This is a genomic window from Halosimplex yunnanense (assembly GCF_054504345.1).
On the sequence record NZ_JBTJEL010000032.1, the window covers coordinates 55,626 to 113,296 of the forward strand.

46 protein-coding genes and 1 pseudogene (2 of these 47 cut by a window edge) are annotated in these 57,671 nt (G+C 59.9%); 24 read left to right on the forward strand and 23 right to left on the reverse strand.

Annotated elements, in window-relative coordinates:
* From AB2U09_RS07230 to AB2U09_RS07245, 4 genes are all read left to right on the forward strand, one after another.
* Nucleotides 1-414, forward strand: partial view of a P-loop NTPase gene (locus tag AB2U09_RS07230; protein ID WP_459192033.1) — the 3' end only. Its footprint begins 903 nt before the window's first position; the window shows 414 of its 1,317 coding nt (coding positions 904-1,317); the start codon falls outside the window, past its left edge; it ends in the stop codon at nt 412-414.
* A gap of 94 nt (nt 415-508) precedes the next feature.
* Nucleotides 509-739 carry a DUF7511 domain-containing protein gene (locus AB2U09_RS07235; RefSeq protein ID WP_459192034.1) on the forward strand — a complete coding sequence of 77 codons (231 nt, stop codon included), beginning with the start codon at nt 509-511 and terminating at the stop codon, nt 737-739.
* 84 nt (nt 740-823) lie between these two features.
* Nucleotides 824-2,017: a molybdopterin molybdotransferase MoeA gene (locus tag AB2U09_RS07240; protein ID WP_459192035.1), complete on the forward strand. Its 1,194-nt coding sequence runs from the start codon at nt 824-826 to the stop codon at nt 2,015-2,017.
* 97 nt (nt 2,018-2,114) lie between these two features.
* Complete coding sequence (locus AB2U09_RS07245) at nt 2,115-2,372, forward strand: DUF8593 domain-containing protein (protein WP_459192036.1); 258 nt, start codon at nt 2,115-2,117, stop codon at nt 2,370-2,372.
* A 23-nt stretch (nt 2,373-2,395) separates the two neighbouring features.
* Here the strand turns inward: AB2U09_RS07245 and AB2U09_RS07250 are convergent, their stop codons facing one another.
* Entirely contained in the window at nt 2,396-3,232 is an 837-nt protein-coding gene (locus AB2U09_RS07250) for a molybdopterin synthase (RefSeq protein ID WP_459192037.1), read from the reverse strand.
* Between the two features lie 138 nt (nt 3,233-3,370).
* Between AB2U09_RS07250 and AB2U09_RS07255 the strand changes: the two genes are divergently transcribed.
* The gene (locus AB2U09_RS07255) at nt 3,371-4,018 is read left to right on the forward strand and encodes a molybdenum cofactor guanylyltransferase (protein WP_459192038.1); all 648 of its coding nucleotides are present in this window, start codon (nt 3,371-3,373) and stop codon (nt 4,016-4,018) included.
* 97 nt (nt 4,019-4,115) lie between these two features.
* Nucleotides 4,116-4,670, forward strand: a complete 555-nt coding sequence (locus AB2U09_RS07260; protein WP_459192039.1) for a metal-dependent hydrolase — start codon at nt 4,116-4,118, stop codon at nt 4,668-4,670.
* Nucleotides 4,671-4,689: 19 nt separating this feature from the next.
* Here AB2U09_RS07260 and AB2U09_RS07265 read toward each other — a convergent pair whose 3' ends face one another.
* From AB2U09_RS07265 to AB2U09_RS07275, 3 genes are read right to left on the reverse strand one after another with little or no spacing between them, the layout of a single operon-like run.
* The gene (locus AB2U09_RS07265) at nt 4,690-5,682 is read right to left on the reverse strand and encodes an ABC transporter permease (RefSeq protein WP_459192040.1); all 993 of its coding nucleotides are present in this window, start codon (nt 5,680-5,682) and stop codon (nt 4,690-4,692) included.
* The gene (locus AB2U09_RS07270) at nt 5,682-6,770 is read right to left on the reverse strand and encodes an ABC transporter permease (protein ID WP_459192041.1); all 1,089 of its coding nucleotides are present in this window, start codon (nt 6,768-6,770) and stop codon (nt 5,682-5,684) included. The genes AB2U09_RS07265 and AB2U09_RS07270 overlap by 1 nt, the downstream gene beginning before the upstream one ends.
* On the reverse strand, nt 6,767-8,557 hold the full coding sequence (locus tag AB2U09_RS07275) for an ABC transporter ATP-binding protein (RefSeq protein WP_459192042.1): 1,791 nt from the start codon (nt 8,555-8,557) through the stop codon (nt 6,767-6,769). The genes AB2U09_RS07270 and AB2U09_RS07275 overlap by 4 nt, the downstream gene beginning before the upstream one ends.
* 230 nt (nt 8,558-8,787) lie before the next feature.
* Between AB2U09_RS07275 and AB2U09_RS07280 the strand changes: the two genes are divergently transcribed.
* Both AB2U09_RS07280 and hpt read left to right on the forward strand, forming a co-directional pair.
* Nucleotides 8,788-9,903, forward strand: a complete 1,116-nt coding sequence (locus AB2U09_RS07280; RefSeq protein WP_459192043.1) for a BMP family ABC transporter substrate-binding protein — start codon at nt 8,788-8,790, stop codon at nt 9,901-9,903.
* Between the two features lie 102 nt (nt 9,904-10,005).
* Nucleotides 10,006-10,551: a hypoxanthine/guanine phosphoribosyltransferase gene (hpt, locus tag AB2U09_RS07285; RefSeq protein ID WP_459192044.1), complete on the forward strand. Its 546-nt coding sequence runs from the start codon at nt 10,006-10,008 to the stop codon at nt 10,549-10,551.
* A gap of 25 nt (nt 10,552-10,576) precedes the next feature.
* On the opposite strand, the gene AB2U09_RS07290 is transcribed toward hpt, so the two are convergent.
* From AB2U09_RS07290 to AB2U09_RS07300, 3 genes are all read right to left on the reverse strand, one after another.
* Nucleotides 10,577-11,929 carry a hypothetical protein gene (locus AB2U09_RS07290; protein WP_459192045.1) on the reverse strand — a complete coding sequence of 451 codons (1,353 nt, stop codon included), beginning with the start codon at nt 11,927-11,929 and terminating at the stop codon, nt 10,577-10,579.
* A gap of 100 nt (nt 11,930-12,029) precedes the next feature.
* Nucleotides 12,030-13,016 carry a D-2-hydroxyacid dehydrogenase gene (locus AB2U09_RS07295; protein ID WP_459192046.1) on the reverse strand — a complete coding sequence of 329 codons (987 nt, stop codon included), beginning with the start codon at nt 13,014-13,016 and terminating at the stop codon, nt 12,030-12,032.
* Between the two features lie 125 nt (nt 13,017-13,141).
* Nucleotides 13,142-14,452: a family 43 glycosylhydrolase gene (locus AB2U09_RS07300; protein WP_459192047.1), complete on the reverse strand. Its 1,311-nt coding sequence runs from the start codon at nt 14,450-14,452 to the stop codon at nt 13,142-13,144.
* Between the two features lie 202 nt (nt 14,453-14,654).
* Between AB2U09_RS07300 and AB2U09_RS07305 the strand changes: the two genes are divergently transcribed.
* Together AB2U09_RS07305 and AB2U09_RS07310 are read left to right on the forward strand one after the other, a co-directional pair.
* Complete coding sequence (locus tag AB2U09_RS07305; protein ID WP_459192048.1) at nt 14,655-15,545, forward strand: alpha/beta fold hydrolase; 891 nt, start codon at nt 14,655-14,657, stop codon at nt 15,543-15,545.
* Nucleotides 15,546-15,608: 63 nt separating this feature from the next.
* Entirely contained in the window at nt 15,609-16,256 is a 648-nt protein-coding gene (locus AB2U09_RS07310) for a helix-turn-helix domain-containing protein (protein WP_459192049.1), read from the forward strand.
* Nucleotides 16,257-16,326: 70 nt separating this feature from the next.
* On the opposite strand, the gene AB2U09_RS07315 is transcribed toward AB2U09_RS07310, so the two are convergent.
* Nucleotides 16,327-17,349, reverse strand: a complete 1,023-nt coding sequence (locus AB2U09_RS07315; RefSeq protein WP_459192050.1) for an LLM class flavin-dependent oxidoreductase — start codon at nt 17,347-17,349, stop codon at nt 16,327-16,329.
* A 246-nt stretch (nt 17,350-17,595) separates the two neighbouring features.
* On the opposite strand from AB2U09_RS07315, the gene AB2U09_RS07320 reads away from it, so the two are divergent.
* Complete coding sequence (locus AB2U09_RS07320; protein WP_459192051.1) at nt 17,596-18,606, forward strand: tyrosine-type recombinase/integrase; 1,011 nt, start codon at nt 17,596-17,598, stop codon at nt 18,604-18,606.
* Nucleotides 18,607-18,748: 142 nt separating this feature from the next.
* Here AB2U09_RS07320 and AB2U09_RS07325 read toward each other — a convergent pair whose 3' ends face one another.
* The 3 genes from AB2U09_RS07325 to AB2U09_RS07335 form a co-directional block, all read right to left on the reverse strand.
* Entirely contained in the window at nt 18,749-19,255 is a 507-nt protein-coding gene (locus AB2U09_RS07325) for a hypothetical protein (protein ID WP_459192052.1), read from the reverse strand.
* Between the two features lie 144 nt (nt 19,256-19,399).
* The gene (locus tag AB2U09_RS07330) at nt 19,400-21,274 is read right to left on the reverse strand and encodes a DUF262 domain-containing protein (protein WP_459192053.1); all 1,875 of its coding nucleotides are present in this window, start codon (nt 21,272-21,274) and stop codon (nt 19,400-19,402) included.
* Between the two features lie 232 nt (nt 21,275-21,506).
* Nucleotides 21,507-22,154: a hypothetical protein gene (locus AB2U09_RS07335; protein WP_459192054.1), complete on the reverse strand. Its 648-nt coding sequence runs from the start codon at nt 22,152-22,154 to the stop codon at nt 21,507-21,509.
* 554 nt (nt 22,155-22,708) lie between these two features.
* Here AB2U09_RS07335 and AB2U09_RS07340 point away from each other — a divergent pair.
* Nucleotides 22,709-23,476, forward strand: a complete 768-nt coding sequence (locus tag AB2U09_RS07340) for a hypothetical protein (RefSeq protein WP_459192055.1) — start codon at nt 22,709-22,711, stop codon at nt 23,474-23,476.
* A 580-nt stretch (nt 23,477-24,056) separates the two neighbouring features.
* On the opposite strand, the gene AB2U09_RS07345 is transcribed toward AB2U09_RS07340, so the two are convergent.
* Nucleotides 24,057-25,349 carry a site-specific integrase gene (locus AB2U09_RS07345; protein ID WP_459192056.1) on the reverse strand — a complete coding sequence of 431 codons (1,293 nt, stop codon included), beginning with the start codon at nt 25,347-25,349 and terminating at the stop codon, nt 24,057-24,059.
* Between the two features lie 1,871 nt (nt 25,350-27,220).
* On the opposite strand from AB2U09_RS07345, the gene AB2U09_RS07350 reads away from it, so the two are divergent.
* Nucleotides 27,221-28,027 (forward strand): hypothetical protein, encoded by an 807-nt coding sequence (locus tag AB2U09_RS07350; protein WP_459192057.1) that lies wholly within the window; start codon nt 27,221-27,223, stop codon nt 28,025-28,027.
* 299 nt (nt 28,028-28,326) lie between these two features.
* On the opposite strand, the gene AB2U09_RS07355 is transcribed toward AB2U09_RS07350, so the two are convergent.
* The 3 genes from AB2U09_RS07355 to AB2U09_RS07365 all read right to left on the reverse strand — a co-directional run bounded on the left by AB2U09_RS07355 (nt 28,327) and on the right by AB2U09_RS07365 (nt 32,128).
* Entirely contained in the window at nt 28,327-28,908 is a 582-nt protein-coding gene (locus tag AB2U09_RS07355) for a hypothetical protein (RefSeq protein WP_459192058.1), read from the reverse strand.
* Between the two features lie 279 nt (nt 28,909-29,187).
* Nucleotides 29,188-30,378, reverse strand: a complete 1,191-nt coding sequence (locus tag AB2U09_RS07360; protein WP_459192059.1) for a hypothetical protein — start codon at nt 30,376-30,378, stop codon at nt 29,188-29,190.
* Nucleotides 30,371-32,128 (reverse strand): DEAD/DEAH box helicase, encoded by a 1,758-nt coding sequence (locus AB2U09_RS07365; RefSeq protein WP_459192060.1) that lies wholly within the window; start codon nt 32,126-32,128, stop codon nt 30,371-30,373. Before AB2U09_RS07365 ends, AB2U09_RS07360 begins: the two co-directional genes overlap by 8 nt.
* 162 nt (nt 32,129-32,290) lie before the next feature.
* Here AB2U09_RS07365 and AB2U09_RS07370 point away from each other — a divergent pair, with 162 nt between their 5' ends.
* Together AB2U09_RS07370 and AB2U09_RS07375 are read left to right on the forward strand one after the other, a co-directional pair.
* Nucleotides 32,291-33,523, forward strand: coding sequence for an AAA family ATPase (locus AB2U09_RS07370; RefSeq protein ID WP_459192061.1), 1,233 nt, complete (start codon nt 32,291-32,293; stop codon nt 33,521-33,523).
* Nucleotides 33,516-35,312 (forward strand): 5-methylcytosine restriction system specificity protein McrC, encoded by a 1,797-nt coding sequence (locus AB2U09_RS07375; RefSeq protein WP_459192062.1) that lies wholly within the window; start codon nt 33,516-33,518, stop codon nt 35,310-35,312. Before AB2U09_RS07370 ends, AB2U09_RS07375 begins: the two co-directional genes overlap by 8 nt.
* Nucleotides 35,313-35,331: 19 nt before the next feature.
* Here AB2U09_RS07375 and AB2U09_RS07380 read toward each other — a convergent pair whose 3' ends face one another.
* From AB2U09_RS07380 to AB2U09_RS07390, 3 genes are read right to left on the reverse strand one after another with little or no spacing between them, the layout of a single operon-like run.
* Nucleotides 35,332-35,727: a DUF8076 family protein gene (locus tag AB2U09_RS07380; RefSeq protein ID WP_459192063.1), complete on the reverse strand. Its 396-nt coding sequence runs from the start codon at nt 35,725-35,727 to the stop codon at nt 35,332-35,334.
* 36 nt (nt 35,728-35,763) lie between these two features.
* The gene (locus AB2U09_RS07385) at nt 35,764-38,391 is read right to left on the reverse strand and encodes a DUF1156 domain-containing protein (RefSeq protein WP_459192064.1); all 2,628 of its coding nucleotides are present in this window, start codon (nt 38,389-38,391) and stop codon (nt 35,764-35,766) included.
* A 39-nt stretch (nt 38,392-38,430) separates the two neighbouring features.
* Nucleotides 38,431-41,658, reverse strand: coding sequence for a DUF499 family protein (locus AB2U09_RS07390; protein WP_459192065.1), 3,228 nt, complete (start codon nt 41,656-41,658; stop codon nt 38,431-38,433).
* A 180-nt stretch (nt 41,659-41,838) separates the two neighbouring features.
* Here AB2U09_RS07390 and AB2U09_RS07395 point away from each other — a divergent pair, with 180 nt between their 5' ends.
* The 5 genes and pseudogenes from AB2U09_RS07395 (at nt 41,839) to AB2U09_RS07415 (ending at nt 46,108) form a co-directional block, all read left to right on the forward strand.
* Complete coding sequence (locus AB2U09_RS07395; RefSeq protein ID WP_459192066.1) at nt 41,839-42,987, forward strand: SIR2 family NAD-dependent protein deacylase; 1,149 nt, start codon at nt 41,839-41,841, stop codon at nt 42,985-42,987.
* Nucleotide 42,988: 1 nt separating this feature from the next.
* Complete coding sequence (locus tag AB2U09_RS07400; protein ID WP_459192067.1) at nt 42,989-44,842, forward strand: ATP-binding protein; 1,854 nt, start codon at nt 42,989-42,991, stop codon at nt 44,840-44,842.
* Nucleotides 44,839-45,051, forward strand: a complete 213-nt coding sequence (locus tag AB2U09_RS07405) for a KTSC domain-containing protein (RefSeq protein ID WP_459192068.1) — start codon at nt 44,839-44,841, stop codon at nt 45,049-45,051. The genes AB2U09_RS07400 and AB2U09_RS07405 overlap by 4 nt, the downstream gene beginning before the upstream one ends.
* A 676-nt stretch (nt 45,052-45,727) precedes the next feature.
* Nucleotides 45,728-45,886 (forward strand): annotated as a pseudogene (locus AB2U09_RS07410) (hypothetical protein); the annotation flags it as partial.
* 3 nt (nt 45,887-45,889) lie between these two features.
* Complete coding sequence (locus tag AB2U09_RS07415) at nt 45,890-46,108, forward strand: hypothetical protein (protein WP_459192328.1); 219 nt, start codon at nt 45,890-45,892, stop codon at nt 46,106-46,108.
* A 15-nt stretch (nt 46,109-46,123) separates the two neighbouring features.
* Here the strand turns inward: AB2U09_RS07415 and AB2U09_RS07420 are convergent, their stop codons facing one another.
* Both AB2U09_RS07420 and AB2U09_RS07425 read right to left on the reverse strand, forming a co-directional pair.
* A complete protein-coding gene (locus AB2U09_RS07420; RefSeq protein ID WP_459192069.1) occupies nt 46,124-48,790 on the reverse strand; it encodes a DUF1156 domain-containing protein in 2,667 nt (888 codons plus the stop codon).
* A 112-nt stretch (nt 48,791-48,902) separates the two neighbouring features.
* On the reverse strand, nt 48,903-49,865 hold the full coding sequence (locus AB2U09_RS07425; protein ID WP_459192070.1) for a hypothetical protein: 963 nt from the start codon (nt 49,863-49,865) through the stop codon (nt 48,903-48,905).
* 106 nt (nt 49,866-49,971) lie between these two features.
* Here AB2U09_RS07425 and AB2U09_RS07430 point away from each other — a divergent pair, with 106 nt between their 5' ends.
* The 4 genes from AB2U09_RS07430 to AB2U09_RS07445 all read left to right on the forward strand — a co-directional run bounded on the left by AB2U09_RS07430 (nt 49,972) and on the right by AB2U09_RS07445 (nt 54,454).
* Entirely contained in the window at nt 49,972-50,925 is a 954-nt protein-coding gene (locus tag AB2U09_RS07430; RefSeq protein ID WP_459192071.1) for a hypothetical protein, read from the forward strand.
* Between the two features lie 234 nt (nt 50,926-51,159).
* Nucleotides 51,160-51,738 (forward strand): hypothetical protein, encoded by a 579-nt coding sequence (locus AB2U09_RS07435; protein ID WP_459192072.1) that lies wholly within the window; start codon nt 51,160-51,162, stop codon nt 51,736-51,738.
* Between the two features lie 55 nt (nt 51,739-51,793).
* Nucleotides 51,794-53,437 (forward strand): AAA family ATPase, encoded by a 1,644-nt coding sequence (locus AB2U09_RS07440; RefSeq protein ID WP_459192073.1) that lies wholly within the window; start codon nt 51,794-51,796, stop codon nt 53,435-53,437.
* A 357-nt stretch (nt 53,438-53,794) separates the two neighbouring features.
* Nucleotides 53,795-54,454 carry an HhH-GPD family protein gene (locus tag AB2U09_RS07445; RefSeq protein WP_459192074.1) on the forward strand — a complete coding sequence of 220 codons (660 nt, stop codon included), beginning with the start codon at nt 53,795-53,797 and terminating at the stop codon, nt 54,452-54,454.
* Between the two features lie 58 nt (nt 54,455-54,512).
* Here the strand turns inward: AB2U09_RS07445 and AB2U09_RS07450 are convergent, their stop codons facing one another.
* The 3 genes in view from AB2U09_RS07450 to AB2U09_RS07460 are tightly spaced (at most 37 nt apart) and all read right to left on the reverse strand, a layout consistent with a single transcriptional unit that may run on beyond the window.
* Nucleotides 54,513-56,171 (reverse strand): helicase HerA domain-containing protein, encoded by a 1,659-nt coding sequence (locus AB2U09_RS07450; protein ID WP_459192075.1) that lies wholly within the window; start codon nt 56,169-56,171, stop codon nt 54,513-54,515.
* Entirely contained in the window at nt 56,168-56,845 is a 678-nt protein-coding gene (locus tag AB2U09_RS07455; RefSeq protein WP_459192076.1) for a DUF8166 family protein, read from the reverse strand. Before AB2U09_RS07455 ends, AB2U09_RS07450 begins: the two co-directional genes overlap by 4 nt.
* Nucleotides 56,846-56,882: 37 nt before the next feature.
* A protein-coding gene (locus AB2U09_RS07460) for a DNA double-strand break repair nuclease NurA (RefSeq protein WP_459192077.1) crosses the window boundary here: on the reverse strand, nt 56,883-57,671 show its 3' portion. Its footprint extends 444 nt past the window's final position; the window shows 789 of its 1,233 coding nt (coding positions 445-1,233); its start codon lies beyond the right edge, outside the window — the gene reads right to left on this strand; its stop codon occupies nt 56,883-56,885.

Genomic DNA, 57,671 nt, shown 5'->3' on the forward strand with positions numbered 1-57,671 from the left:
CTCTTCGAGCACGGCGACCCGCTCGACGGGCTGGACGCGCCGATCCTGGCCGAACTCGACTTCGACCCGAGCGTGCAGGCGACGCCTCGGCCCGGCGAGTTGCCCGAGCAGATGCGGGCGCTCGGCGCCGACGCCTACGACCGCGTCGAGGAAGTCTGGGCAGTCGACGTCCCCGAGGACGCGCTCGACCTCCGTGGCGTCCCCGCCGACGCCCGCCACGACCGCGTCCGCGAGGCGTTCGACGCGACGGAGGAGGGCGAGTCGTTCGTCCTGGTGAGCGACCGCGACCCGACGCCGGTCCGCTCGTTCCTCGCCTCCCTCTCGTCGAAGGCGGACGACCCTGCCGACGTCTCGCCGTTCGCGGTCGAGCGGGAAAACCCCGAGACGTGGGTCCTGCGGACCGTTCGTCCGTAGGTTGCGGGTCGGTTTCGTTGTCCTACGTTCGGCTATACACGGTTCATAGCAGTCGTCTTAGTGACCCGCTTCGACCGTTCACCCGACCACCACGATGTCCGGATGCACGCGGTCGGACGACGATTCGTTCCCCGAGAGCCCCGCTCCCTCGATCGACCGGCCCGGCGAGCACGACGCGCCCCTACTGGAACTTGCGCTCGTCCGATACGCCGACCGACCCGATCGGTGTACCATCCACCCTCCCGACGCGACCGGCGTCGACCGCATGTCGAAGTGGATCTCCGTCGACCGGAGTCTCGTCGTCGACGTGGACTCGATGCGGTGACCGACGAGGCGTGGACGGTCCGGCCGACTGGCGGTCGCGGCGCCTTCCCGGTCGCTTTAGTCGCTCGCCGGTGAACGGCCGGTAATGGGACACGAGGGCTTCGCGGAGGTGACGCGCCTCGCCGCGGCGCGCGAGGAACTGCTGTCGGTCGTCGACCCGCCCGATACCGCCGAGTCGGTCCCCGTCGCGGACGCGGACGGGCGAACGCTGGCCGAGGCGGTCGATTCCGAGCGCGACGTGCCCGGTTTCGACCGCGCGGCGATGGACGGCTACGCCGTCCGCGCGACCGACACGCACGGCGCGAGCGGCCGGTCGCCGGCCGTCCTCGACGTCGTCGAGGGGGAGGTCGGCCCGCGGGCGGCCCGCTACGTCCACACCGGGAGTCCGCTGCCCGACGGGGCGGACGCGGTGGTGAAGGTGGAGGAGACCGACACGCGCGGCGACCGGGTGGAGGTCGCCGCCGCGGTCACGCCCGGCGAGAACGTGGCGCCCGCCGGCGAGGACGTGAGCGCGGGCGAGCATATTTTCGACGACGGACGCAGGCTCCGGCCGTCGGATCTCGGACTACTGAAAGCCGCTGGCCACCGAACGGTGTCGGCGTGGCGGCGCCCGTGCGTGAGCGTCGTCCCGACGGGCGAGGAACTGGTCGACTTCGACCCCGGCTACGGCGAGACGACCGAGACCAACGGGCTGACCGTCTCGCGGCTGGTCGAGCGGTGGGGCGGCGAGGCGACGTATCGGGACATCGTGGGCGACGACGAGGCGGCGCTCCGGGAGGCGATCGAACGCGACCTCGATCACGATATCGTCGTCACGACCGGCGGATCTTCCGTCGGCGAACGGGACCTGATCGCGGACGTGGTCGCGGATCTGGGCGAAGTCCTCGGCCACGGCGTCGCGGTCAAACCCGGCCATCCCGTCGGCTACGGCGTCGTCGACGGGACGCCCGTGCTGACCCTGCCCGGCTATCCCGTCTCCTGTCTCGTCACCGCGGTCCAGTTGTTGCGGCCGGCCGTCGCGACGGCGGGCGGGTTCGAACTCGCACCGTTCCCCGAGTTCGAGGCGACGCTCGACCGGAAGATCGCCAGCGAGGTCGGCGTCCGCTCGTTCGTCAGGGTCCGGGAGACGGGCGAGGGGACCGTCGAGTCGGTCCGCGGCGGCGCGGGCGCGCTGTCCTCGGTCGCCGCCGCCGACGGCTGGGTCGTCGTCCCCGAGAGCCTGGAAGGTGTCGCCGCCGGCGAATCCGTGGCCGTCCAGCGCTGGGAACCGTTCCGTTGATTCTTCGCCGGCAGACCAGCCGGTCCACCGGACCTCCGTTCGCCGGCCTGCGAGCGCGTGCCCAGCGATAATGCCGGTTGTACCCCTATCGGCACGTATGTCGATACTGACCGAGGACGACGTGGGAAAGACCGTCGTCAACCCCGTCGGGGAGGAGATCGGGATCGTCGAGGACTACGAGAACGGGACCGCCTACGTCGACACGCACCCCGGCTGGACCGACCGGATCGAGGCGCGCCTCGGCTGGGACGACGACGATCCCGACATCCGAGAGGCGCCGCTGCGTGACGAGTACGTCGAGGAGGTCACCGACGACGAGGTGATCCTCCGGCAGGACATCCAGATCGATCGGTAGTCCGGTAATCGAGCGGTGTAGCGTCACTCGGCGGGCCGCTCGTGCGACCAGAACGCGTCGTCGACGGTGACTTCCTTCTTGAACAGCGGCACCTCGTCTTTCAGCCGGTCGATCCCGTCCTCGACCGTCTCGAAGGCTTCCCCGCGGTGGCCCGCCAGCACGACCACGAACACGATGTCCTCGCCGGCCTCGACGATACCGGTCCGGTGGTGCAGTCGGACCTCGTAGACGCCGTCACGGGCCTCCAGCTCCTCGCGGATGGCCGCCAACCGCTGTTCGGCGACGCCGTCGTACTTCTCGAACTCCAGGTGCTCCGTCGGCTCGTCGTCGGGGCCCTCTTGGGTCCTGACGCGACCGGTGAACGTGGCGACGGCGCCGCTGTAGCGGGCGTCGGACGACCGTTTCACCTCGGCGACGAGCGAGCCGAGGCACTCGTAGGGTTCGCGGTCGTCGAGCGCCGCGAGGAGTTCCTCGACGTCGACCGCGTCGGCCTCGGGCGCGGCCACGACCGTCTCGCCGGCGTGGTCGCGGCCGCCGAGCGCCACGGTCGGGATGTCGGCGCCGCTGTAGCCCTCGACCAGCGCGTAGTCGTACTCGGGGGCGAGTTCGTCCAGCGTCTCCTCCAGCGTCCGCTCGGCACCAGTCGCGAACCAGCCGTCGTCGTCGGTGATCCCGTAGGTTGCCGCTGCGCCCGCGGCCCGGTGGCGGGCTGTGTCTTTCCCCTCGGTGTCGACCGACGGATTCGTCGTGAGGTGTTTGACGGTCGCGACGCGCCCCTCCGCGGACAGTCGCTCGGCGAGTCGCTCGACCAGCGTCGTCTTGCCCGAGTCCGACGGCCCGGCGATCCCCAGAACCTGCATACTCTGACTGGGGACTCCTTCGGCATGTAAATTCCTCATGACGCGTTCGGCCGACGACGACCGTCACCCGGCAACCGGGGCGACGACCGAGCGACCGGAAGGACAGTGACATACCGGCGGCGCCCGTATCCGCGCTCGATGACCGGGTCACGGCCGGAGCGGGTTCGCGGCGTCGTCCTCGCGGGCGGGCGAAGCACCCGCTTCGGCGAGGCCAACAAGGCGCTCGCGACCCTCGACGGGAAGCCCGTGATCGCCCACGTCGTCGAGGCGGTCGCCGAGGGGACCGACGGAACGCCGCTGCTCTCGGTCGCGACCGAGTCGCAGGCCGAACGGCTGCGCGGCGCGCTCGACCGGCCCGTCGAGAAAGTCCGCGACGGGACCGGCCGGTCGGGGCCCCTCGCCGGGCTCGCCGCCGCGGCCGGCGCGGCCGAGACGCCGTGGCTGTTCGTCTGCGCCTGCGACATGCCGCTGGTCGCGGTCGAAGGCATCGACGCGCTGCGAGCCCGGGCAGCCGTCGACGAGTCCGTGAACCGTGATGCGGGCAGCGAGCGCGTCGACGCGGTCGTTCCCGTCGTCGACGGCTACGACCAGCCGCTCCACGCGCTCTACCGCCGTTCGTCCCTCGGTCCCGCGGTCGACTCGCTCTCGGAGGACGGCGCGTTGATGGCGCTGCTCGACCGGCTGCACACCGAGCGGGTGACGGTTGTGGACGAGGACGCGCCGCTCGCGGCGGCGGCGACCAACGTGAATACGCGGGCCGACCTCCACGACCTTCGCGACGACTGACGATCCGGCGATCCTCCACTGCGTCGATACGTTCTCCCGTCCGGCTTCATTTGCAGGCCCCCGCCCTATCCGCCGCGGTCCCCTATTTACGTCCGACATGGTCGACGTGATGGGACACCTGGCGATGGGACTGCTCTGGGCGCTCCCGGCGTGGTGGCTCCTCTGGGACGAACACGCGAGCGCGCTGTTCGTCGCGCTCGCCGTCCTGATGGCGCCGTTTCCGGACGTGGACACGTTCCTCGCCGCGGCATTTCCGAACGCGGTCCACCACCACGGCGTCACCCACACCGTCGTGTTCGTCGCGGCGATAAGCGTCGTCGCCGGCGCGATAGTGGCCGCGACGCTCACCGACCGCGTGGACGACTGGACTACCCAGCGCTTCGGCGCGAAGCGGACGTTCCTGTTCGCGACGGTCGCGTTCGCCGTCGGCGGACTGAGCCACGTCTTCGCCGACATGCTGTCGGCGCCGGACATCTCGACGCCGATCGAACCGCTGTGGCCGTTCGTCCACGGCTCCTGGGGCGTCGACGTGCTCTACTACAACAACCCCTGGTGGAACGTCGGCTTCCTCTCGCTGATGGTCGTCGTCCATCTCGCGGTGGCCTACAGCGCGTTCAGCCGCCGGGACGGCGCGCCCTCCGGGGGCGCTTGACTCGCTGGTCGGCCCGTCGTCAGTCCGTCTCGCGGCTGTACGGTTCCAGCAGCGCACTCGGTGCGCCCTGCCGCGAGTCGTCGAAGCGGACGACCGTGATCACGAGGACGAGGATCGTCGCGAGGTAGGGGTACGTCGACATGATCGTCGGGTGCATCAGCAGATCGAGTATCGGGTTGACGACGCCGGCCAGCGGCGTGCCCGCGTCGAGCGCGAGGTCGATCCCCTGCGAACGCAACTGGAGCGCGTCGAGCAACCCGAACAGGTACGCCCCGACGAGCGCCCGCTCGGGGCGCCACTGAGCGAAGATGACAAGCGCGACGGCGATCCAGCCGCGCCCGGCGACCATCTCCGTCGCCCACAGTTGCGCGAACGCGAGCGAGAGGTGCGCGCCCGCGGCGCCGGCGAAGGCGCCGCCGAGCAGGACGCAGAGGTAGCGCATCTTGAACACGTCGACGCCCATCGTGTCGGCGGTCTCGGGGTCCTCGCCGACCGCGATGACCTCCAGTCCGAGGTTCGTCCGGAAGAGGAACCACCAGACGACCGGGACGAGCGCGAGCGCGATGAAATCTGGCGCGGTGCTCCGGAACAACGCCTCGCCGACGACGGGGATCTCGACGAGGTACTGGCCGACGAGCGGCAACGTCATCTGCGGGAACCCGTTGATCGACTCGTCGACCCAGCTCGTGCCGAAGTAGGTCGTCAGCCCGGTCCCCAGCAGCGTCAGCATGATCCCGCTGATCACCTGACTCGCCTTCAGCGTGATACAGAGGAACGCGTGGACGAACGCGAGGAGCGTCCCCAGTCCCGTTCCGACGAGAAAGCCGAGCCAGTAGTTGCCGGTGACGGCCGTCGTCGCGAACCCGCCGAGCGCGCCGACGAGCATCATCCCCTCGACGCCGAGGTTGACGACGCCGCCGCGCTCGCTGATGATCTCACCGAGCGCGGCGAAGATGAACACCGTCGACGCGCGCACCGCCGCGTCGAGCAGCCCGGCGGCGAACCCGGACATCAGGCCTCACCTCCGGCCGGCGCCCGCTCTCGCTCGACGTCAACGTCGACCCTGTAGCGTTTGATGAACTCCGCGGTGATGAGAAAGAGGATGACCAGCGCCTGGATCACGTCCACGAGCGCCGCGGGGACGCCGTAGGTCACTTCGAGTTTCGTCCCGCCGACGAACAGCAGCGCGAAGAATGCGGCGGCGAGCAGCACCCGGCCCGCGCCGTTGCGGCCGAGCAGGGCGATCGGGATCGCGGTGAACCCGTAGCCGGCCGAGAAGTCGGGCATGAGTCGGTCCTGTACCCCGGAGATCTCGCTGAACCCGGCTATCCCGGCGAAGGCGCCGCCGACGAGGAACACGAACAGGTACACCCGGAAGGTGCTCATCCCCGCTTGCGAGGCCGCGAGCGGGTTCGAACCGACGAAAGTGATGTCGAAACCGACGCGCGTCCGGCCGACGATGATCGCCGTCGCGACGACCGCGAGCAGTCCGACGAGAAAGCCCGCGTGGACGTCGAGGACGGGAATCTGTGGGAACACCGCGGCCTCGGGGAGCTTCGCGGTTCCCGGGATGTTCCCGAGGCCGCCCTGCATCGGCCCGCGGACGAGGTAACTCGCGAACTGGGTCGCGGTGAACGTGAGCAACAGCGTCGTGATGATCTCGTTGACGTCCCACTTCGCCTTGAGATACCCCGGGATGCCTCCCCAGAGCCCTCCGGCGACTCCGGCGCCCAGCAGCGCGAGCGGGATCAGCGCGACCTGCGGCAGGGAGACGTTCAGCGCGAGCCACGTGCCCACGACGGCGCCGGCGTAGAGTTGCCCTTCCGCGCCGACGTTCCACAGGCCGGCGCGCAGGGGGAGATACACCGCCAGCCCAGTCAGGACGAGCGGGACCGTCCGCGTCGCGGTCTGGCGGAGTCCGAACGGGTCGGTCAGCGTCTCGACGAACATCGTGTTGTACGCAGCCAGCGGGTCGACCGACAGCGCGACGAGCGCGACGGCGGTCAGGGCGAGCGCCCCGACCACCGTGAACACGGGCGTCCCGTAGGCGAGCCACGCCGGGACCTCGTCGCGCGCCGAGAGGTCGACCGAGACGTTCACCGCGCATCACCGCCGTCGTCGCCGACATCTCCACTCTCAGCAACGTCAGCCGCCCCTCCGCCGTCAGTCATCGCTCCGCCGTCGGTCATCGCCCTATCCGTCGTGCCGGATTCGTCGGTCGCAGAGCCGCCGGTCGCGTCGTCCGAGTCGGCCGTTCCGCCGGTCATCCGCATCCCGACGCGCTCGCGGTCGGCTTCCTCGGGCGTCGTCTCGTGGACGAACTCGCCCTCGTAGAGCACGAGCAGGCGGTCGCTCAGGTCGAACAGCTCGTCCAGATCCTCGGAGATGAGGACGGTGCCGGTCCCCTCCGCGCGCTGGTCGAGCAGGGCGTCGCGGAGGAACTCGATGGCGCCCACGTCGACCCCGCGGGTCGGCTGGTGGGCGACGAGCAGGTGCGGGTCGCGGGTGAGTTCTCGCCCGAGGATGAGCTTCTGGAGGTTCCCGCCGGAGAGGTCGCCGGCGGCGATTTCCTCCACGTCGTGGACGCCCCGGACGTCGTACTCGTCGACGACGGCCCGGGCGTAGTCGCGTAGTTCGTCGTAATCGAGGAAGGGGCCGTCGTCGAAGCGGTCGTGGCGGATCTCCTTCAGCGCCGCGTTGTGCATCACCGACAGCTCCCCCGCACAGCCGTACTCGTGGCGGTCCTCGGGGACGTACGAGACGCCGCTGTCGACGAACGTCCGCGTCGACTCGCCGGTCAGATCCGTCTCGCCGACGCGCAGGCTGCCGGCGGTCGGCGACCGGACGCCGGCGAGCGTCTCCGCGAGTTCGCGCTGTCCGTTGCCGCTCACGCCCGCGATACCGACGATCTCGCCCGCACGAACCGACAGGTCGACGCCCGAGAGCGCCTCGATCCCGCGGTCGTCGTCGGCGTGCAGGCCGCTCGCTTCGAGGACCGGCGCGCCGGCCTCGACCGGCTCGCGGTCCAGCGAGAACAGGACCTCGCGGCCGACCATCATCCGCGCGAGATCCGACTGGTCGACCTCGCTCGTCTCGACGGTCCCGACATCCTTCCCGTCCCTGAGGACCGTCACGCGGTCGGTGATCGCCGTCGCCTCCGAGAGCTTGTGGGTGATGAAGATGATGCTGATGCCCTCGTCAGCCAGCGCTCGGAGCGTCTCGAACAGCCGCTCGGCCTCCGTCGGCGTGAGGACGGCCGTCGGCTCGTCGAGGACGAGCAGGTCCACGTCCCGATACAGCGCCTTCAGAATCTCGACGCGCTGGCGCTCGCCCACGTCGAGTTCGTGGACGGGCGCCCGCACGTCGACGTCGAAGCCGTACTCGTCGGCCAGCGCCTCGATCTCCTCCGCCGAGGCGTCGAGCCCGATCGAGAACCGCTCGGCGAGCGCGCGAGCGACTCGGTTGTTTCGGACGGACTCGGGCAGCCAGCCGTCGTCCGTGCTGTCTGCGTCTTCTGCGTCAGTCTCGCCTTCGTCGCCGCGGTCGCGGAACGGGCCACCGGGCTCGCGTTCGCCGAGGACGACGTTCTCGGCGACGGTGAGCCGCGGGATGAGCTTGAAGTGCTGGTGGACCATCCCGATGCCGCGGTCGATGGCGTCCTGCGGTGAGTCGAGATCGAGCCGGCTGCCGCCGAGGTGGACCGTCCCCCCGTCGGCGTCGTAGAGCCCGTAGAGGATCTTCATCAGGGTGCTCTTGCCGGCGCCGTTCTCGCCGAGGAGCCCGTGAATTTCGCCGCGGCGGACTGAGAAGTCGATGTCGTCGTTGGCGACGACCCCCGGGAACTCCTTGCGGACGTCGGACATCCGGAGGAACGCGTCCTCGGCCATTACGATCCGGCAGGGCTTCGAGCGTTCTTGAAGATACCGTTTGCCCCTCGCCCCGGTTCGCGCTCACACGGCGCGTAGACCGCCGCTGGCGTCCGGTCCTAGAGGGTCTCTATAGTCCTAGTAGCGCTCCACAGCCCGCTATAGGCAACCTTATCAATTGCCGCATATCCGTACCAGACGAGGAACGATCGACCGGGGGAGAGCCCCGGGTCACAGCCACGGACACAACAATGTCGACAGACATCACACGACGACGGGCGATCAAGGCACTGGGCCTCGCCGGCGCGGCCGGACTTGCCGGCTGTTCGGGATCGGGCGACGACGGAACCGAGACGAGCGCCGACACGGGCACGAGCGGCGACGGCGGGTCGGGCGGGAGCGACACCGTCAAGGCCGCGTTCGTCTACAACTCGGCGGTCGGCGACCAGGGCTGGTCGTGGGCGCACGAGCAGGGCCGCCAGGCAGTCGCCGAGCAGTACGACTGGCTGGAGTCCGATTACTCGGAGGACGTCGCGCCGGCCGACGCCAAACCCGTCTTCCAGCAGTACGTCCAGAACGACTACGACGTCGTCTTCGGCAACACCTTCGGTTACATGGACACGATGGTGTCGGTCGCCGAGGACAACCCGGACGTGCTCTTCGAGCACTGCTCGGGCTACCAGACGCTCGAGAACATGGGCCGGTACTTCGGGCGGATGTACCAGGCGCGGTACATGGCCGGCGTCGCCGCCGGGATGCTCACCGAGGCGAACACGCTCGGGTTCGTCGCGGCGATGCCGCTCGCGGAGGTCGTCCGCGGCATCAACGCCTTTACGCTCGGCGCGCGCTCGGTCAACGAGGACGTGACGACGAAGGTCCGCTGGACGAACGAGTGGTACGACCCGCCCAAGGAGAAGGAGGCGGCCAACGCCCTCATCGACCAGGGCGTCGACGTGATGGCCCAGCACCAGGACTCCGCGGCAGCCGTGCAGGCCGCGGCCGACGCCGGCATCTGGGCGACCGGCTACGACGCGCCGATGGACGAGCAGGGCGGCGACAGCTACGTTACCTCCCCGATCTGGCACTGGGAGAAGTTCTACGGCCCCACGCTCGAAGCCGTCCGCGACGGGTCCTGGGAACCGGACTTCTACTGGGAAGGGCTCGAAGACGGCATCGTCGGCCTCTCCGACTGGGGGCCCGAGGTGCCCGACGACGTGAAGTCGTCCGTCGAGGAGACCCGCTCGGCCATCGAGAGCGGCGAGACCGACGTGTGGACCGGCAGCAAGTTCGCCGACGCCGACGACGCGACGCTGTTCCAGGACATGAGCAGCTTCGTCGAGGGCGTCGAGGGTACGGTCCCCGAGTAATCGATACTCGCGGAGCGGCCCTCCGCAGCGCCGCCGCGCGGGTGGCCGTCGACCGCGACCGGCAAACAGGAGTTTTTTCCCGACCCTCGGCAACCGGACGGCATGGAACGGCTCCGCGCGTCACTGCACGAGGCGCCGATCATCGACAAGGACGGCTACGAGTACCTCGTCCACCCGATTAGCAACGGCGTGCCGATGTTAGACCCCGCGCTCCTGCGGGAGGTCGTCGTCGGCATCGTCCGCAACGCGGATCTGGACGTGGACAAGATCGTCGCGCCCGAGGCGATGGGAATCCACGTCGCCACCGCCCTGTCGCTGCAGACGGACATCCCGCTCGTCGTCATCCGCAAGCGCGAGTACGGCCTCCCCGACGAGGTCGCCCTGCAGAAGTCCACCGGCTACTCCTCCTCGGAGATGTACATCAACGACATCGAGGAGGGCGACCGCGTCCTCATCGTCGACGATCTGCTGTCGACCGGCGGGACGCTCGCCGCGATCACGCAGGCGCTCGACGACATCGGCGCCGACGTCGCGGACATCGTCGTCGTCCTCCGCAAGGTCGGCGAGAGCGCGCTCGACGAGACCGACTACGAGGCGACCAGCCTGCTCGACATCACCGTCGAGGACGGCGAGGTCACCGTCCACTGATTCGACCGCCCGTACACGCCGCCGCTCACAACTGGTGGCCGCAGGCGCAGTTCCCGATGCAGTACGTCGTGTCGGCCTCGCCGACGTCCAGTCCGACGGCCGCCATCGCCGCGAGCAGGCTCGCCGACTCGTCGGCCTCCGGCCGAACGCGCGCGGCCGTCGCGCCGTAGGGGGCCGATCCGACCGATATCCGCTCGACCACCTCCCGGGACTCGTGATCGATCACCGCCACCTCGTCGTTCGTCTGGACCGGCACGTAGAGCTTCTCGCGGCTCGGTCCCCACGTGCCGACGAACGCCGCACCACCGAGGTCGATGCGCTCAGCGACCTCCCGGGCCTCGATGTCGACGACCGACACGTCGTTCGTCCCCGGCGTGAAGACGTACCCGACCCGCGAATCGGGACCGATCTCGCTGGTGAGCGCGCCCTCGCCGAGGCCGTCCTCGGGCGTCAGCTGTGTGAGTAGCTCGGGTTCGGACGGGTCGCTCGTGTCCCAGACGCTCTCGGTTCCCGTCTGGTGCTCGACCAGCAGCCGATCGCCGTCCGGTGCGATCGTTCCCATCCACGGCTTCGCCGCGTCGTCGCCGTTTTCATCCCCGTCCCCACTGCCCACCGAGGGCACGTCCACCTGCGTCTCGATGCCGAAGTCGTCTACGTCGAGAACGGTCAACGTGTCCCCGAAGAGGTCCGGAACGTAGGCGAACGCGCCGGCGGGGTGGATCGTCACGTCGCACGGGCCCGGACCGTCGTTGTCGCCGCGGCCGCCTTCGTCGGTTCGGTCGATCTCGGAGGTGATCTCGCCGAAGGTGTCCGAGTCGCGGTCGGCGTCGATCCGGTAGTTGGTGTGGGCCGGCTCCCGGGCGCTGACGACGACCGACCCGCCGTCCGGCGTCAGTTCCTGCCAGTTCGACCCCGACCCGGTGTCGACGTGGACCACCTCCGAGAGCGACCCCGCGGCGACCGCCCGAACGCCCTGGTTCACGTTCAGCCAGAGCGGGTCCGCGGCGTCTGTCGTCAGCCTCGGCGCGTACTGGTTCGACGGGAACGACGCCGAGAGGCCGACGTGTTGCGTGTCGACGACCTCGTCGCGCCCCGGGTCGATGACACTCACCGTCGCGTCGTCGGTGTTGAACACGAACACCGTGTCTTCGCTCCCGCTGGCGCTCCCGGTACCGTCGCCCGTCGCCGTCGTTCCCGACCCGTTCGATCCGTCGGTCGACCCGCTGGAACACCCTGCCGCGAGCGCCGCACCGGCCGTCGCCGAGCCCGCGAGCAGCCCCCGGCGGGAGACGCCCGAGCCGCTGCCAGCGGCGTCGTCGTCTCCGTCGAGCGGCTTCCCGCGGTTCGGGTAGAGCCGGTCCGCGTCGCCGTCGGTCATACGTGTGCCACGGGCCGTCGGCGAAAATACCTGCTGGTGGCGCCAGTCAGTCGCGTCCAGCCATTCGAGACGGTCAGATCCCGTCGAGCCAGCGACCCCTTCAGTCGCCCCGGTTCGGCGTGACGACCTGGTTCTTCAGGTCGTCGTACTCGCCGCTCTCGTCGATGCGTTCGAGGTTCGATTCGAGAATCTCGGCGAGGCGATTCCAGTACTCGGGCGTCGCGCCGGAGTTGTGCGGCGTGACCCGGACGTTGTCGAACTCCCAGAGCGGGTGGTCCGCAGGGAGCGGTTCCGGGTCGGTCACGTCCAGCCCTGCGCCGCCGATCTTGTTGTCCCTGATCGCCGCGACGAGCGCGTCGGTGTCGACGATGGGGCCGCGGCCCACGTTGACGAGGACGGCGTCGGTCGGCATCGCCGCGATCTCCGAACTGCCGACGAGGCCCCGCGTCTCCTCGGTCAGCGGCGCCGCGACGACGACGTAGTCAGACCGGGCGAGCGCGCCCTGCAACGCCGTCTCGTCGGTGAACCCGACCACCTCGTCAGTCGGCCCGCCTTTCTCGGGCGAGTAGCGGGCGCCGATCGTCTCGACGCCGAACCCTTCCAGTCGCTCGACGACGGCCTGTCCGATGGCGCCCATCCCGACGACGGTCACGGTCGACCCCTGCAACTCGCCGCCCTGGAAGTGCTGCCAGAGGTTCTCCCGCTCGCGGCGCCAGCCCTCGTCGAGCCGGCGGGCGAAGGTGAGCATCCACCCGAGGACGTGCTCGGCGATGTTCGGCCCGTGGACGCCAGAGGCGTTGGTGACCGCGATGCCGCGCTCGCGGAAGGCGTCGAGCGGCAAGTGGCCGACGCCGGCGGACCCGCAGGCGAACAGGCGCAGTTCGTCGGCCCGCGCCAGCAGTTGCTCGTCCATGTGGAGCCCCGTGACGATCCGGGCTTCCCCGACGACCGCATTCGCTTCCCCCTCGGTCCGCGGGAGTGTCACGTGGTAGTTCGGCAGGCGGCGGCGGAGTTCGTCGGCGTACTCGCTCGCCGGCATCCCGTGTGCGGGCTGGTTCAACACGACGATCCGCTCTTGTCCGGCCATGTTCGCTGGTCGAGCGTGACGGGAATAAACGTTCTCGCCGGATCGGGCGGCGCCGGCCCCGTCGAGCCTCGAACGCGCCGCGCGACCGCCGAACCCCTGCTTCGTCACACCGGCTCGGGTCGTGCTCACTCCCGACTCGATTCGTCTCCATCGCTGCCGCAGGCACCGAGCGCTCCGGCCGCTACGGCACCGAGCGCCGTGACGCCGCCGAGCACCGACATCCCGTCGCCAGTCCCCGAGGAGGTCGCTGTCTCGGTCGCCGTCGGCGTCTGGGTCGGTGTCGCGGTGGCTCCCGAGGTGGTCGTCCCGGTCGCCGTGCCGTTCGAGAGGCTGGTCTCGAAGGCGTCGCTCTCGCAGTCGAACTCGCCGCTCCCGGGCATCGGGCTCTTGGCGCTCGGGTGGCCGTTGCAGGCGATGACCGGCCAGCCGTCGTCGTCCCACTGGATGCGGTCGACCATCATCGTCCGCACCTCCCGCTCGGCGGTCGCCTCGACGTGGTAGAACAGCCACCAGTCGCCCTTGTCGTCCTGGTAGGCGGTGTTGTGGCCCGGACCGGTGAACCGGTCGGTCGCCGAGAGGACGGCGACGCCGCTGTTGTGCTCGTTCAACTCCCGCAGGTCGGTCCCGTTCTGGTTACGGTACGGGCCCCGGAAGTTCTCGGCGCGGCCGACTTCCACCTCGTAGGTGCTGTCGTAGCCGTCGCAGCAGTGGCCGGTCGAGTAGAACAGGTAGTAGTAGCCGTTCTCCTCGATGACCATCGCGCCCTCGCGCTTGTCGCCCGCGAGGTGGAACTCCGTGTTCGCGACGTAGTCGTCGGCGCTCTCGGTGAGTTCGACGCCGTGGATGCCGAACCAGCTCCCCCAGATCATGTAGGGCGTGCCGTCGACGACCCGGAACTCGGCGTCGATGCAGTTGGTCATCCCCAGGTCCTCGTTGCGGAACACCGGTCCCTGGTCCTCGAAGGGACCCTCGGGGCTGTCGGCCGTCGCCAGCCCGATACCGGGGTTGTTCTGGCTGCCCCACGTCGAGTAGGAGTAGTAGAGGTGGTACGTCCCGTCGTAGTAGTTGATGTCCGGCGCCCACACGCCGGCGTCGGGGTCGTCCCGCCAGTCTGGGTACGCCTCCAGCGCCGGCGCGATGTACTCCCAGTTGGCCAGGTCCTCCGACCGGGCGACCGGGACGATGTCCTGGGGCGTCTCCGTTCCGTAGGCGTAGTAGGCGTCGCTGTCGTCGCTCTGGTCCTGAATGACCGTCACGTCGCCGAACCCGATGGGCCCGACCGGGTTGCGGTACACCTCCTCGCTCTGGTCGGCCGCCCCGCTAGCCGCTGCCGTCGAACTGCCGGTCGACGCCGCCCCCGCCGCGCCGACAGCCCCCACACCGAGCGTTTTCAGCACGTTACGTCGGTTCACGCCACCGCGCTCGCGTTCCACCACTGTGGCACTCTGTTTCGAACTGTCACTCAAAACCGTTGTCGTCTCGCACGGACGCGCCGGAGCGGGCCGTCGCTCGCTGGCACTCCCGTTCGACGTGCAACGACTGGAGACACCGATCGAAAATGCAAGCGCCGAGATAACTTATATACTTCCGGACTGATACGGCACCATCCACTCGTCGGGCGGTCACGTACTTCGACCGATGGCAACGTTGACTCCCGGTTCGTCACCGTCCGTGATGGGCCGGGCCGACGACGGAGTCGCGACCGTCTCATTATACGGCGATCGGCAGATCACCTACGCCGAGTACGGCCACTCGGAGGGCGATCCGGTCGTCTTCCTCCACGGGACGCCCGGGTCGCGTCGGCTGGCCGCGCTGTTCGCGGAGGGCGCACGCGAACAGGGGATCCGACTGATCGCGCCGGACCGTCCTGGCTACGGCCGATCCTCGCCGTGGCCGGGGCGCTCTGTACGCGACGCGGGACAGTTCGTCACCGCCGTCGTGGACGACGCCGGCGTCGAGTCCGCCGACCTCGTCGCGTTCTCCGGCGGCGCTCCGTACGCGCTCGCGGCAGCGGCGACGCGAAGCGATCGGTTCAGCCGAGTCGACGTCGTCGCCGGGGCGACGCCGCCCGGCGTCAGCGAGGAGACGCCCGCAACGCAGCGGTTGCTCGCCGGACTGGCGACGAGGACGCCGCGCCTGCTCGGGGGACTGTTCCGGGCGCAAGCGTGGCTCGCGGCGCGCCGTGACCCCTCGTTCGTCGTCTCCCAGTACACCACCGGGGACGCCGAGTCGGTATCCGACGAGATCGCGGCGATCCTCCGGGCGGATTTCGTCGAAGCGTTCGCCCGCCACCGCAGCGGTGCAGTCACCGAGTTCCGGCAGACGGACACAGACTGGGGCGTCGACTTCGACGCCGTCGACGCGCGGGTACACATCTGGCACGGCACGGCCGACACGAACGTGCCGATCGGCGACGCACGCCGACTCGCGGCACGGATTCAGAACGCCGAGTTGCACGTCCTCGACGGCGCGGACCACCTCCGGACACTCCTCCGTAGCGTCCCTGACATCATGGAGCGCGAGCGATGACCGACTCGACCGGGAGACCCACCGATTGATATGCGGGGCGGTCGAGGTCCGCTCGACAGCCGAATGAGACGCGTCCAGTTCTCGGTCACGTATCCCGACCGGCTCGTCCACCCGCTCCACCGTCAGATCGTGGAGGGAACGTCGCTCTCGCGGGCCGAGTTGCTGATGTGGAGCCCCACCGAGGACGCGACGACGCTGGTCCGGTTCGACGGGCCGCGAGAGGCGGCCGAGCGGGCCATCGAACGCATCGATTCGCTCCAGGTCAGCCACTTCGTGGCTGACGGTTCGGGGACCTACGCGTTCCTCCGGCAGGACGACTACGAGTTCGCGTCGGCGCTGCTGGAGACCATCGAGGGATCGCGCGTGATCTTCTTCCCGCCGGTCGTCTTTCTCGACACGGGCGCGATCAGGTTCGAGGCCGCCGGCGCCACGGAGTCGCTCAGCGCGTTCCACGACTCGCTCTCCGAACTCGGCAACCTTGCCGTCGAGCGGGTCCAAGACTTCGAGCGCACGCGCTCGCCGTCCCGGCTCACCGACCGGCAGGAGGCCGCGCTGGAAGCCGCGGTCTCGGCCGGCTACTACGACGTTCCCCGGGAGGGGACGGTCGCGGACGTCGCGACGATACTGGAGTGCTCGACGAGCACGGCCGGGGAACTACTGCGGAAGGCCGAGGCAGCGGTGATCCGGAACTTCACCGAGTCCCGGGAGTAGTACCGACGCTCGCTCCCCTTCTGGAACGGCCGATCCCGTCGGATAACTCGCGACCGAACGACGGTCCCGTCTACGCGAGGCTGACGCCCTCGGCCAGCAGTTCGTGCGAACGGAGCGCGTCGTCGTGGTTCGCGTGGGCGTGCTGGATCATCACCTCGTCGACGCCGACGCGGTCGGCGAGTTGTTCGAGCAGGCCCGCGAGCGTCTCCGGACTCCCGGAGATAGCGCGCGGCCACTCGTCGTCGTCGAGGGCCGCGGGCGTCGGTTCGGGGACGCCGCCGAGTTCGTCGACGGCCTCCTCGATCGTCGGCCTGGTGCCGACCTCGCCGCGCTGCATCCGCTGGAACGTCGCCTCGGCAATCGAGCGGAGCCGGGCTGCCTCCTCGTCGGTCTCCGCACAGACCGCGTTGACGGCGACCATCCCGCGGGGTTCGTCGACGCTGCCGGGCAGCGACGACGGCTCGAACTGTTCCCGGTAAGTCTCGAAGGAGTGGACCGCGAACTGCGGGCGGATGAACGCCGCGAAGCAGTACGGCAGCCCGAGTTCGGCTGCGATCTCGGCGCTCGACGGGCTCGACCCGAGCACCCACGGGGCGGGCGGGCCCTCGCCCGAGCGAGGGATCTGCAGGTCGCTGTAGGGGTGGTCGTCGGGGTAGTCGTCGTAGAGGTGGGAGACGACGGACTCGATCTTCTCCGCGTGGTCCTCGTCGGGATTGGGCACGTGGCGTTCCGTCCCGAGCGCGCGGTCGGCCGCCGGCGAGCCGTTCGCCCGCCCGAGCCCAGCGTCGATCCGGCCCGGAGCGAGTCCGTCGAGCGCGCCGAACTGCTCGGCCACCTTGAAGGGGCTGTAGTGGTTGAGCAGCACCGCGCCGGAGCCGAGCCGGATCGAATCCGTCTCCGCGGCGAGGGCGCCGAGCAGCACTTCCGGCGTCGTCCCCGCGATGGTGTCGGCCATGCCGTGGTGTTCGGCGACCCAGAATCGCGTAAATCCGAGTCGCTCGGCCTGTCGGGCGGCCTCGACCGTGTTCGCGTACGCCTCGCTCGCGGTCCCGTCGCTGGGAACGGGGGAGAGATCGACAGCAGAGAGATCCATGCCCGGCGTTGGTGATTCCGCCGGTTAACGGTTTGGTAAGCGGTACTTGGAACCGTTAGCGAGTACGCCGAGTGCGTAGCTGTTCGACAGACGATCACGACCGAAACGAGCGGTGAGGAAGTGGGCGCTGCAGGCTCCATTTCGAGCGTCTAACCGGCCGTGCTCTGCCGGTTAACGCGCCCGAATTCCGGGGGTTCACGAACGACCGCCAGACCGCGATTCGCAACCCACGAGGGAAGCGAATCCATGAGTCTGGAACCGATCGATCCCGAAACCGCGCTCGAACTGTACCTCGCAGACAAGGAGAACGACCTCGCCGACGCCTCACTAAAGGCCCACAGGTATCGGCTCAACCACTTCATCCGATGGTGCGAGCAGGAGGACATCGAGAACCTCAACACGCTCACCGGTCGGCAGCTCCACGAGTACCGGCTGTGGCGGCGCAACGAGGGCGACCTCTCTCCCGTCACCGAGAAGACCCAGATGGACACACTCCGCGTGTTCGTCCGCTGGCTCGAAAGCGTGGACGGCGTCGAACAGGACCTCAGCGAGAAGGTGCTATCGCCGTCGATCACGCCGGAGCAGAATACCCGCCACGAGACGCTAGAGGCGGAAACGGCCGAGAAAGTGTTGGGACATCTCGAGAAGTACGAGTACGCGACCATCGAGCACGTGACCCTCTCGTTGATGTGGCACACCATGATGCGCATCGGGGGTGTTCATGCACTGGACGTAGACGACTACCACTCCGACGACCAGTACATCGAGGTGCGGCATCGTCCCGAAGGAGGAACGCCCATCAAGAACAAGGAAGCAGGCGAACGACTCGTCGCGCTCTCGGACCGCGTGTGCGACCTTCTCAACGACTGGGTCGCTGACCAGCGCCCCGACGGCACTGACAGTGCAGGTCGAGAACCACTACTGACGACTCCGCAAGGCCGCGCGAGCAAATCCACCCTCCGGTTCTACGTCTACAAGTGGACGCAGCCGTGTCGCTACACGGGGGAGTGTCCACACGAGCGCGACCCGATGGACTGTGAAGCGCGTCCACGAAACCACTCCTCAAAGTGCCCGTCGTCATTGAATCCACATGCGATTAGACGGGGAAGCATCACGCACAGCCTGAATAACGATATGCCTGATAAGGTCGTCAGCGACCGAGCCAATGTCAGCTCAGAGGTGATTGAGCAACACTACGATCGCCGGTCCGAGCGGGAAAAGATGGAACAGCGGAGGGGCTACTTAGACGACTTGTAAGGGTTCTCTAATTTTTGAATTTTGGACAGCGACTGGATCATATCAGAGGCCCCTTTACTACATTCACTCACTCTATGCAGCAGATCGGTCCTGAACTAATTCTGAGAGTTAGTCCGTTTTTGCATTATAGAGCGCACGTATCTCACTCCGTAGGATACTCCCAGACGAACAGCGGAATTGAGAAATCAAAATACTGCTCTAACACTGCCTGTACATCGTTCTCGGTTCTTTCGAGAGTAGGGAAATTGACGTACGAAGGCATCAATAGTACACCCGTATCAGCGGTGCGTCCCATCGAGAATACGTTGGGGTCACGGTGAGCGATCTCCATTTTCATCAGATGCCAGTTCGCACGTATTTGCTCACCGCTCTCGTGTTCCACTACAACTCCATCTTTGTAGGCATCAAAGCTCGCTCGACGAGAGACTATGTCGTAATCGGTGGTCGTCTCGAACTTCACCGAGACTTCCTGCTCCCACCCTAGTGGATCAAGTAGTTCACGCCGGTCACTCAGATACTGGTTCCCCCCGCCATAGTCGATATACGCCTCTGCAATTGCTGGTAACTCCTCCTTCAAACCCTTTCTCTCCACGATTTCTCTGCCCCCGTTGAACGACCACGTATCCCGTCTCCGAATCTCGGGCCTCATTGAGCGATGTGACCCTTCACAGTCCCTTAGAATTTGAGGTCAAATTTTCATTCGCCGGCGAATCGTGGAAGTGTAAGATAGGTATATATTGGAGTGAGTAGCATCGACAATTACCTCCAAAAGGGCGGTCTTGGTTTTGACTGGTCACGATTCTGTCTTGACTATCTGATCTTGAGTTTGATAGTTTGGCCAACGATCGAGAATAAAGCTGAGCAATTTCTCCTCACGTCGTTCGATTTGTTCAATCCCCCACTCATCCAGATCCCACTCGGCGTCTCCCCACTCTTTCCTCTTCTCCGGTTCAGCTACTTCGTTCAGCATGTGGATCCTTGATTCACTATACACACCTCGTTTGTCTGAGAATGGCTTGTTGGATACGCCCGAGTTTTCACCGCCAATCATCAGGGCCAGGTTCCCCAACCGATGCTTGGCCTGATGGTACTCCTCCAATTCTCCTTCTGTGAGGTCAAGCTTATCGGGGTCTTGTGGCCAAATGTGTTCAATCGAGATCTCCTGTTCCTCAAATTCTTGTAGCACAGTCTCATCGAAATTGAGGTGTAGATGTTCGCCTCTACTCGTCAGGCTCACGTCATAGTAGAACAGCAGATACCGCAACCGCTGTGTCCAGAACCCATTATATGCATTTGACTCGCGTAGTTCGGCCAGAACGGCGTCGTCGTCACAATCTTGATCAATATACTTCTCAATCGCTTTCGAAGCATCGGAGAGCGATTTATCTCCTTTGTGAACGTCACGCGCGAGATTATAGAAAGTCTTTTTCCGTTTATTCGTCCGATAGTCCTTGATCACATACCCACGGAAAATGTACGTTTCGATACGTTCTAAGAGCGTTTCTATCTCGTCGCGCGTAGCCTCTCCTGCTTTGAATTTTGTCCACGCAGTGAATAGTAGCGGATAGAAGTTCCCCTCATAGTTTAGAGCAAAGAAATCACGGATTTTCTTCTGGAGAGATGTATCATCCACATCCTTCGTTTTCAACTCCTTGAGTGCTTCAAACGATTCTCGTAGACCATTCACATAGCCAAGAATCTCGTGGACCTTGTCAGTGTCATTGTCCATTCCACGGAATCGGGTTTTTATTGCCGAGAGATGGTTGGAATACGGTGGGTTCTGAACGTTTATATTCCGGTCATCCCACAGGATGAAATGATAGCGTTGAATCCGATCTTCTCCCGGTGCGGAATCTTCCTCTGCGGCTGTTCTCCGGAATTTATACATCTTCTTGAATTCGCCGCGGAGGTCGTCCAAGTGTTGTTCCAGTTCTTGTGCACCCTCCTCGTAGCAGAGGTGCAACTGGTACATGAGGAAGCTCTTAGTCCGTTCGAGATCGGTTAGTTGCTTGCCGCGATCGTTCGTCGCTTCGAAGATGCGAACCGCCTCAGACGCAGATTCGACATTATAGGCCATGAATTCGAGCTCCTTGATGGTATCCAACAGCTCGAAGAGGTACCTCTCGTATTCAGATTGAGACAACATGGCCTCTTTCTCGCCGAACCTGTCCTCGAAGAATTCCTTCGCACCCGCTAACCGTTCTTGAGCTACACCATCTGGTGAGAGCGTTGTTTCGGGGACTCCTTCCCGTCCACCGAGGATTTGCTTCTGGAAAAACCGACTATCGTCACCTTTGAGGGAGAGCTTGAAGTCCCGATTTTCAATATACTGGGAGCGATAGTAACCGGCCTCCTCCTCATCATATGTACGTAACTGTTCAAAAAGGACATGGAGGAGAATCTGGAGGGTCGTGATACGCTGTTGGCCATCGATGATGTCATATACCGTCTGTCGTCTCCGACTTGTCTCGTTAGCCTCAGCCTCGCTCCGGCGAACGAGGACCGTCCCCATGAAGTGAGGTTTGTTTGTACCGTGGACAGTCTCAAGATCGCGCCATAAGTCTTCGAGTTGCGAATCGTCCCAAGAATAATCACGCTGGTAGCGGGGAATCTGGAACTTTCGGTCGCCAGGGACAATCTCGGAAAATGACTTCTCACCAGAATCCATCGATGAGTTAGCTGTTGTTTGAACCAGACTTAATTGTTATTGTACCACAGTTTCGGCACTTTCTAGGTTTCTTGGGGTCCGCGATGATCTTCTACAATGGGTCACAGAACTCAATATCTTTAAAAAAGCGGTCAAGTCGTCAAGTCACGAGTTCTATGCGAATCATGGCTACCACCGTGCCGCCAAGATGCTCAGCGACATTCAGGGATTGGAATAAGACGGTCACCAGCCCTCAACGATTCGAAAGCGCGTCTGCAAGGTCGAATAACGGCCTGATATCTGACTTTACGTAGGTTTCGAGCGTCTCTTGGAGCTGGCTACCTTTCTCGCCCAAGTCTGTGAGGCCGCTTCTGTGAGCAAGCCACCGCTCTCCTAGAGTGGGTATATCTCCGTTCGTGATCTGCTCGCCCGCCCATGAAACGCTCGGTGGACGGGACCCTGTGTACTCAGTGACCGCATCTTCCAGCGATAAACGATATCCTCGGTCGCGGATGACGTCGAACATTAGATCCCGGTGAACTCCCTGTTCCAATGCCCGGTGGACCACGTCGGTGAGGGACGGATCTCTGACCTGATCGCCGACAATCGCTGCGCGTCCGCGAAGATGCCTCTCGTCGAACCGTGTTCCGTTGTACGTTAAGATACAGTCGTAGTGGCGGTTGTGGAGCCACTCTACTGTTTCCGCGAGCAGTCGATACTCGTCGCCGTCGTCGATTCCGGGCCGCCAGAGGACATCTATTTCGATTTCCGAGTTGGTCGAGAGTCGATGTCCAAGACCGACACAGAGAAGCTCGAAATCCCGCGAATCGAGGAAATCAACGTCCGTAACGTTTTCCGAAGTCGGCGAGATTGTCTCGATATCGATTGCAACTGTAGCCATATCGAATCATCTACACGAGACTCACAGTCGCTTAAGTACGCTTGGAGTTAGCAGATTGAATCGGGTGGGAGGTGAGGACCGAATCTACTGCTGGCCTTAGAATGATTCCAGTAACATGATTACCGAAGGTACGATTTCACCGATCCATTCGAAGTCGCCCAGAGAATCGGAATTTAGGGCTTCAGAGGATAGCAAGTCCAGCTTCACCGCCTCAACTACGACGGAGCGATGGAAATCAAGAGCAAGCGTCAACCTATCAAAATTCTGGCTGTAGAGTGCGTCAGGGCGACGAATTGAGGGGGGAGAATCAGGAGAATCTCAGAGAAGTCTGACACACGTATAGTGTAGGTAGCCGCTGTACATCGATTATTGGCACCACCCCTACACAGGCCAGCGATTTCCATCGATGCATCTTCCGGCCATTCATCACCGGGTTTCCATTTACGCTCCCAGAAAAGATAATCGCAAGAAGGCGTCGCGTTCGGTGGGGGATGGGGGCTTACCCATAAATAGGGGTCCTGGATACACAGCGCTGGGTCTTGGACCCACCAACAATGCACAGCGACAAAATGACAGACGACACAAACCGTGAGCGGTTGTTGCGTAGTATCGCCCGTACGGTCGCTGACGGTGATGTGTACGTCCCGACCGAAGACGAACTGTACAGGCTTGGGATGAAGACGCCCCACGGAAATCCAGATGCGAGAATCGTAGTTCGCGGTAGCCACAACGCTGACCCAATCAGTTGGGCTGTGTACGAGGTTGAAGCACCTGAAGATGTACAGAGTCCCTACGTCTACCTGCGGTACAAGACCTGGAACGCACTCGACGGACCGGGTCGCGCAATCAACGGGATCGGCCGTCTCGAACTCGATGGCGTAGGCGTGAATGAGTCAGTACTACTGGATAACCTGGAGGACCTCCGGAAGATTCCTGGAGCCAGTGAAAACGCTTCGGACGAAGCAGATAGTATCGATAAATTCCGACGGAAGCTTGACGAAGTTGTCGCGGACGTCAACGAAGAACAGCAGTGGAGTGCAGAAGAAATCGCCGCCCATCACGACGGACCAGAAGGGATCCCGGGAATCTGTGATGATCACCGCATGTGGCTGAGCGTCGAGGATCCATGGGCGGGTTGGAGCCACACGATCGGCCGGATTGCACCCCTCATCCGCCGAGACGATGCACACCTCGAAATAGATATCCAGCACGCGATAAGGGAAGCCGCAGAAGCAGCGATGGTCTCTCCGTCGCATGTCGAAGCATGGGGACACCACGAGTACCAGCTCGAGTACCGATTAGATCCGTCGGTACTACTCTGAGAAGACCCTTCGAAAGTTGCGACGGAGGTTGAAGACAGCCCCGGCGAAACATTCTATGTGGGACAAGTTCGACAGGATTCCACGATGCCCGGGATGGATCACGGTCTGAATCGAGGACTCTCTATCATAATCGAGACCGTAATTGTCGCCTTCATCGTCGGAAAGTTAGTTCCTGTCTTTGTCGAAGCAGGACTATTGCCACGTGGGTTGTTCTGGTGGATTATTCCAGTCTCAGTCGTAAGCGCTGTGATGACCGTTGATGATTCCCGATATTGGTCATATGGGTACCTCGCGGGGGTTGTCATTGGGATTCTCATCGCTCTCCCGATATTCATTGAGGCAGGCTTACTCAGTTTGCTTGATCTGCTGATTTACGGAGGTCTTGCGGTCGGTGCTATCGTACTGCGAATCAAAATTCACTCTTCGAGTTTTTGACTCACATACACACCCATTCAGCCCTATTGAGCACTGTGATGGCATAGAATGAGCGCACCTCAATTTGAATCACTCTCGCTCACAGAGACCCACCTAATCACCCAGTCCAGTTTGCGAGTTTGGTCAAACGCTGACGGCTGAGCGGTCAGCCTGCGTAGCCATCGTAGTCGCTTTCTTCACGGACCGCTTCTAGGGCATCCTGTCGAAGTTTACGCTTTTCGTTCTCTTCGAGCTGCTTGTAGTGCTTCTCCAGGATGGGTACGCTGACGTCACACCGCTCAGAGAGGAGTGCGTCCGGAACTCCGGCTCTCGACTCGGCAGTGATGTACCCTTTTCGAGTCTGATGGGGCGATTTGCTCGAAGGACACTGGGACGCGTGATCCATGTTGATCGCCGCGTCGCAGTCCTCCTCAATGCGACCGTGCGGACACTCGCCCGTGACCTTGCAGGGGCGAGTCCACTTGTACGCATATTTCGAGAGTGTGCTCTTGCTGATCCGGCCGTGGGAAGTCGTCAGGAGAGGTTCCCGACCGGTATCGTCCGCGATCTCCTTTCGATTGTTCTCGATGAAATCGAGAAGAACTTCTTCGACCCATGGGTCGATGGCGACTTCGCGTTCGCTCTTCTCCGCGTTCTTCAACCGCGTGTTCCGCTCTGGCCGGTGGTTAAGCTCGATGTATGGCTTCTCCTCATCCTCGAGATCGAGATCGATGTACGGCTTCTCGCTATCCTGGGAGCCGTCTCCTCGAAAGTGGCAGTCCGAGAGGTCTATCGATTGGATCGTTCCCCGTCGGCCGCCGAATGCAGCGAAGAGTACCCACACTGCGTGCTCGTTCGTGGCGTACTCGTACGTCGAGAGGTGATCGAGGATCGCACGAGCGCGTTCAGCGTCAAGGATCTCTTCGTTCACGCCCTCATTGTCTTCCAGTTCCGGCGGCGTCAGATGTATGTGGAGCCTTTCTCGAACAGCTTCCCGTCTCTCGAGGAACCTGATAAAATTCCTCATCAGGTACAGAAAGTCCCGCATCGTCTTTGGGCCATAGTAGTCCACTTGGACGGGGACCTCGTACTTGTACCATTCCTCCATTTCCTCCAGGTCTGCTTTATCGAGCTCGCTTAGAACAGAGATGTCCTTTCTCTCGCAGAACTCCTCAAACTCCTCGAGTTCCTCCTCATATTCCTCGAACGTTTTCGTGCTGAGGTCATCTTCTCGATCGTCGAGGTATCGCGTGACCCCTTGCTCGGGCGGCCAATCTTTCAAACCCGCGGTCGGATCGACGTGTCGTCGGATCTCTTCCAGTATCTCTCCGGTGGACTGGTCGTAGTGCTGTTCTGTTCTCGTTGACTTCGGAGGCTTACCTCGAGATTTTTCGGATTGAGGATCTCTCTTCCGAGAGTTCGAGTCAGATTCTGTGTTCCTTCGATTTGCGTCACTCATATATCGGTTTACGCGTCGCTATTTGTGGTCTATCACCCCGCATCCCCGACAGTACGGAGGACAGATTTTTCACCTCCGATTCGGTCATTGAATGTGACCGCGGGGATCCGTGGTCAGCTGGACACTGCAATCGGCCGACGGGGTTTCGCGCTACGGATAGCAGGGTGGCGCTTCATCCCGTCGGATGCATCGGTGTTGGCGCGACGACGTTCTGGGTAGTTTGTAATAAGGGTAAGGTGCCCTCGAGTTGATATCCGAAGCAATGAATCAGGTGTAGAGAGACTGAAACGCCATCGAACGGCACGTTGGAGGACCAGTTGGGAATCTTCCTAACAGGCGCGCGGCATCGATGCGTAGCTACAGACCGTACCCATTACCACATCGCTGTGGTGGAATTCGCAACCAACCACAGGGTCGCGTTGAGAGGAGGTAGAGAGCTTCTGACGACATTACGTATGCCTGCGGGAGTAAATATGCACAGAAGTCTGGAAACGTCAAGAAGGAACGTCTCTTGAGTATCCGATCTATACAATGCCTGCTCCGCATAGAAATCCGATATTCTGTGAGTGGCATGTATGATCACCCAGAGCAGTCAGCGGACTATTATATAATTCAGACACGAAATACTAGAGAATAATAGTAGTTGTCAAAGAAAGCTACTATATTTACTAAATGAGGAAAGGATGCCACTTAGAGCAGTATCTCTATTTCCCTCCGGTTTTCTGAAAAGTGTAGTAGCGAACAATTACTACACTCAGCCCCCATCGCTTGACAACATATCCAAAGAAAATATCAAAATAGTATTGGTTGGGCCCCTTATCACGCCTCCGTGGAGGCCTTTGATATTGCCTGCTTCTATAGCGTTACTATAGTTCCATTCCTTTATTCGTATAATTATACCTATTAAAATAGGGCGAGGATGTTTATCTGGAATATGTATTAGCGTTGTTAGATGACGTATGATCTAAATCGCGGTCAGAGAGACTCTGATCCTGAAAACCGACTCTTCTATAGTGAGACTATAGTCTGAACTAATTATTTTGAATAGTCACTAGCCGAAAATTAGAACCCCCAGCAAGAGCTCAATATTTTCTGCTGTATCAAACAGTCGAGTGGAATGGGGGTTTGGAATCCCGATAGTCAGCTTTTCTATCTCCCGTAATCTAATAGACTATAGTGAGCCTATAGTTTGAACTACAGAATTTGACAGACCACTACTGGCCAGATCACGAAATAATGATGAGAAAACAACAGTTATACATAATGAGGGATGGGCGAGATCTGAGATGCATGTTCGAGTCCAGGAGAGGGCCTGTATCCATCGTCTATAGTCTAACTATAGTTCTCGAAATTTTTTCTGACACAGAGCACCAATTGTTGCATTCGACTTTTTGACATCAATAGAAAATGAACTCCTTAGATGGCTGCATAGGGCGTATAAATTTGTTTGAGGCCACTATGTGTTAGTTACCATTCGGTTGAATTCATTCTGATTATTCTGAGGCCATTACAGCTCCTCTAAGTCTACCTGGACGAGTCATAGCGCAAATATGGCCGCTCACACCTGGCAAAATCGTCCGTAGAAACACCCGGGTATACCCCCATTGGAGGGGGTCCAGAGAGAACATGAACGTGAGCAGTAATGCTATCCCGTCAACAGTGATTAGCCGATGTCGATGTGAGGCATTATCAAAATCCACACAATATTTGCCCCCGTCTCTCTGTCCAGGACCGGATATATTGCTCTCCTGCTCTCCTCAGTACACCGAAGAAACCGGTGTGCGCCTCGCGGTCACGTACAGTAGAACTGGCGTGACCGCGCGCGTGCAGGCCCTGTTCAGCCACTCGTAGCGCGACACGCCGGTGATGCTATGCACACAATCAACGAGACAGATGGCAGACTGCCAACGCCACCGATATCAGCTGATGAGATCACCCGTGAGAAGTTACCGACGCGTGGTCTGGACGACGCTATCTGGGGTGGATTTCCATCAATAAAAAGACGAGCTGAGAAGCTAGCAAAGGAGCAGAACGGGTGTAAGACCGGGGATGGAGTCGTATACACCTCACTGGGGTCGGAGAAGGTCCACCTCACGGGGAAAGTTGGTGAGATCGTGGCAGCGGACATCCTTGGGGTCCCGCTTGATAACGACATATACCCTGATGGGGATCCAGGCTACGACAGCCGTGTCGGCGAAACCACGCTCGATATTAAGACCACTGCTACGGATTGCTCTAAACCAAAGCTCATCGTCGCAGCTGACGATACGCCCTCTGCTGACTACTTCATTCTCGTCCATATTGCGGATTCCGAAACCTGTCGAGTCATCGGATTTGCTGACCGAGAGACGGTCCTCGACAAAACGCCTCGCCGATGGCCAGGCCAGCACACGAATTACATAGTTGACTGGGACGAATTGTACCCGCCGCAGTTCTTCAGACCTCTCGTTCTCTCCCGGTCAGTTCTCGAGCGCGGAGACCGCGACTATATTCATCCGCGAGCCTGCCAGTTGTGCGGAGCGCATCTCGATATAAGTCAGCAAACTCAAGTTCGAATTTCGAGCCTTGGGCGCGACATCTACATCTGTAACGACGAGTGTCATCGACTGCTAAAGACTGCACTTGAGCAAGGAACCCTCACTGACTTCACGCTGTATAAACGACCAGCACAGGCATAGATCTTGATTGAGACTTGCGTCTGGAAGAACCTCCAAACTGAACATCACGACTGATCGGCCAGTCCAGAACGGTTTCCTGATATCAAGCCTTTTGAGTCAGCTTGCCGAAAAAATTGGACGGCTTTTGGGCTACAAGTCGTCTAAGCTGCCTTGTTGGATCCTGCCGTCGTCTTCTTGACTGACGGCATCCTCTTCAGCGACGCCTTCCGCGCTCTCTTGGTCTGCATGTTCCTCTTCTAGCCGCTCATCGCCATCTTCCTGACTGGTGCTGTTAGCCCCAGCACCATCGTCATCTTCGGTCACGAGCGTATCTTCGACCTTATCTTGCTCCTCTGCCCCATCTTCCTGACCGGCTCTGTCTTCCTGATCGTCTTCATTGGACGAACCATACGTTCCGACCGGGTCTTCGAGCGTAACGAGGACGAGTTCCTCCTCGTCATCCCATTCGGCCCGGTATCGCGTCGTGACATCCGGGACGAGGTCGTGTTCCTCGAGGAATGTCCTGGCGAGATGCTGGCCGTGGATTCCTTGCGAGTGAGCGAGTACGCAGCTGGTTCCTCGTCCTTACTTTCGACAGGTTCGATGCCGATGACTTCTTTCTCCTCGTCGAAGTACATCACGGCACCATCCGCATCCGCGAAGAGCTTCTCGAGTGCCGACTGATTGATTCCTATACTCGCCGACCGCCGGAGTGAGATGATCGGATCCTTGAGTCGGGAGTTGTTCCCATGTCCTTTCTCACTGAATCTTTCCAATGTCATGCTTCTCGTCTGTCGTGACAGAGATGTCTCTATTCGTGAAGCTCTGCGACGCCACTCCGCTCTGCTGGGGCAGAGTTTTGTGGTTATGTCGTCAACGGGTGTGACGACCGCTGTGGTCATTCGGCGGGGTTTGACTCCTCGATGGACTGGGGCAGTCTTGTCCCGCCGGTTAGTTTCGCCTACTTTGCAGCGCCCTCGTACTGCTGAGTCACGTAAAAAACCTATCCGGGGGTGAGATAATCGACAGAACGATTCCAGTACGGCGAGTGTCCACCTGTCCCCCCATTTCGACGATGGGGTAAGGCGAACAGCACAACCAGACGCGAGATGGGGAATTCCATCGTCGCCAGTGTGTCTCAGATCTTTAAGCTGCGCGACCGGCCAGACTCGACCGCGACCTCATCTGCACGATCGACACCGCAACCCGGTCGAGCCCATCTGAATTGGATTGTCGGCAGACAGCTCTGTTAGGCACTGTTCACATTGAACAGAATCTGTACAGCCTACTCCTGCTGCATAGGGAGCGCGCATCGTTTCTGTGCGGTGAGAGTCGCTCAGTCGAAGTTCGATCTCGCCACGCTCATAGGAAACGACGGTTGAGGCGACTGGTTTGGTACTAATGTCGAGTGAATGGCGGACGAAGATCTCTTCTCGTTTCTCTTCGAACTCGCCTTGCTTCTTCCGGAGGAGTTCCGCCCGCTTCTCCTCTAACTCGTCCTTCTCTGTTTGGAGTTCTTCCCTCTCTTGGAGGGCCGACACTCGTTCCTCGTGGGTATCGGCATCATCCACATCGCCGGAGACCCTCTGGAGTCTATCCGTTACAGATTCGAGTTCGTCTCGGAGATCGCTGAGCCGCTGGTTCTGTAACTGCCGATATTCCTCGAACTCGGAATCTGCCGCCCGGGATGCCGTTTCTCTCACCTCCCCGATTTCATCTCGGATGTTATCGAGTGCAACGCGCTGTCCCACTGGAATCACAGATGCGAACTCATCTGCGGCAAGTTCACTCGTCGCCTCGAAATCGTTCGCCTCTTCGGTCTCAGGCTGTGTCTTGGGGTCATAGAACGACCGAAGAAGCACCTCTGGAAGACCGGATAATTCCTCTTCAGAAGTCACGTCTACCGTAACTGCCTCCAGGTACTGAGTCTCATACTCGCTCACTGTTTCGACACTGATCTTCACGAGCAGGAATACGGCACTCCGATCATAGTATGGGTTAAATGAAGCATCGGACACGTGGAGGTCACTCTCGGTAATCCAGTCCGGATACTGGTAGTCGTCTCCCGTGATTGACCCAGTAACAGACACCTGACTGAGTGAGGACATCGAAACGGCTTCGTCCAGCATTCGCTGTGCAAATTCGCTCCCTGGAGACAGTACCACTTCCTCTTCGCCGTTACTTTCTACCCGGTCATCTCCGAGCACGACGTCGAACTCAAGCCCTTCACCGAATTCGACATCGACGTGGCTGGGTAGTCGAACGCTCCAACGTGAACCCCTTTCTCGGATGGACGCTCCCAGTGTGTTTAGGTACTCACGGGCGAACGCGTTTAACCTCGATTGCGTCACTGAGAGCTTGGCGTCAGTCATCGGAAGCCCCCAAGTCGAAACTCTCGAACACTTCGCTGTTGAAGTGCTCCACTTTCTGTGACAGCTCCTGTTGCTCCTCGAGATCGATAGCCATCTCCTCGAAGTCGTTTTCGAGATTCGCTTCGGAATCTGCGTCAACCAAGCGTTCGAATATTTCGTCTTCGAATCCTTTCCCGGAGTCCTCGAGGCGCGTAAGAATCGTGCTCAGTTCCCCGACGGTCTGCTGGAACAAGTCTATTTTATGGTAAAGTCGCTCCAAGACGTATTCCTCGACCGTACCTTCCAGCGCCATGTTGAAGACGAAGACCTCTCGTTTCTGCCCGATACGGTGAATCCGACCGATGCGTTGCTCAACCCTCATCGGATTCCACGGCAGATCGTAATTCACCATAATGTTACAGAACTGGAGATTACGACCTTCGCTCATCGCGTCTGTCGAGACGAGAACGCCGCCTTCCTCACGGAACTGCTCGACTATCTCTTCTTTCTCCTGGCTGGAATGACCTCCGTGGAAGGCATGAGTCGTGTATCCCTGCTCCCGAAGGGACTCCAAGACCTGTCGTTGTGTCGCACGGAACTGCGTGAAAACGATAACGCGCCCCATCTCGACCTGCTCACGAGCTTCCTCGACGATATCGAATAACCGTTGTTGCTTGGTTACCGTGTCTATCGCCTCGATCTTCTCCAGAATCGTCTCCAATTCGCTACGGTGAGTGAGCTCGTTATTCTCGTCTAACTGCTTACGAATGGTTTGCCCGAGGGCCTTGGGACTGCTCACGACCTCCTTTTGCAACATCATCAGGACCAACTTCTGTCCGCGGTCCTCGCTGTAGGCTTCACGGACGTAGTCCGTCACTGCATCGTAGAGATCGCGCTCGGAAGCACTCGGCTTGAAAGTCCGAGTATCAACTCGCCGATTTGTAAAGTCAACGTCTGTTTCCGCCCTTCGATTCCGTATCATCACCTGATTCAGCCGCTGCTGTAACTCGTCTCGGTTCACCAGCGTCTCCTGTCCATTGTCCACGAAGTAATTGTGGAACGTGTCACGACTCCCGAATAGCCCAGGCCGTAACAGTGAGATAATGTTGTAGAGGTCCGTCAGTTCGTTCTGAATCGGCGTCGCCGTCAAGAAGAACGCGTAGTCGTACGTGAGCTTATCTATGAGGTCGTATCGGTCAGTATCTTCGTTCTTCACGTAGTGTGCCTCGTCCATGACGAGAACGTCCCAGTCTCGGGAAAGGACGCTCGGACGATGGCGGTCGCTTTTGGCCGTGTCTATACTTGAAATGATGCGGTTATGAGAATCGAACCCCTGAAACTCGTCGTCGTAGTTGCATACGAACTCGAGCCCGAACTTCTCCCGTAGTTCCCCCTGCCATTGCTTTGCGAGCTGAGCCGGTGTCAATATCAGGACGGAATCGTCCGTCTCCCGATAATGCATCTCCTTGAGAACCATTCCAACCTCAATGGTCTTCCCCAGGCCGACCTCGTCCGCGAGCAACGCCTTCCCGTCCATCTCGAAGAGCGCTCGATGAGCAGCGTCTACTTGGTGTTCTAGGAGCTTGACCTGATCCTCATCAACTCCCGAAAGCGAGCGGAGTTCTGTATCCGGGTTTCCAGCGTTCAATCGGTTCGCAATAACTGTCTGTCGTTGAAATGGAAACTCAGAGGTTCCAGACGAATAGGAGTCGAGTAGATTGTCGGGTTCCTCGTGAGTGACCTCGACATCAACGAGGTCGTCATCGGTCATATCCACATAGAGACTACAGACTGACAAAGGCGTTATGTAGAGATTTCCGTCTCTTCGAGGAGATACGGTTCTCGGGCTTCACGAGATATTCGACAACAGTGTGTACAATGGTCAAGGGGGCCAGGGGACATTTTATAAGACGCCGGTGACAGGTTCAGGATAATGAGTAGCGGGAAGCCTCGATTCAAGGACTACAATCGGCAAGAGGCGGAAGAATATAGCGGATTCATCTTGAGCGGAGTCGCTCAGGCGACGGAGTTCATCAACAAAACGGACGATCCAGACGCGATTCGGTATCTGGTCGAGGAGCGAAATATCGACGTTGACGTCCCCGGGAGCGGGACGGAGATCGAGAAGGCAATATTGACTTCCAAGACGGCTCCGCTCTCGGTCAAGCAGATCGTAGCGCAACGGAACGACGACCTCGGCGATATTCGCGTTCCGGAGACTGTGCGCAAGAACGCCGAAACGGCTCTCGCTGTCGGAAAGCCAATCGTTCTCTACGGGCCGACTGGCACTGGTAAGACATACTTTGCTAAGCAGCTCGCTTTGAAGAGCTGTATCAACTACTCGATCTCTACTGCGACCCCGAGCTGGACTCCCGCGGACATCACCGGGAGCATCCAACCCGAAACAGAGGACGGACAAATCCAGTACGTTCGCCAAGCCGGTTGCGTCTCGCAGGGAATCCAGAAAGCGAACGAGTATCACGACAACTGGGCCGTCATCATCGACGAAATAACCCGGGCGGACATCTCGCAGGTGTTCGGACCACTCTACACCGCGATCGAAGACCACGACCAGGCGATTTTCCGTGACGAAGAGGGGAATCGGCTCACGCTCAACGACGACGTGAAACTCATCTGTACGATGAATATGTCGGATCGGACGGTCAACGAGCTCGACAATGCTATCACTCGACGGTTTGCGATGGTGGAGCTCAGTCGCTACGATGACGAGCAACGCGCTGGCTTATTCGACGACTGGATCGGGGAACTCGGCCCCGATATCGACATCGATCAAGATCGACTCCACGACCTCTTCGATAGCCACCACGAGGGTATCACTTCAGGCACGACGACGAATGGCGAGGGCGGAATCATGGAATTCGGTCCAATGCACTACGTTGACGTCACGCGATTCCTCAAGAGTGCGTGTGAAGACGGCGGTCCGTACGAGGGAGAAGAATCGGCCGCCGTTGGCCAGGCTTTTGCGACGTATATCGCGCCACGACTACTGAATAGCGCGTCGCTTCCCCAGATCAACCAGCTGGCGACCCATTACGCAACGCTTGACGACCAGTTCGAAGCCTTCGATCTGACTCCAGCGATCAACCTCGCAAACAGGGAAGCCGAGGCCGAGGAGCGCGAGATGGGCGTCAGTGCGTATGAGTGACGCAATCCGATGTGACTACGGAGCGGAGCTCTGTTCCGTTCAGGAAAACCAGAAGCTCATCGTCGATGGATGTGACCCCGAGACGATTCACGATGAACTTCGCGCAGCGAACTTCACGCGAGAGGGTAGCAGGTACGTGAAGACACGCCCGCGGCTGCGGGCTGAAGCACGAGACGGTGATTCGGGAGCCCTGCACGTCCTCTCTGCGAGAGTTGTCGAGGAATCCCTCCACGTCGAGCCGTCGGACGTCGTCGGCGTCGTCAAGCTAGTACCTGGGATGAGCGTACAGGTCGAACCCAAAATCACGTGGGAACACGTCATCCGGATGCTTCTCACGGTTTATGACATCGACCGGACCCAATCGTACTATGGAATCCCGCTCGAGGAGCTGATTTCCGGCGAGATTGAAGCATCTCAACTTATCGCTATATTAGCAATCAACTACGTTCACGGTGTCAAGACGATCACGAAGAAAGGGTTCATCCGAGACCTCAACATCCGTCGCCGAGATGGATTCGAGGGCCTCGGTTCAGTAGATGTCACACAGACTCTGATGAACCACGCGACGGGTAACCCGGAACCGACCTGGGTGGAGACAGAGATAGACTACGCTAACCCAGTAAACGAAGCCATCCATATGGCGGGGAAGCTCCTTCTCCGGCTACTCCAGCAAGAGCGTGACGGGCATCAACACCCGCGTCAAAACCTCCTCTTGTCGATGGTCCATCAGCAGGTGAAGGAGATAGAGAACCGTGGAATCCAGAGCAGTCAGAAGCGGCTCGGTGAGTACCGACGTCTGTCTCTGGCCGATCTCCCCAGACAGCGTCACTACTACCGTCGAGCAGTCCACACGTCTCAGTCGATCCTATCGTCTGCGCTGTTGGGCCAAACTGGCGGAGGCCCGGAAGAGTTGCTCGTCGATTACGCGCTGAGTATGAACTCGCTGTTCCAAGACTACACGCAGCGGGTTCTAAACCGAGAGGTCGAGAAGGTACGGGAACTGGATCACCTCGACCAACTATCAAGCGTCGAGTGCCAATACGAGCCTCGGATCTATCCGTTTGAGGGCAATGCCGAAGCTGCGCACGAACCCGATCACCTACTCACCGACGGTGAGAACACCCTGGCTATTCTCGACTCGAAGTACTACCGGGAGGGAAAGAATCCCGCGAACGAATCCGCCTCACGGTCGCGGATGTTCGCGTACGCCTATCTGACTGAGTCGGACCGGATGGCCTTCCTGTGCCCGCAGTATCACCGTGATCGACTCCCGGTGACAAACACCGGCGGGGAAGTCGAAATAGTGTCGCCGGATAACGAGTTCACCTGTGAGGAATACGAACGTCTTACTCGAGAATACATCCTCGAGTCCCTCGCAATCGAGTATCCCGCACTACACGTGTTCGACGCGGTGGCCGGGGGCAAACTCTGTCTAGAAGGTGCGTCGGAGGATGACCTGTCTGAAGTCTACGACCCCAAGGGCCCCTTCGCCATTAGTAATCCCGCGACGTTCGCCGCTCGAGTTATTAACGACATCGCGTTCTCAACGTACGGGCCGAACAAGCCGGATCTCGAAAACCAAGGGCAGTGGACGAAGAACCGAATCAAAGACGCGTGTGGGAAAACAGACGAGGAAGACCGGCCGCTCTACCCTCAACACGAGACGAGCTGCGTACCGGTGTACACCTCGAATACAGATGCCGATCATGGGCATGTGACGCTGTACTTCCTCCACCGGGGCGAAGAAGGCGTCAGTGTAGCGAAAGAGGGACCATGGGCGCTGATGTGAGCGTTCCAGGGGACAGCAGTTAAATCCTGAAGGACGTGACCAGCCAACCCGTGTCTCGCTGTTTTATTTTCCGACCGAACACGGGCCGTAGGGAGTGGAACTCCTCATCGATTTCTACGTCGAACGAATCACCGACGCTCTGAAATTCACCATCCAAAGCGAACTGAATGGCTGGCAGGGGGCGGTGGCTGTTGAGGTAATCCATCTCTTGGCGCATCGTCGAGACGAGGGAGTCGCGGAGTGTCTCGTCCCTGGCCAGAACATCGTTCAATCCAACGACACAGATCTCACCGGGGAGGTTCCGGTTCTCGAGTTTCGTCACAAACTCCGCGATTGGTACCTGATAGTCAGCAGTTTCTCGCCTCCTCTGATCGACGATATTGTACATCCCGGCGACAGCGTCGATATCACTCATGTTATTACTCTCTAATTATTGAACTGGCAAAGTACATCAGGCCCCAACGAGGGTCCTGTAGCCCTCCTCGCCCGTGATTGTCGCAAGCTCTTCCGCGATGTCGATCACCTCGGAAGTCACTTCCAAGTCTAACTGCTCGTCAGGTGCAGTCGCGTCTTGTTCGTCTTCGTACCGAAGCAGTTGCACTTTTTCCAGAGACGTGAGGTCATCCACGTCCTTCTCTCGTAGGTAGTCCTGGCGATCTTCGGTACGCCAGTCCGTCAGCGCGAACCCTTCGTCAGTGACGAACAGGGCGCGTCGACGAAGATCTTCGGAGTCGATGTCGGTCCCCCTACAGAAGCGGTTCACGTCGTCGAGCGTGGGTTCGTCCAATTCGAGGAGGTCGAGATAGATCTCGTCCGGTGTGACGTTGCCCGAGACGATGTCGTAGATCTCGTTGACGACGTCCGTCGCGGACATCACCGATCCGCCGCGATGTACGTTCCCGTGGTGGTTCGAGTACTCCCGGAAACACCGTCCCATCTCGACGATACTGATGTCGCCCTCGGAGAGCGTCTGTCCCGCCCCGAGTTGCTCCCGCGTCTCACTCGCTGCCCTGTGAATGCGTCTCCGTAGTGAGGACCAACTTATCGGCTCTCGATCAGTCGCCGGTCGAGCCACGACGACCACACTAAAGTTGAGTTCATCGCCAACGACGAACTCGCTGAGATTCGCGGAAATTGGATACGTGGCAGTGACGTCGAACCCCTCATCACAGAGCGACTCAAGGAGCGTTCCCCACGTATCGGGAGTTCCGTGTCGATACGTAAACACCAGAACCCCATCGTCTGCCAGCACGTCCTGCATCCGTGAAAACACCCCCTTGAGTTCGGATTCGAATAGGTCGGCGTCTTTGCCCTCTGCGGGATTTGCGACGATACTGTCCTCACGGGGCGTCGTTTCAGGCGCGAACTCGTCGTACTCGTCGCCGAGAAGTAGACGCTGCCAGACGTAGAAGAAGTTGGAGACTTCGGAATAGACGACGTTATCGTAGTACGGGGGATCAGTGATAATCGCGTCGTACTCGGTCCCCAGCTCTACCTCCTGAACATCGCCCTGATGTAGAGTGTACTCGCCGCCAACGGGCTTTTCGAACGAAGCGGTCTCCCTCGTTTCGCCGTCTTCGATGTACCGCTCGGTCGGCGAGTGAGCGAAGTCAACGGCATCAACAATCTTCGTCCAGGTATTGCTGAAGGTTCCACGACCAGCTCTCGTCCCCCAGACATTGTTCTCCGCGTACGCGACTTCTGGCGTGAACGAGTTCTGCCGGAATATCCCCTCGATCTTGGTGCCGTTGATATTGTAGATCGAAAAGTTGTTCTGGAACATCAAGGAATCCGAGAACGCCAGCAGGAGGTACTCCTTGACCGTCTGATCCGTTACCTCTTCGTTGATCGCTTCAAGCAACGTAGAGAGGCAATAGAGCTGGCGGTCGTTGAACATGTCTCGCCACGACTCGTAGCCGTGGCGGAAGACATCGTTACCGTTGATCGACGACGAGGTCGTAATCGCTCCCCGGGGAATGTCTCCTTTCGGGGCGTAGTCATCGAGTTCGTCGCGGTCAGCCCACCGTTTGGATGCCCGTTCGAAACAGTCCACGTCCTCCTCGGCCGCCGGTTTGAACCCCTTGTACGTCGGCCGATTTCTCCCTTCGTCTTCACACTCCGTACAGTAGTACTCGAGAGCGTAGAGAGATTCATCGTAGGACTGACCGTCGGCGATCGCATCGACGATGGAGTACTTCAGACCGCAGGAGGGACAGCCGTAATGTCCGCCGCGTGAGACAGGTCCGTTCTCGGGCACGTACTCGTTACCGCAGTCCGAGCAGACGGTCTCCGTCTCGTAATCGTCTGTCAGGAAGACGTTTCCGCAGTCGGGACAGTAGACGTGATATCGGTTGTCCTCCTCGTAGCGACCCTTTGCGACTCGATAGTCCTTGAAGAGCGGGACTTCTTCCCCGCACGACGTACAGTCGAGCTCTCTGACCCAAAGCGCGTAGACGACATCAGCAACGTGGTCACCGTCATTGGGGCACATCGTCTCGTACTGTGATTGGATCTCCCCAGCGACTGCATCCTCGACCTTCTCGAATCCCTCACGGAGGTCTTCCAAATCGACTGTGTGGGCCTCGAACTCTTTCTTCGTGATGAACCAAGCTACCGGGTTCAGATCCACACCAGTGACGTCGGCGTCGAACCGAATCGCCTCGAGGAGACTCGTCCCACCGCCCATGAACGGGTCGAGTACGTCCGCGTCATCAACGCGAACGTCCTTGGGATAGAGGTCCCACATTGCGTCCGGTTCAGTCAAATCGACCCCCTCGATCATCTCCTTGAGCGCGGCTTTCGCAGCTTCCCCCTCCGATGCCTCACCAAACTCGGCGAGGTCGTGGTCCGCCTTTTCCGGATCTCGGACTGTTACTTGGTCGGGATCCGAGACGAGGGAATACAGCGATATAGCCCGAAAGACGCTGCCGAGCCGTCGTGCCCACCACTTGTGCATGGTCGTCAGCGGTCGGTAGTGGAGCTTCGCGCGGCCTTCGCGGTCCGCGAGATCGTTCACCTGTTCGATCGGAAAGCCGCGCTCGATAGGGAGATCAGACCGCAGATCATTCGAATCAGACATGGACAGTGATGGGCTCGTTTTCGTATTTAGATATTCGCGTCACTCGAACTGGATCGTGACGTCGATTCCAGAGGCGGACTCGGGGATGTTCTCGAGGAGGTCAGCGACCGTCTCGTGCGACTGGCCGAGTTCCAGCTGGAGGTCCGTGTGGGCCTTCTGGAACTCGGCGACGCCCTGAAGCGAACCGGGCGCCCCGCTGTCGCCTTCGGTCGTGAACGAGACAGAACCGTAGGCGACCGATCCCGATTCGTGTGTGTCCTGCCACTCGTTTCGGAGTTCGGACGGGCTGTCGCCTTGGTACTCGAACGTCCACCCGGTTTCTGGGGGGATTCGGAAGCCGGCTCCGGGGAACCAGTCACCGGGATCATCCGATCCAGTCGCCCCTACGACGTAATGGGGATCGCTCTCGCCCAAACGGTCGAGCAGGAAGTGCTGGACCGCGGCCTCGCCGTGATCGGGGGCACACTCCTTCTGAATCTCGCCCACCTGGAACGTCTCCTCCTCGTCGAGATCGCTGATGTAGTCTAGAATCCGTTCGCCGACGTCGTCCGTGACCATCGGGACTACGACGACGGAAGTCGGTGCCCGGTCCCCGAGCGAACCGACGTAATCGCCCTCCGTTTTGATCTTGTAGCCCTCTGATAGCAGCGTGTTCACGGCTCCGTGGAACGCGCCTTCGGTGTCGCCCTGCGGCAGGTACACCTCGGTGTCGTTCCGAATCGCGGTGAGGACCTGCGAAGTGTCTGCTTCCCCCGCAGCGGAAATCGTCTCTTCCAAACGCTCGGCCACTTCGGCGGCACCAATCTCGCGGGCTTCGGAGACGTCGCGGAGCTTCGCGTCGGACCGCGCCTTGGTGACGATCTCGTTCCCGCTCACGAGGACGTAGTGATCTTCGTTGGCAAGGCGGCCAACCGCCCGCATGATCGCGTCGTGGGGGTCGTCGTCGGTAATCCAGACGTCCTTCCGTCCGAGCACCTCGAGTTCGAAGGAACCGATATCGACCTCGCTGGTACCGCCGCTGAACTCGCGCTGGAGTGCAGACGTGATCTCGTCCACCGACCACTGTTCCACGTCATCTTTCAGAACGAGCGTCGTGTCGCGGTCTAGATTCCGGAGTTCGTCGCTGAACTGACTCCCGCCGTGAGCCACCACTGGCTTGCCTTCCAACCCGTCCTCGATAGCGTTGGCGACCGCTTGAACGCTCCCCGGGATTGGGTACGTCGGGTCCATCAGGTACTGCTCGTAGAGGTCCTCAACGGAGGTCTCTGAACGAGCATCGAGTCGAGCGTGCACGATGTCCCACGCGTGACGCTGAAGATCGAAGGGATCCGCTTCGGCGGCAGCCGCGATGTTCCCCGCGTCGAGTTCGTCCTCCGCGGCGACGAAGTTCTCGAGTGTCATCTCAGCAGCACGGTCGAACTCGTTGAGCAAATCGTCGCCGTCGATGACCTCGCCGTAGGCGCCCTCCAGGCGGTCGAGGAGACTCTCTTCGTACTCGTCTTGGAGCCCCTCGATTTCTTCGCGGATCTCCTCGCTCAGGTTTTGGTCGTCCTTCCGCAGACGGGCCCCGATGACTTCCTTGGCTTTGTTCAAGAACTTCTCCTGCTGGGCGGTCGTCGAGATCGTCTTATCGTTCGCCGGCTGAACGAAGACGAGCGTGTTGCGCCACTGGCGGCCAGCGGGTTGGTTCTTGATGATCTCCGCGACGCTGTCTGCGTCCCAGGGCCCGTTCTTCACGACGACCTTGACGTTCTGGCTGTCGGGAACGCTCTCCAGCTCACTGTCCTCATTGAACCCGACCGCGTACGAACTGGAGCCGAACAGCCGCTCGACCTCGTCGCCAATGAGTTCGATGGCATCCTCGGGTTCGACATCTCGGGCCGCGTTCCGGACCAGCGACCGCGGGTTCTCGTCTTCCCGGATGACGAAGCGGTCGTCGGACTGCCAGAGGTGGTATACCTCGCCTTGGAGTCGTTCGAGATCGACGATGATGTCGTTGACCCGGTCGCCGGCGTGGAACGTACCGACGACGATGTCCGACGTCGTCGCGCCCTCGTCGAGGCCGGGGGTCAGTGAGTAGATCAGGACAGTGCTGAGGATGTCGCGGCCGTAGTCGATATCCGCGTCGGCGAGGCGTTCGACGATGTCGTCGTAACAGCGATCCGGGCGGGCGTGTTCGACGTTGATGCGGGTGAGTTCGTCATTGTACTCGACGGCGTCAACCTCACCGTGAGTGATGAGATCGGTCTGCTGGTGACGGTCAACGAGAACCTTGGCGAAGAGATAGAGCATCCCCCGGGTCGCGCCCGACTCGGTCTCCGCGAAGTACCGCGTCTTGAGCGCGTCAATGAGTTCGGGATGGAAGGGGTACGTGTCGTACATCTCGTCTCGGAGGCCTTCCGGGAGGTCAACGTAGTCGGTCTCGGCGTAGGCCTCGATGTACTCGTCCACCAGATCGCGTACCTTCGATTGGTCGATGGTCCCCGGTTCGACGAGGCGGTGCCGCAGGACCTCCCGGATATCGACCTGGTTGGACATATTCACCTCGACGCGCTCCTGGCGAGACAGGATGTCGTGGACGTCCGATCCCTCGCGCAGCACGGAGATGATGGCGAAGAGATTCGTGCGCGAGGTCGCCTCTAAGAGTGCTTGCAGGAAACCTTTGTTCGCGCTCTTCCGGCGCCCCTCGAGGGACCCGAACCAGTCCTCGAGCTCGTCAACGAGGAACGCGACCGTCCGGTCGCCGACGGCGTCGGTGATCGTGTCGATATCGGGATAGCCGCCGTCCTCGTACTCCGACTCGTCGAGGTCGTGATCGAGAGCTTCGAAAAGCGGCTCCCACAGGTGCTCGTACTGCTCTTTCTGGAGGGAGACAACGACCGGGAGGGCGTCACGAGGGAGCGTTCCATCGAGGTCTTCGATACGACCGTCGGCCCACTCTTCGACGGTTTCGGGCGAGTCGAAGCAGTGGTACATCGCCACCATCTGGTGTGACTTCCCCGTTCCGTACGGGCCGTACATCTCATGGATTCGAATATTGTCCTCGCCTTGGATGGTGTCTCGGAGGCGCTTCAGCGAGTCTCCCAGCCCTTCGGTCAGGAGCGTCCGGTCAAAGAATCGGTCCGCATCCGACTCCAACGTGCCGGCTTCGCTCTCGACGTCGTAGAGTCGAATCTGGCCCTTGACGAGGCTGTCCCCTTCGGTAAGCTCTCTACTGAGCGTCAGAGTCTCGTCGATCGTCGTTTCAGAAATTGCGTCCGCACTCATGTTGTCCGGTAAGATGTGGCATCGCCTTATCAATGTGCGACATCTGCGGAACCAGTCCGCTGTGGATTGATACGGAATTGCTCTTCATGTTTTAATACCACTCACGATGTCAATCAGCGTCCCTCCTTCGGCGTAGCTTAAACATAAGTATCCTACAGTTAATGCAGGAAGTAGGACTTGATGAATATCAAAGACCATCTTGAGCAGTTCAGCGCCTCTATCCGTGGCAATGAACGCCCTATCGGGATGCTTCTTGGTGCAGGATGTGCTAAATCCGTCCGCGTAGGTGGCAGTCCCCTCATTCCGGACATGAGTGGAATGACTACCGCGGTCGAAGAACAAATTCATGAAGACGGTCGTTCAGAGAGTTGGGATCAGATCCATCGAATCGGCGATTTCGATGACAACGCAAATATCGAGGACGTTCTCAACTTGGTACGCGATCTCCGACCGCACGCTGGTTCCGGGGAAATCCGTGGATTGGATGCAGAAGAGTTAGCGTATCTCGAGAACACAATCTGCGAGACAATAGTAGAACTCGTTGATGTTGAATTGCCGAGCGACGAAGCCGGTTATCATAACCTCGCTAAATGGATGAGTTCCATCGAACGCGAGGAGCCTGTCGAGGTGTTCACGACGAACTACGATCTGCTGCTTGAGCAGGCCCTAGAAAATCAGAACGTACCATTCTTCGACGGCTTCGTAGGTGCGCATCGCCCCTTCTTCGACTCGTACGCCATTTTGAATGAGGAATTACCGAGCAGGTGGAATCGGCTCTGGAAGATTCACGGCTCTGTCAACTGGGCTTCTGACGAATCAGGGGGCTCTCTCGAGATCTGGCGCTCGCTCAACGACGAGGAGAACACGGCGGTGATTCATCCGTCGCATATGAAATATAAGCAGAGCCGTAAAATGCCGTATCTGGCATATCTGGACCGGCTAAAGAAATTTCTAAATAAACCTGAGGGGGTCCTGTTCGTCGTTGGATATTCATTCCGTGACCAGCACCTCAACGAGACGATCATAGATGGCCTTCAGGGAACTCCTTCGACTCAGGTATTTGCGTTCCTGTACAGCGAATTAGACGAATATAGCGATGCTAAGGATCTCGCCAAACAGCACTCGGACTTGAGCATCTTTGCCAGTGATGCGGGTATCATCGGAACACAAAGGCAGGAATGGGAGACTCACGAGTCTGATTCAAATCCAGGGGAGAACACTACAGGATTACGGTGGGAAGAGCAGGAGGAGAATGAGTGGCGCCAACATTTCACGCTGGGAGACTTCCAAGGGTTTGGAAGGTTCTTGAACTCGGTGATCGGGAGATAAAATGACTGGTCAAGCGACTCACTTGGGTTCGATTGAAGACGTAGAGGGAGCGAGAGCCTCGGTGTTACTAAACGAGGAGACTAATTTCGGTTTGTCGTTCGTCGAAGGTTACGGATATCGAGTCGGTCAGATCGGATCGTTCGTTCGCATACCGTTGGGCTATGATGATATATTCGGGGTGGTTTCTCAAGTGGGTGCAAGGGCGGCACCACAAGCAGACGACGAAGATCCCTCACAAGGGAACAAATGGATCACTGTCCAATTCGTAGGAGAAGCGGCGCAGGGTCAGGAACTGACAACCGGCTTGTCTAAGTACCCGACGGTGGGTGATGACGTTCACATCGTTACGAAAGATGAACTTCCGAGAATATACGGGAGAGGTAGCAGTTCTGGCCATATTAACATCGGTTCGGTAGTCGGCTCTGAGCAGATTCCGGCACGTGTCGATTTGAACAATCTCGTCTCGAGACACGCTGCTGTCCTGGGTAGTACGGGATCGGGGAAATCGACGACAATCGCCGGTCTGCTGCATACGTTGGCGACTTCACCGGATATCGAGTCGCCGCGGGTGTTAGTCCTGGATATTCACGGCGAGTACGGGGAAGCTCTGCGCGATTCCGCCGACGTATTCACGATGGGGGCTAGCGAGGAAAGGGGAGAACTCGAACTCGAGATCCCGTACTGGGCCTTGTCCTTCGAAGAGTTGATCGACGTCGCATTCGGTGAAGTTCAGGGAGACAGAGACAGAGCCGCATTAGTCGAACAGGTCGAAAATAAAAAGAGAGAGTCGTATCCGCGTCAAGGAATCTCCGGAATCGATGAGTCTGAGATCAATGTCGATACTCCCGTCCCCTTTAGCATTCATAAATTATGGTCTGAGCTATACAAGCTAGTGAGGTGTCCTCACACCGAGTCGCGTGATCAATCACTCAATACAGTGGCTTACGCCACAGACGAGGACGGGAGTCCCATCGACAGGGGAAGCGCGATGGAGGTGCGAACTCCGGAAACTCGGCGCCACGACCAATACGACGACGTGTATGTCGCAAAGCCGGACATGAACATCGGTCGGCAGGTGGATACGCTGACTTACAGATTACGCGACTCCCGGTACGATTTCCTGTTTCGCCCCGGCGATTGGCTACCGAACGAGGATGGGGTTGTAAATAGGGACCTCGACGAGCTTCTCGAGAAGTGGGTGGGCCACGATCCCGGAATCTCGATACTGGACCTGTCCGGGATACCCTCAGACATCCTTGACACCCTCGTCGGCGCATTACTGCGAATCGTGTATAATTCGCTCTTCTGGGCGAGAAACCGAGCAGAGGGCGGTAAGAGAAGGCCCCTCTTAGTCGTCTTAGAAGAGGCTCACTCATACGCGAGCGACACCGCGAAAGGCTCGGCCGCCGATTCGATCCAGAGAATCGTGAAGGAAGGTCGAAAGTACGGTATAGGGGCGATGCTCGTTTCTCAGAGGCCCACCGAGATCGACAGCACAATTCTGAGTCAGTGCGGGACAATATTCTCGATGAGGATGTCGAACAGCAAAGACCGAGGGAGTATCAACTCCGTCGTTTCGGACAACATGGAGGGCATCCTCAGCTCACTCCCTATCCTTCAGACAGGGGAAGCGATCATCGTCGGGCAAGGCGTGAAATTCCCGATCAGAGCCAGGATAGATCCTCCCCCGCCTGATCACCGTCCCGAAAGCCAGGACCCGCCGGTAATCAGTGAAAACGATGACCTGGGCTGGAACCAGAACGTTACGGACCAGAATTACGACAAGGTATTAGAACACTGGCGAAAGAAAGACCCAGACACTCAGACCGACTCTGAGGTAGGTGATGAACTATGAGCGAATGGATCCCGGTCGATTCATCAAATCTCAACCGGGTCAGATACGAAGAAGACCAGAGACGGCTCGAAATTGAGTTCAACGACGGAGGAGTCTACGAATACTACGAGGTCCCCCCAGCTGAATTTGACGGGTTGCTCGCAGCGGAATCGCACGGGTCGTACTTCCACGAGCACATTCGCGGCAACTACAGTTACAATCGGATCTGAAATATCGCATTGTCGGGAGTCACTGGAAATACAGTAACGAGGAAATTATTGAGAAATATGGGCCGCTTCTGAGAGTTGGATTGACTAATTAATCAATGAGTGAACACCCCACTGTCTGGGCGTTGAAAATCCAGCCCAACTCGGCGGCCGACGAAGCCGTTTCCTACGAGTTCTGCAAAGCGCGGTCGATCGTCGGAACCGGTTGGGGTCTCGACGAACGTTTCGAATCGAAAGAGGACGCGCTCGAAGCCCACCGGAGCAACGGAGCGACCGACCAGTACGGGAACGTCCGCTTTCCCATTCGGGCGATGATTCGGAGAGCGTCGGTGGGCGACTACGTCTGGGTCAACGAGGGGAGCGAGTACGCTCTCTGTCGGATTGAATCTGAGTGGAGGCAGCATCCCGTCTCGGATACGGGGGACGAGTGGACGGCGAACGACATTCACAACTACCGAGACGCGAGCTGGAGGATCATCGAATCTGCAATCGTTCCGGGATACGTCAAGCGGTATTTCGCCGCTCCTCGGGTTCCCACGATGGCACGGCCCGACGGCGGCAAAACTCAGAGAGCCAAGCGATACGCGACGGAGCTTTTCGAGGAAAATCCGGACCAAATCACCGAATTGGTCGTCTCGATGTCGTCAGTGAGCAGGTCAAGGAAAGCGACCTCTCCCGGGTGTTCGATCTTCTCGATCCCGTCGAAACAGAGGATATCGTCATTGACTATCTACAGGCACGCGGTTGGCACGTCGTCAAGTCCTCAACGTCCCGAGCACAGCCGGGAATCGAATGCGTGCTTCGTCGGGTCGAATCCGAGCCCCAGACGGCGTACGTTCAGGTGAAGTCCGGTAGCGCCTCGATAGACGTCGATGACTTTCGAGAGCTGACCGAGGACGCGACTGTCTATCTCCATCAGTACGAAGAGCCGACGGTAGCACTCCCCGAGGAGATGGTCTGGATTTCCCCGTCAACAATACGAGATCATATCGTGTCCAGCCCGGGATACCTCCCCTCGCATACGCTGTTCAACCTCCACCTCGCCATAGAGAACGAGTGAGGATTTCCTAAACAGTCACGCGTCGCCGAACTCCGCCAGCGAGGTATCGACGCCGATCATCTTCAGGTACGTTTCGTCGCCGGTCACCTCGGCGAGCCCCTCGCAGAGTTCTCGGAGTTCGTCCATATCCCACTGTTCGAGGTACTCGCTGGTGGACTTACCCTGCTCGAATCGGTAGCGGAGGAAGTGTGCCTTGTCTAGCGTCGTGAGATCGCCATTGCCCTCTTCGACCTTGCTCTGGACGTACGCCTGCCGCTTCTCGTCGCCCCACTGACTGAGGACGAAGTCGCCGCCCTCCATACGGAACAGCCGCATATCTTTCATCTGGTCCTCCGACGCGTCCGACCGCTTGAGGTGCTTGTTCAGGTCGTTGTACGTCGGGTTCGACTCTTCGAGCAGGTCTCGATAGACGTCCTGCTCGCCGCGGTCGTTGTCCTGGATGATGCCGTAGATCTCATCGACGACCTCCTTCGCGGACATCACCTCGCCGGCCCGGTGGACCTCGCCGTGGTGCTTGGAGTACTCCTGGAAGCACTTCCCCATCTCGATGACACCGATGTCCCCGCCCGCGAGTTCTCGGTTCTCTTCGAGCGTTTCGCGGGTTTCTCTGGCAGTTCGGACAATCCGACGTCGAAGTGAGTCCCATGAGATTGGCTGCCTCTCCTCTGTTGGCCGGGCAACGATTGCGATATCGAAAGAAACTGATTCCCCTCCGATGAATTTCATCATGTCAGAATTGATCGGATATGTCGCTGTTACCTCGAAGTTATTCTCGCATAGCGATTCAAGGAGCTCTCCCCAAGATTCTTCATCACTATGGTGATATGTGAACGCGAGAATTCCGTCCTCTTTGAGTGCACGATGGATTACCGCTAACGCTTCCCCCATCTCATGCTCAAAGTCTTCCGCGGTCTTGTCAAGGTAGGGATTTGTGACAATTGATTTTGCCCGAGGAGTCTGATCCTGATCAAAGCCAGCGTACGTATCCTCCAATAATATCTTCTGCCAGACGTAGAAATAATCAGACAACTCAGAGTAGATTATATTGTCGTAATAAGGTGGATCAGTTATCACTGCATCAAACTCATTTTCCGCTGTGATATTCCGCATATCATCTTGATATACCTCTGAATTTCGCCCGATGGGTTGAGAGAATGGAGGTGTTTCCTCGGTTTCCCCATCTTCATAGTACCTATCTGTCGGGGAGTTGGCGTATTCTACACCATTATGTATCATCTGGTAAGTGCTCTTGAATCTACCAATCCCGAATTCTGTTCCCCAAAGATTTCCTTCAGAGGAACGTTGAGGAGGGTCGAATGAGTTTGATTTGAATAGATTAGTTGTATGATTCCGTGCTGCCTGATACGGAACCATCATTGTATTAAAGTTCAGAGCTTCTGAAAACGCAAGTAGGAGAAATTCCCTTGCGTTTTGATTGGGGATTTTTTCTATACTGCGTAAGAGGGTAGCAAGACAGAGAAGCTGCCTCTCATTGAACATATCTGTCCAACTCTCAAGCCCATGTTGGAAGACGTCACTTCCATCAACAGAGGACGCGGTCGTCTTAGCTCCTCTCGGGATCTCCTCACTTGGTACATATTCATGAAGGTCCGTTCTTGTATTCCAGTCGCGTTTAGCCTTCTCGAAAAGTTGCTTATCCTCGGGCCCTGGGTCTTTATATCCCTTGTATGAGCTCTTTTTACGCCCCTGCTGATCGCACTCCGGGCAATAGTACTCAATTCCATACATACGCTCATTGGGTTTACCTTGATCTGCGATAGCTTCAGTAATCGATTCTTTTTGCCCACACTTCGGGCAATTGTAATAACCTCCCCGTGAAACATTACCACTTTTAGGTGTGAACTTATGACTACACTCGTTGCACTTGCTTTCTGCCTGCCAATCATCAACAAGGGTGACGGCACCACAGTCAGGACAGAGTACGTTGTACTTATCGTCATTCTCGTAGCGACCAGCAGCGACGCGATAATCCTTAAAGAGAGGTACGGTATGACCACAGGATACACAATCCAACTCCTTAACCCAGAAGTTGTACATTACATCGGCGTCGTGGTCGCCGTTCGGGCAAGGAGTCCGATAATACTGAAGAATTTCTTCGGCTACGTCCTCTTTGACTTGCTCGAATGCTTCTTCCAGCTCTTCTACATCGGTCTGACCGGCTTCGAGTTGTTTCTTAGTGACGAACCACGCGACCGGATTCAGATCAACACCTACCGATTCGACGCCAAAGCGTGACGCCTCGACGAGCGACGTGCCGCCACCCATGAACGGGTCCAGAATCTTCTTGTCCTTGATCCGGACGTCCTTCGGGTAGAAGTCCCACAGCGACTCGGGGTCGTCCATATCGACATCGCCGATGGCTTCGACGAGATCGTCCTTGTCCAGTCCGTTGTTCCCGAGCTGCTGATTTTCGCCCGGTTCGTAGACCTCGATGTCGTCGGCAGCCGTATTCTCGTCGAGCAGCGAGTAGAGAGAGATTGCGCGAAAGAGACAGCCCGGTCTGCGGGCCCACCACTTGTGCATCGTGTAGATGGGGCGGTAGTACTGCTTGGCCCGACTCTCCTTCTCGGCGATTTCGTTGACGCGTTCGATGGGGAAGCCGCGTTCGATAGGGAGTTCGGGACGGCCTTCTTCCCGGCTACTCTGTTCCTGCTGAGACATTAGGTGTCTCTCTCTATCCAGACGAGCCATATAAAAATGCGGAACAGCGCGTCGTCCCGGGGAGAACTTGCTACGTGCTGATCGAGTTGGACGTGCAGCCTACTGTGCGGAATCAGGTGTCGATGTGTTCGCCGATCAGTTTCTCGACCGCCATCTGGAAACAGAGTAGAGCGTAGAGAGCGTCCTCTTCGGTGGCCTCGTACGTGTTAGCGTGGGCGACCTTGTTACGCAGCCACCATAGCGGCGAAATGGCCTTGCCGATGAACGACGGGAGCCCGTCCGTGCTCTTATCCAGCTTGTTCAATCTCCGCGCCACCTTGTCTGGCAGGTCATCTTCGTTGTAAACGTCCAGAGAGATGACTTCGACCAGAATCTCCGCGGCTCGTCCAATATCCCGAATCGAATCCGCGTACTCCCCGTCCTCGAACTCGCGGACCGCCTTCTGATAGTCGCTGTAGAGGTCGGCATCTGTGGAGACTAACTCGGCGAGGAGATTTTCTACTCGGTATTGGTTGAACAGCGGCCCCACCTCCGGGTTCTCCAAGTCGTCACCCTCCGGGTCGAAATCAGGGTGTAGGGAGATGATCTCGTCGAAGAAGTTCAGGAGCTTATCGGCGGTGTTTCGGTCTTGGGGCTCACCGTCGATCTTCTCTTCGTAGGTGAATATGTACGGGTAGACGGACCCGGAACGGTAGAATTCTATCCGGTCACCCTCCACTTGAATCGTTATCTCGTCCAGCCCCTCCTGCTCTCTGGGTGGTTTATCGAATGGTGTGATCGAAGCCACACCGTCCTCGACTTCGACTGACAGCGTCCGTCTGCTGGTGATGTCGTCGGAGAAGCACTCCGCGAGGAAGTCGCGTATGCCGACCACTTTCGACCAGTCGTCGAACGTGACCTGGAGAAACGAAGTTCGGTAGTTCGTGCCGATGGGGTCGCAGTGAAACACCAGTGTGTTCCCGTCGAAAGTCCCGTCGTCACGAAAGTAGGCCGTGATTTGGAGTTCAACCTCGAAATGATATTCGCCAGCGGGCTCGGCGGATGTGAGAGAGACCTCAATCTCGTCCTGATGCATTGCGAGGCGATAAGTATCCGTACCGGAAATATTCCTTTGTCCCGGTTGCCTCCCAGCTGTCGGGAAGCTCTGGCGCGGAACGGGCGTCTGTCTCGGGTGTCCGACTTTGATCGACACCAGTTGTAGCCAAAGCAGAACGATAAGGTGCATCGGTGAAGAGACGTCAGATATGCCCTTTCCAGTTTCTCCTACAGCAGACGACGTGACGCCGTCGGAACTGCTGTTGGAACTCCCTTCTCGCGCTGCGCTCCGTCGGGCGCTCGCTGCGGCCGACATCGCAGACGAACTCGAAGATGATGACGACCCCGAGCAGTTCCTCGGTGAACTCTCTCAGGTCGAACTCCGGCAAGCGGCTACCCAGGCGCGCTACGCCGCTCCACAGACGGTCCACTACTTCCGACTACCTGGCCTTGCGAGCGTTTCCCCGCCCGAACTCGACGACCTCATCGATTCAGGTGGATTCGGTGGTCAGGTCCGCGCGGTCGAGGAACTGCACGAGCGCGTCTACGTCGTCTGTAGCGTCCCAGAGAGCGGGACGCAGGCACAGCTCTCCGTATCCGAGGACGCGCGTGTTGCGACCGTCGCCACGTTCGACCCTGGAACGGATCTCCTCGCAGTCAGAGCGGACGACGCGGACCTCGCCGCGGGAACCGTTCAAGCCCTCCGGGACCACCCCGAATTGACCGAGTGGAATACCGTGTCCTTCCGCGAAGACGGGTTTCGGGGGCGGTTCGAAGACGTCGCTGTTGCGGCATACGAACAGCTGTCGCTCAGGGTGACATCCGTCAGCGCCAGTACCGAGCGTATCGACGTTACGGGCGTGGAGCAGGGGTCCGGGCGCGCGGACGTGCGCTACGACGATGTCGTCGATGATCTTCTCTCGAGAGCCGACACCGAACGTAGTGAGGCCCAGTTGAGACTCGCTCTTCGAGGAGGAAACACGGTTCCTGCGAACCCGGGTGTCCGTATCGACTTCGACGACGACTCGATCTCGTTCCTTCAATGGGTTCCCGAAGACACTCTACTCCGACTTGACCGCGGTATTCTGAACGCCGACTAACAGCTAACGAACCACGACGGCAGGACTCGGGAAACAGTGGGGTGGTCTGGTCGCCTCTCAGGAAACGACGGTTTGACTAATCTGTCTTGATTTCCTCATTAGAGCGCTTGATCCCCCGTCTCTCAGGAAATAGTGGGGGGTGTAATTGCCGTATCGACTCTCAGGAAACAGTGGGGTGGTACCGAAATCCCGTTGTATCTTCTCCGTGACTGCGGAGGTTTTTCGTGATGTCGAATGCCATACGTTATCATGCGAGATGCGTTACTTGGAGCTGCGAAACGATTCGGAATCGGGTTCAAAGATCTCGTCGTCGCAGCCGTCGCCGTGGTCATCGCCGGTGCGACGAGCGACACCACAATCAACGCAGTTACTACTGCTGGAGGAGGTCTGAAGTCAGCGGGAAGCACCACGGGCCGTATCCTCCTGTCAAAGATCGGTGAGCTGTTCCCCCGTGCTCGGAAAGCGGTGGTCGTCGGTGGGATTCAGGGGTTCAACGTGTTCAAAGCTCAGTTCAATCGGAACGGAGCTAATGCGGTCCAGAGCACTCGCAACAAGCTCACCCCGCTCGACAAGATATCCGCTATCGCATCGATCGTAACGGCAGTCGTCCTTCCGCTCGTCGGAGCGTCGATGCTCATCGGGACGTACGTCGTATTCTACAAAGACCCGGAGAAGCTACCGTTGACGGTATTCAGTACCGACGCCGGCATCGAGAGCGTGCTGGGTATCGGCACGGCGATCGTGGTGAACGTATTCAAGTTCGTTGGGGCGCTCGACGCGGCGGTGAGCTGGGTTCTTTCTCAGTTGAATTAGCGGACCTCCGAAGTCCGGCCGTATTTCCGGCGGTAGGCTCCAAGTTCAAACGGTCATGACACGCGCAGGCATAACCTCCGCAAATTGCTTCGTAGTCGGCTGCTACGTCGGATTCGTGCTCGCTGTTGGTGCCGTAGTTGTCCCCTTGACGTTGACCGCAGGGTTTCTACTGCACATTATCGTTTCCGGGCAGACAGAGACCTTCTCTGTGGCGAAGTCTGTGAATCCTCTCGTCAAGGCGGGTATATCGATCTGTCTCGTCTGTCTCGTCCTTTATATCGTCTGCCGGATCGTCAGTACGATCTCCGATGGCCTATTTATCGGAGCGCTGCCCGCACCAGACGGGCGGAAGATGACTGGCCTTCTCGGTCTGACCGCAACGTTCCTACTCGCCGCTGTCTGGGCCCTCCCTCTTTGGAATCCTCTGCTACCAGAACTCGCCGCAATTGCTACAGAAGCAGCGCCCGCCGGGCTTCCCGGGAACCAACGAACCTTGATCGCGGTAGTTCCAGTAATCAGCGCCCTGTATGCGTACCTCATCCTCACCGGCCACGATTACACGCTCCCTGAGATGACCTCGTCCGTTACCCAGCCGGATACACCGGGATACGACAGAGTAACGACGCCGACGATGCCTCGTACGACTAAGACTACGACCGTCCCGACGCTCGCTGGTGGAAATCACGGGCAGTCGGATTCATTGTCAACGGCCAATGATACAGGAACGGGCTGTTCGGACAGCGATCCGACCATTTCAGTGGAGAACTCTACTCCGGAAGGATCGGGCGGAGATGCCCTGACTAGTGATGACACGGATTGTGCGGGACACGTTCGGGCCGAATTCGAGAAGGACATCCAAGAGCAGGAGCAGAACGGACCGGACGAGAGAGGGGAAACGCCTGACAACCATTCCTCTGTGGACCTCCACGAATACCGGTTCAACTGGGGGTGGAAGACGAACGTCTCTCTTGATGACATCGGCGGGATGGACGACGTAAAGGAGGAGCTGGGGCGGGATATCATCAAGCCGATGAGAGAGGATCCCGAGAAGGCCGAGACGTTCGATATCCCTCTGCCGAATGTGCTCCTGTACGGCCCCCCGGGAACCGGGAAGACCTACATAGCGAAAGCACTCGCCACGGAGCTCGGATTTCCGTTCGTGGACCTGAGCGGAAGCGACGTCACGAGCAAATGGGTCAACGAGAGCAGCGGGAAAGTGGGCCAGCTGTTCGACGAGGCTGAGGACCTGGCTGGGGAAGTCGGTGGAGCAGTGATCTTTCTCGACGAACTTGACGCCGTCATTCCAGAGCGTCAGATGGACTCGCATGGTGAAGACCGGAAGGTCGTTAACGAGTTTCTGAGTCGGCTTCAGGAGGCCGCGCGTCAGCGTGTCCTCTTCGTCGGAGCGACGAACAGGCGGGGCGATCTCGACAGCGCGGCAACGCGAAACGGACGTATCGACAAGGAGATCTCCGTTGAGAAACCCGACTACGACGCGCGTGTAGAGATATTCAAGCCACAGTTAGACGATCGTCCCCACGTTCTGAACGAAGGTGACATCGAAGCTTTGGCGGAGAAAACGGCAGACCTCGTCGCTGCGGACATCGAATCCCTGGTGAATCAGGCTGCACGTGACGCAGCGTACGGGCGAGACGCAGAGAGGATCGAAGTGCGAGATATCGAACGGCAACTTGACTAGCGAATATGAACTCGCCGAGGGAAGATACGACTGGCGAGGATACGAATACTCCACCAACCCCTGCGTCCGGAGAAACGCTCTACTTGGGACTAGTTAGTGCGTCGGTAGTTGTCCTCGCACCAACCTACGCGTTCACCGCTTGGAGCGGATTGAGCACTCCGCTCGCCGTTGTCGTCATTATCTGTATGGATTTGATCGTCGTTTTCGTCGTTGTTCCTCATCTGATTGCTCTGTGGCTCGGGAACGATGTCGGTGCTTTGCTCGGAAGCTATCCACCCGGAGCAGATCGGCCTTGACAGTTTCAGTCTCGGTCCGGCCCTACGTACATATTTCAAACATAGCGCGGCAGAAGGTCGTATGACTCTGAGATCCTGTCGATCGTTCATCTCTACGCTTCTCGACTGGCATCAGGAAAACGGACGACACGATCTCCCCTGGCGTGAATACGATCGCACATCATTCGAGATACTGGTCGCAGAGGTGCTCCTCCAGCGCACCACCGCATCAGCCGTCGCGGCGGGATACGTTCCCCTCGTCGCACTGTATCCCACCCCTGAATGCATCGCCGCGGCCGCATCGGACGACCTCGCTGACCTGATTGCTCCGCTCGGCCTCACGAAGCGGGCGGATTACCTCGAGCGTTGCTCCGGTCAGCTGTTGAATCGACACGGAGGTGAAGTGCCGCAACGACGAAACGATCTCCTGGATCTACAGGGAGTGGGGGACTACACCGCACGCTCAGTCATGGTCCACGCATTCGACGAGGACGCGTCGGCAGTGGATACGAACGTTCAACGGCTCGTTTCGCGTTTTTTCGACCTTGAATCGGAATCGGATTCGGTCGAGAAGATTACGGACGCCATCGTTCCCGCAGGGCGAAGCAGTGACTTCCTCCATGCGATGTTGGACTTTGCCGCCGAAGTGTGTACGGCGCGCTCGCCCGGTTGCGATGGCTGTCCGCTCAGAGGACAGTGCGAATTCCCGGACGCCACTGACAATGTCCCCGAGCGCGAGTGATTACATCCGGTTCAGTCAGCCGGCGTCCGGACACCAGAGCAACGATCTCATTCCGCGTTTAGAGCGGCGTGTCATCGACTTCCTCTCCGTCGTCGTAGGCGTCCGTAACCCCACGCTCCCGTTCCTCTCGGTGCTCCTCCCAGCTGTCACGCCACTCCTGAGTTGCAGCGAGGCTCTCGGCTCCGTGTCGAGTGTGGCGTTTCCGAATGCGAGCCAGCACGGGCGTGTTCATCGCGTCGCCCGCGATGACGGCCTGCCCTGGCGTTAACCCCGGAAGTTCATCGAGGACGTCCTCGCCGGCACTCTCTACGGATTGCCGAATAGCCTGCTGGTCGTTCGGGTTCTGGATTTGCATGATGACCTGCGTGCCGCACTGCGACAGCACGTCGGCGTCGAGTTTGGACGGGCGCTGCGAGATGATGCCGACGCCGAACCCGAACTTCCGACCTTCGGAGAGGATCGTCCGCAGGATACCGAGCGATCGGGCGTTCCCGTCGGGCGCGAAGCGATGCCCCTCCTCGAGGAGCGTGAACAGCGGGAAGTCGAGTCGATCATCGTCGCCGCGCATCGCCCGCTCGCGGGCCTCGTAGAGCTTCCGGAGGAGCGCGGCGGCGAGCATCTGCTGGTCCTCTTCCGACAGCCGATTCAACTTGAGTACGGTGACCTGCCCCGGCGCGACGAGGTCAGTCAACTCCTCCCGGGCGGCACGCACGAACAAGTCCCGGCCGAGTGCCCGCTGGAGGCGCCATTCGAGCGCGCTCGCCGTGTCGCTGTCCTCGCCATCGACGTTGTAACACTCAGTGACGATATCGTGGGCGCTGATGTCGTTGCTCTCCTCCTGGAGGTTCCGCCAGGCGTCGTGGAGCACGTACTTCATCCGGTTGCTCGGCCCGTCGAGCAGGGCGAGCAGGTCGCCGTAGTTGAGGTCGGGAATGGCGATGTTGATCTCGTCCGGCTGAACGATGTTGACTTCAGGCGTGTACTTGCCCTCACGGAATACCGACGCGTGCTCGTCTTTCCGCATGTCCGGGAGCGTATCGTACTCGCCGTGCGGGTCGAAGACGAGCATCGCCGCCCGCGACTGCGGGCGCATCATCTCCTCGATGATGACGCTGGCCGTGTACGACTTCCCGCTGCCTGTGGAAGCGAGGATGGCGAGATGCGTCGACGAAAAATCGTCGATCGGGAGGAAGGCGTTCGCGTCTCCGGCCGGGCGGTTGAGCAGCCACCCGACGTGCGCGAGTCCGCTCTCGCTCTGCCAGTCCGCGTTCGGCAGGACCGCCTCGAGGAACTCGTCGTCCGCGAGATAGACTCTCGATCCGGGGTCGGGAAGGGAACGAGGGTTCGTGAACGTCTCCAAGTCCTCGTCGAAGTACCCGACAGTCCGGGCGGTCACGCGGTCGATTTCGATGTCGCCGCTCGGAACGCCGAGCGCACCAGCTATCTCGTCCGGCTCGACGGCGGGATCCGCGAGGAAGTCCCCGGGCAGACCCCGCTCCTGCTCGGTGTTCGTCACACGAGCGAGGACGTCGCGCTGGTCGCCTTCGACGACGGTGTCGTAGACGACGAACTCGCCCGTCCGGACGTCGATCTCGTTCGGGACGATGAACTGGAATTCGTCGGCGGAGTCCCCTGGCTTCTCGACGGTTCCCACGACGGTGTCCGACGCGGCGGCGACGTCCCGACTCGTGGGCGGCGATGGTATGTCGTCGCTCATCGCACGACCCCCCGATCTGAATTCGCTTCCCAGCGGACCTTCTGCTCGATGACGTCCAGCATGTTCTCGTCCGCGGACGTTTCGTTCCGGAGGCGATCGAGCAGCGAGAGGGTTACCTCGGCTCCGAACAGGTCGGCCGTAGAGATGAGGCGATCGTAGTACTGCACGCGAAGCGAGCCGTCGGGGAAGTGGAACTGGCGGAATCCCTCGGTCGAGAGCTTCGATACCGAGTCGTCGATGTCGAGCGTCCACCGCGGCATCTCTTGTTCGACATCAGCGAGTTCGTAGCCGTCGCCGTCCGAGTGCGGCGTGAGACGTGCGAATCCGAGGAACGCGACACCGAGCAGCGTTCGCTTCTCATCCACGTATCCCGGGACGAACATCTCCTGGTCGGGGTTCGAGAGGCGGGGCCCCTCACGTCCTTGGTCCGGATCGACGAGTTGGGAGTCGTAGACGACGCCGACGACAGCGTGCTCGTCCCCTCGGACCGTGGTGGTGCTGTATACCGGCTGGCCGAATTCGTAGTCCTGCTTCTCCGGTGGTCGCTCGCGCTCGCGCTCTCGGTACACTTCGACGACGTAGTCCATTTGAGAGTGCGATTCTGCGACCGTGCCGAGCGTGAGATCGCTCTCCGCGAGTGCCGGGTCTTCCGAGGGTGATTCGTTCTGTGTCATGGTGATGGGTTTCGGGTGACGCGGTCGGGTTGGCTGTTCATCGGCGACGTCGTTCTTTGCTCAGGTTCTTGGCGTTCCATTCGATCGGTAGCCCCTCTTCTTCGGCGAAGTTTTGGACGAGGGCGAGGAACCGCCGCTTCGCACCAGCATCCAGCACGGCGTTCGCGTCTGCCTGCTGGACGATCTCCGGGTAGCCGCGCCCGACGCCAGCCTCCGCGCGGACGACATCGAACACGTACTCGATGAGATCTTCACGGAGCACCCATCCGGGGAACTCGAGGTAGTCCATCGCGTCCCCATCTGGAATGTCGAGGTAGCCGAACAGCACGTCGGTGGCGAACTCGTACTCCTCACCGCGGTAACTGCATTCCATATCGTCGATGGTCCCGTCCTGCCGGTGGACGAAGACCTGCGAGCGGTCGCCCCAATTGTTCGTGCAGCCTTCGAGGATGCGGGCGTCCGCGACGAACGGCTCATCGCCCAGCCTGTCGCGGTACGTTCGACGAAGCAGCTTGGCAATGTTCGTTCGACTGCTGCCGGCCGAATAGCCGACGACAGGGACTCCATGGTGCTCGCTCGCAGCTAACACTCGGGACATCGTTCGCCGATAGTAGCTGTCCCGTACCTCCGGCGAGTACGTGTTGGCGAAGGTGGGAACGAGCGGTCCGTCGTAGATGACGACTGGCGGCGGATCGAGGTCGGCGAACTCCTCGATGCAGTCGATGACAGTCCGTCCTTCGTCGCGGTAGCGTTCGTGCCCGGGTGCCCGTCCGTCAGTATATCTGATGCCGTCTTCCTCGTCCGATTCCTGAGTAACGGCCTCTGG

Bases quoted from the DNA above. Each gene is read 5' to 3' on its own strand.
- AB2U09_RS07235 (WP_459192034.1), top strand. From the start codon at position 509: ATGTCCGGATGCACGCGGTCGGACGACGATTCGTTCCCCGAGAGCCCC.
- AB2U09_RS07240 (WP_459192035.1), top strand. From the start codon at position 824: ATGGGACACGAGGGCTTCGCGGAGGTGACGCGCCTCGCCGCGGCGCGC.
- AB2U09_RS07245 (WP_459192036.1), top strand. From the start codon at position 2,115: ATGTCGATACTGACCGAGGACGACGTGGGAAAGACCGTCGTCAACCCC.
- AB2U09_RS07250 (WP_459192037.1), bottom strand. From the start codon at position 3,232: ATGCAGGTTCTGGGGATCGCCGGGCCGTCGGACTCGGGCAAGACGACG.
- AB2U09_RS07255 (WP_459192038.1), top strand. From the start codon at position 3,371: ATGACCGGGTCACGGCCGGAGCGGGTTCGCGGCGTCGTCCTCGCGGGC.
- AB2U09_RS07260 (WP_459192039.1), top strand. From the start codon at position 4,116: ATGGTCGACGTGATGGGACACCTGGCGATGGGACTGCTCTGGGCGCTC.
- AB2U09_RS07265 (WP_459192040.1), bottom strand. From the start codon at position 5,682: ATGTCCGGGTTCGCCGCCGGGCTGCTCGACGCGGCGGTGCGCGCGTCG.
- AB2U09_RS07275 (WP_459192042.1), bottom strand. From the start codon at position 8,557: ATGGCCGAGGACGCGTTCCTCCGGATGTCCGACGTCCGCAAGGAGTTC.
- AB2U09_RS07280 (WP_459192043.1), top strand. From the start codon at position 8,788: ATGTCGACAGACATCACACGACGACGGGCGATCAAGGCACTGGGCCTC.
- hpt (WP_459192044.1), top strand. From the start codon at position 10,006: ATGGAACGGCTCCGCGCGTCACTGCACGAGGCGCCGATCATCGACAAG.
- AB2U09_RS07290 (WP_459192045.1), bottom strand. From the start codon at position 11,929: ATGACCGACGGCGACGCGGACCGGCTCTACCCGAACCGCGGGAAGCCG.
- AB2U09_RS07295 (WP_459192046.1), bottom strand. From the start codon at position 13,016: ATGGCCGGACAAGAGCGGATCGTCGTGTTGAACCAGCCCGCACACGGG.
- AB2U09_RS07305 (WP_459192048.1), top strand. From the start codon at position 14,655: ATGGCAACGTTGACTCCCGGTTCGTCACCGTCCGTGATGGGCCGGGCC.
- AB2U09_RS07310 (WP_459192049.1), top strand. From the start codon at position 15,609: ATGAGACGCGTCCAGTTCTCGGTCACGTATCCCGACCGGCTCGTCCAC.
- AB2U09_RS07315 (WP_459192050.1), bottom strand. From the start codon at position 17,349: ATGGATCTCTCTGCTGTCGATCTCTCCCCCGTTCCCAGCGACGGGACC.
- AB2U09_RS07320 (WP_459192051.1), top strand. From the start codon at position 17,596: ATGAGTCTGGAACCGATCGATCCCGAAACCGCGCTCGAACTGTACCTC.
- AB2U09_RS07325 (WP_459192052.1), bottom strand. From the start codon at position 19,255: ATGAGGCCCGAGATTCGGAGACGGGATACGTGGTCGTTCAACGGGGGC.
- AB2U09_RS07330 (WP_459192053.1), bottom strand. From the start codon at position 21,274: ATGGATTCTGGTGAGAAGTCATTTTCCGAGATTGTCCCTGGCGACCGA.
- AB2U09_RS07335 (WP_459192054.1), bottom strand. From the start codon at position 22,154: ATGGCTACAGTTGCAATCGATATCGAGACAATCTCGCCGACTTCGGAA.
- AB2U09_RS07340 (WP_459192055.1), top strand. From the start codon at position 22,709: ATGCACAGCGACAAAATGACAGACGACACAAACCGTGAGCGGTTGTTG.
- AB2U09_RS07345 (WP_459192056.1), bottom strand. From the start codon at position 25,349: ATGAGTGACGCAAATCGAAGGAACACAGAATCTGACTCGAACTCTCGG.
- AB2U09_RS07350 (WP_459192057.1), top strand. From the start codon at position 27,221: ATGCACACAATCAACGAGACAGATGGCAGACTGCCAACGCCACCGATA.
- AB2U09_RS07355 (WP_459192058.1), bottom strand. From the start codon at position 28,908: ATGACCACAGCGGTCGTCACACCCGTTGACGACATAACCACAAAACTC.
- AB2U09_RS07360 (WP_459192059.1), bottom strand. From the start codon at position 30,378: ATGACTGACGCCAAGCTCTCAGTGACGCAATCGAGGTTAAACGCGTTC.
- AB2U09_RS07365 (WP_459192060.1), bottom strand. From the start codon at position 32,128: ATGACCGATGACGACCTCGTTGATGTCGAGGTCACTCACGAGGAACCC.
- AB2U09_RS07370 (WP_459192061.1), top strand. From the start codon at position 32,291: ATGAGTAGCGGGAAGCCTCGATTCAAGGACTACAATCGGCAAGAGGCG.
- AB2U09_RS07375 (WP_459192062.1), top strand. From the start codon at position 33,516: ATGAGTGACGCAATCCGATGTGACTACGGAGCGGAGCTCTGTTCCGTT.
- AB2U09_RS07380 (WP_459192063.1), bottom strand. From the start codon at position 35,727: ATGAGTGATATCGACGCTGTCGCCGGGATGTACAATATCGTCGATCAG.
- AB2U09_RS07385 (WP_459192064.1), bottom strand. From the start codon at position 38,391: ATGTCTGATTCGAATGATCTGCGGTCTGATCTCCCTATCGAGCGCGGC.
- AB2U09_RS07390 (WP_459192065.1), bottom strand. From the start codon at position 41,658: ATGAGTGCGGACGCAATTTCTGAAACGACGATCGACGAGACTCTGACG.
- AB2U09_RS07395 (WP_459192066.1), top strand. From the start codon at position 41,839: ATGAATATCAAAGACCATCTTGAGCAGTTCAGCGCCTCTATCCGTGGC.
- AB2U09_RS07400 (WP_459192067.1), top strand. From the start codon at position 42,989: ATGACTGGTCAAGCGACTCACTTGGGTTCGATTGAAGACGTAGAGGGA.
- AB2U09_RS07405 (WP_459192068.1), top strand. From the start codon at position 44,839: ATGAGCGAATGGATCCCGGTCGATTCATCAAATCTCAACCGGGTCAGA.
- AB2U09_RS07420 (WP_459192069.1), bottom strand. From the start codon at position 48,790: ATGTCTCAGCAGGAACAGAGTAGCCGGGAAGAAGGCCGTCCCGAACTC.
- AB2U09_RS07425 (WP_459192070.1), bottom strand. From the start codon at position 49,865: ATGCATCAGGACGAGATTGAGGTCTCTCTCACATCCGCCGAGCCCGCT.
- AB2U09_RS07435 (WP_459192072.1), top strand. From the start codon at position 51,160: ATGCCATACGTTATCATGCGAGATGCGTTACTTGGAGCTGCGAAACGA.
- AB2U09_RS07440 (WP_459192073.1), top strand. From the start codon at position 51,794: ATGACACGCGCAGGCATAACCTCCGCAAATTGCTTCGTAGTCGGCTGC.
- AB2U09_RS07445 (WP_459192074.1), top strand. From the start codon at position 53,795: ATGACTCTGAGATCCTGTCGATCGTTCATCTCTACGCTTCTCGACTGG.
- AB2U09_RS07450 (WP_459192075.1), bottom strand. From the start codon at position 56,171: ATGAGCGACGACATACCATCGCCGCCCACGAGTCGGGACGTCGCCGCC.
- AB2U09_RS07455 (WP_459192076.1), bottom strand. From the start codon at position 56,845: ATGACACAGAACGAATCACCCTCGGAAGACCCGGCACTCGCGGAGAGC.